General features: G+C 40.7%; 47 protein-coding genes (1 of these 47 running past the window's edge). 14 read left to right on the top strand and 33 right to left on the bottom strand.

Annotation, left to right across the window (positions count from 1 at the left end):
- The 4 genes from nrdF to B4Z47_RS12985 form a co-directional block, all read right to left on the bottom strand.
- Positions 1-111, bottom strand: partial view of a class 1b ribonucleoside-diphosphate reductase subunit beta gene (gene nrdF, locus B4Z47_RS13000; protein WP_070570180.1) — the 5' portion only. It extends 876 nt beyond the left edge of the window; 111 of the gene's 987 nt are visible here — the first part of the coding sequence; its start codon is at positions 109-111; its stop codon lies off the left edge, out of view.
- Between the two features lie 132 nt (positions 112-243).
- Positions 244-2,349 (bottom strand): class 1b ribonucleoside-diphosphate reductase subunit alpha, encoded by a 2,106-nt coding sequence (gene nrdE, locus B4Z47_RS12995; protein ID WP_070570178.1) that lies wholly within the window; start codon positions 2,347-2,349, stop codon positions 244-246.
- Positions 2,309-2,716 (bottom strand): class Ib ribonucleoside-diphosphate reductase assembly flavoprotein NrdI, encoded by a 408-nt coding sequence (gene nrdI, locus B4Z47_RS12990; protein ID WP_083296125.1) that lies wholly within the window; start codon positions 2,714-2,716, stop codon positions 2,309-2,311. The genes nrdE and nrdI overlap by 41 nt, the downstream gene beginning before the upstream one ends.
- A gap of 34 nt (positions 2,717-2,750) precedes the next feature.
- Complete coding sequence (locus B4Z47_RS12985; RefSeq protein ID WP_046673718.1) at positions 2,751-2,984, bottom strand: thioredoxin family protein; 234 nt, start codon at positions 2,982-2,984, stop codon at positions 2,751-2,753.
- Positions 2,985-3,445: 461 nt separating this feature from the next.
- Here B4Z47_RS12985 and B4Z47_RS12980 point away from each other — a divergent pair, with 461 nt between their 5' ends.
- A complete protein-coding gene (locus tag B4Z47_RS12980) occupies positions 3,446-5,848 on the top strand; it encodes a S9 family peptidase (protein ID WP_070570176.1) in 2,403 nt (800 codons plus the stop codon).
- 343 nt (positions 5,849-6,191) lie between these two features.
- On the opposite strand, the gene B4Z47_RS12975 is transcribed toward B4Z47_RS12980, so the two are convergent.
- From B4Z47_RS12975 to B4Z47_RS12895, 17 genes are all read right to left on the bottom strand, one after another.
- Positions 6,192-6,707 (bottom strand): DUF2911 domain-containing protein, encoded by a 516-nt coding sequence (locus B4Z47_RS12975; protein ID WP_070570172.1) that lies wholly within the window; start codon positions 6,705-6,707, stop codon positions 6,192-6,194.
- A gap of 251 nt (positions 6,708-6,958) precedes the next feature.
- On the bottom strand, positions 6,959-8,206 hold the full coding sequence (gene ilvA, locus B4Z47_RS12970) for a threonine ammonia-lyase IlvA (protein ID WP_070570170.1): 1,248 nt from the start codon (positions 8,204-8,206) through the stop codon (positions 6,959-6,961).
- A 213-nt stretch (positions 8,207-8,419) separates the two neighbouring features.
- Positions 8,420-9,583 carry a 2-isopropylmalate synthase gene (locus tag B4Z47_RS12965; protein ID WP_083296124.1) on the bottom strand — a complete coding sequence of 388 codons (1,164 nt, stop codon included), beginning with the start codon at positions 9,581-9,583 and terminating at the stop codon, positions 8,420-8,422.
- A gap of 41 nt (positions 9,584-9,624) precedes the next feature.
- Positions 9,625-10,698, bottom strand: a complete 1,074-nt coding sequence (leuB, locus tag B4Z47_RS12960; protein ID WP_115046524.1) for a 3-isopropylmalate dehydrogenase — start codon at positions 10,696-10,698, stop codon at positions 9,625-9,627.
- Between the two features lie 176 nt (positions 10,699-10,874).
- Positions 10,875-12,353, bottom strand: a complete 1,479-nt coding sequence (locus tag B4Z47_RS12955; RefSeq protein WP_286727395.1) for an ATP-binding cassette domain-containing protein — start codon at positions 12,351-12,353, stop codon at positions 10,875-10,877.
- Positions 12,347-12,937, bottom strand: coding sequence for a 3-isopropylmalate dehydratase small subunit (leuD, locus tag B4Z47_RS12950; protein WP_070570164.1), 591 nt, complete (start codon positions 12,935-12,937; stop codon positions 12,347-12,349). Before leuD ends, B4Z47_RS12955 begins: the two co-directional genes overlap by 7 nt.
- Before the next feature lie 10 nt (positions 12,938-12,947).
- Positions 12,948-14,345 carry a 3-isopropylmalate dehydratase large subunit gene (gene leuC / locus B4Z47_RS12945; RefSeq protein ID WP_070570162.1) on the bottom strand — a complete coding sequence of 466 codons (1,398 nt, stop codon included), beginning with the start codon at positions 14,343-14,345 and terminating at the stop codon, positions 12,948-12,950.
- 134 nt (positions 14,346-14,479) lie between these two features.
- A complete protein-coding gene (gene ilvC, locus B4Z47_RS12940; protein ID WP_075994367.1) occupies positions 14,480-15,961 on the bottom strand; it encodes a ketol-acid reductoisomerase in 1,482 nt (493 codons plus the stop codon).
- Between the two features lie 45 nt (positions 15,962-16,006).
- Positions 16,007-16,471, bottom strand: coding sequence for a DinB family protein (locus B4Z47_RS12935; protein ID WP_236560296.1), 465 nt, complete (start codon positions 16,469-16,471; stop codon positions 16,007-16,009).
- A 14-nt stretch (positions 16,472-16,485) separates the two neighbouring features.
- The gene (ilvN, locus tag B4Z47_RS12930) at positions 16,486-17,076 is read right to left on the bottom strand and encodes an acetolactate synthase small subunit (RefSeq protein WP_070570155.1); all 591 of its coding nucleotides are present in this window, start codon (positions 17,074-17,076) and stop codon (positions 16,486-16,488) included.
- 8 nt (positions 17,077-17,084) lie between these two features.
- Positions 17,085-18,827, bottom strand: coding sequence for a biosynthetic-type acetolactate synthase large subunit (gene ilvB / locus B4Z47_RS12925; protein WP_115046528.1), 1,743 nt, complete (start codon positions 18,825-18,827; stop codon positions 17,085-17,087).
- A gap of 117 nt (positions 18,828-18,944) precedes the next feature.
- Entirely contained in the window at positions 18,945-20,645 is a 1,701-nt protein-coding gene (gene ilvD, locus B4Z47_RS12920; RefSeq protein WP_070570151.1) for a dihydroxy-acid dehydratase, read from the bottom strand.
- Complete coding sequence (locus B4Z47_RS12915; protein ID WP_070570150.1) at positions 20,629-21,519, bottom strand: branched-chain amino acid transaminase; 891 nt, start codon at positions 21,517-21,519, stop codon at positions 20,629-20,631. Before B4Z47_RS12915 ends, ilvD begins: the two co-directional genes overlap by 17 nt.
- A gap of 399 nt (positions 21,520-21,918) precedes the next feature.
- Positions 21,919-22,167, bottom strand: coding sequence for an ATP synthase F1 subunit epsilon (gene atpC / locus B4Z47_RS12910; protein ID WP_070570148.1), 249 nt, complete (start codon positions 22,165-22,167; stop codon positions 21,919-21,921).
- Positions 22,168-22,188: 21 nt separating this feature from the next.
- Positions 22,189-23,691 carry a F0F1 ATP synthase subunit beta gene (gene atpD, locus B4Z47_RS12905; RefSeq protein WP_286727394.1) on the bottom strand — a complete coding sequence of 501 codons (1,503 nt, stop codon included), beginning with the start codon at positions 23,689-23,691 and terminating at the stop codon, positions 22,189-22,191.
- A 368-nt stretch (positions 23,692-24,059) separates the two neighbouring features.
- Entirely contained in the window at positions 24,060-24,710 is a 651-nt protein-coding gene (locus B4Z47_RS12900) for a hypothetical protein (protein ID WP_070570144.1), read from the bottom strand.
- Positions 24,711-24,855: 145 nt separating this feature from the next.
- Complete coding sequence (locus B4Z47_RS12895; protein ID WP_286727393.1) at positions 24,856-25,560, bottom strand: NUDIX hydrolase; 705 nt, start codon at positions 25,558-25,560, stop codon at positions 24,856-24,858.
- A gap of 331 nt (positions 25,561-25,891) precedes the next feature.
- Here B4Z47_RS12895 and B4Z47_RS12890 point away from each other — a divergent pair, with 331 nt between their 5' ends.
- The 9 genes from B4Z47_RS12890 (at position 25,892) to B4Z47_RS12850 (ending at position 37,518) form a co-directional block, all read left to right on the top strand.
- A complete protein-coding gene (locus B4Z47_RS12890) occupies positions 25,892-27,580 on the top strand; it encodes a ribulokinase (RefSeq protein WP_286727392.1) in 1,689 nt (562 codons plus the stop codon).
- 17 nt (positions 27,581-27,597) lie between these two features.
- Positions 27,598-28,290 (top strand): L-ribulose-5-phosphate 4-epimerase, encoded by a 693-nt coding sequence (locus B4Z47_RS12885; protein ID WP_070570140.1) that lies wholly within the window; start codon positions 27,598-27,600, stop codon positions 28,288-28,290.
- A 37-nt stretch (positions 28,291-28,327) separates the two neighbouring features.
- Positions 28,328-29,830: an L-arabinose isomerase gene (gene araA / locus B4Z47_RS12880; RefSeq protein ID WP_070570341.1), complete on the top strand. Its 1,503-nt coding sequence runs from the start codon at positions 28,328-28,330 to the stop codon at positions 29,828-29,830.
- Positions 29,831-29,899: 69 nt separating this feature from the next.
- Complete coding sequence (locus tag B4Z47_RS12875) at positions 29,900-31,600, top strand: sodium:solute symporter family transporter (protein WP_070570138.1); 1,701 nt, start codon at positions 29,900-29,902, stop codon at positions 31,598-31,600.
- 94 nt (positions 31,601-31,694) lie between these two features.
- Positions 31,695-32,843 (top strand): aldose epimerase family protein, encoded by a 1,149-nt coding sequence (locus tag B4Z47_RS12870; protein ID WP_112374964.1) that lies wholly within the window; start codon positions 31,695-31,697, stop codon positions 32,841-32,843.
- Positions 32,844-32,853: 10 nt separating this feature from the next.
- Positions 32,854-34,398, top strand: coding sequence for an alpha-N-arabinofuranosidase (locus B4Z47_RS12865; protein WP_236560294.1), 1,545 nt, complete (start codon positions 32,854-32,856; stop codon positions 34,396-34,398).
- 105 nt (positions 34,399-34,503) lie between these two features.
- Positions 34,504-36,465, top strand: a complete 1,962-nt coding sequence (locus tag B4Z47_RS12860; protein WP_115046533.1) for an alpha-L-arabinofuranosidase C-terminal domain-containing protein — start codon at positions 34,504-34,506, stop codon at positions 36,463-36,465.
- A 1-nt stretch (position 36,466) separates the two neighbouring features.
- Positions 36,467-36,970 (top strand): hypothetical protein, encoded by a 504-nt coding sequence (locus B4Z47_RS12855; RefSeq protein WP_286727391.1) that lies wholly within the window; start codon positions 36,467-36,469, stop codon positions 36,968-36,970.
- Positions 36,967-37,518, top strand: coding sequence for a hypothetical protein (locus B4Z47_RS12850; RefSeq protein WP_147281985.1), 552 nt, complete (start codon positions 36,967-36,969; stop codon positions 37,516-37,518). The genes B4Z47_RS12855 and B4Z47_RS12850 overlap by 4 nt, the downstream gene beginning before the upstream one ends.
- 55 nt (positions 37,519-37,573) lie before the next feature.
- On the opposite strand, the gene B4Z47_RS12845 is transcribed toward B4Z47_RS12850, so the two are convergent.
- From B4Z47_RS12845 to panC, 11 genes are all read right to left on the bottom strand, one after another.
- Entirely contained in the window at positions 37,574-39,487 is a 1,914-nt protein-coding gene (locus B4Z47_RS12845; protein WP_070570129.1) for a DUF294 nucleotidyltransferase-like domain-containing protein, read from the bottom strand.
- A gap of 10 nt (positions 39,488-39,497) precedes the next feature.
- Complete coding sequence (locus tag B4Z47_RS12840; protein ID WP_070570127.1) at positions 39,498-40,118, bottom strand: 3'-5' exonuclease; 621 nt, start codon at positions 40,116-40,118, stop codon at positions 39,498-39,500.
- Between the two features lie 188 nt (positions 40,119-40,306).
- Positions 40,307-40,879, bottom strand: a complete 573-nt coding sequence (locus B4Z47_RS12835; RefSeq protein WP_075994305.1) for a DUF4136 domain-containing protein — start codon at positions 40,877-40,879, stop codon at positions 40,307-40,309.
- Positions 40,880-41,163: 284 nt separating this feature from the next.
- Positions 41,164-42,807, bottom strand: coding sequence for an NAD+ synthase (locus tag B4Z47_RS12830; protein ID WP_115046539.1), 1,644 nt, complete (start codon positions 42,805-42,807; stop codon positions 41,164-41,166).
- A gap of 1,029 nt (positions 42,808-43,836) precedes the next feature.
- Entirely contained in the window at positions 43,837-44,430 is a 594-nt protein-coding gene (locus B4Z47_RS12825; RefSeq protein WP_115046541.1) for an FKBP-type peptidyl-prolyl cis-trans isomerase, read from the bottom strand.
- 331 nt (positions 44,431-44,761) lie between these two features.
- Complete coding sequence (locus B4Z47_RS12820; protein ID WP_115046543.1) at positions 44,762-45,409, bottom strand: FKBP-type peptidyl-prolyl cis-trans isomerase; 648 nt, start codon at positions 45,407-45,409, stop codon at positions 44,762-44,764.
- A gap of 75 nt (positions 45,410-45,484) precedes the next feature.
- Positions 45,485-45,952: a thioredoxin family protein gene (locus B4Z47_RS12815; protein WP_115046545.1), complete on the bottom strand. Its 468-nt coding sequence runs from the start codon at positions 45,950-45,952 to the stop codon at positions 45,485-45,487.
- A 14-nt stretch (positions 45,953-45,966) separates the two neighbouring features.
- Positions 45,967-48,303, bottom strand: coding sequence for a TonB-dependent receptor (locus B4Z47_RS12810; RefSeq protein WP_115046546.1), 2,337 nt, complete (start codon positions 48,301-48,303; stop codon positions 45,967-45,969).
- Between the two features lie 371 nt (positions 48,304-48,674).
- Positions 48,675-49,037 carry a hypothetical protein gene (locus B4Z47_RS12805; RefSeq protein WP_115046549.1) on the bottom strand — a complete coding sequence of 121 codons (363 nt, stop codon included), beginning with the start codon at positions 49,035-49,037 and terminating at the stop codon, positions 48,675-48,677.
- Between the two features lie 120 nt (positions 49,038-49,157).
- A complete protein-coding gene (gene panD / locus B4Z47_RS12800; protein WP_115046550.1) occupies positions 49,158-49,508 on the bottom strand; it encodes an aspartate 1-decarboxylase in 351 nt (116 codons plus the stop codon).
- A 44-nt stretch (positions 49,509-49,552) separates the two neighbouring features.
- Positions 49,553-50,413 (bottom strand): pantoate--beta-alanine ligase, encoded by an 861-nt coding sequence (panC, locus tag B4Z47_RS12795; protein ID WP_115049388.1) that lies wholly within the window; start codon positions 50,411-50,413, stop codon positions 49,553-49,555.
- A 147-nt stretch (positions 50,414-50,560) separates the two neighbouring features.
- On the opposite strand from panC, the gene B4Z47_RS12790 reads away from it, so the two are divergent.
- From B4Z47_RS12790 to uvrC, 4 genes are all read left to right on the top strand, one after another.
- The gene (locus B4Z47_RS12790; RefSeq protein ID WP_070570107.1) at positions 50,561-51,379 is read left to right on the top strand and encodes a glycogen/starch synthase; all 819 of its coding nucleotides are present in this window, start codon (positions 50,561-50,563) and stop codon (positions 51,377-51,379) included.
- Positions 51,380-51,700: 321 nt separating this feature from the next.
- Positions 51,701-52,180 carry a 2-C-methyl-D-erythritol 2,4-cyclodiphosphate synthase gene (ispF, locus tag B4Z47_RS12785; RefSeq protein ID WP_070570337.1) on the top strand — a complete coding sequence of 160 codons (480 nt, stop codon included), beginning with the start codon at positions 51,701-51,703 and terminating at the stop codon, positions 52,178-52,180.
- A 240-nt stretch (positions 52,181-52,420) separates the two neighbouring features.
- The gene (locus tag B4Z47_RS12780) at positions 52,421-54,691 is read left to right on the top strand and encodes a penicillin-binding protein 1A (RefSeq protein WP_115046552.1); all 2,271 of its coding nucleotides are present in this window, start codon (positions 52,421-52,423) and stop codon (positions 54,689-54,691) included.
- A 93-nt stretch (positions 54,692-54,784) separates the two neighbouring features.
- Positions 54,785-56,584 carry an excinuclease ABC subunit UvrC gene (uvrC, locus tag B4Z47_RS12775; RefSeq protein ID WP_115046553.1) on the top strand — a complete coding sequence of 600 codons (1,800 nt, stop codon included), beginning with the start codon at positions 54,785-54,787 and terminating at the stop codon, positions 56,582-56,584.
- Between the two features lie 73 nt (positions 56,585-56,657).
- On the opposite strand, the gene era is transcribed toward uvrC, so the two are convergent.
- A complete protein-coding gene (gene era, locus B4Z47_RS12770) occupies positions 56,658-57,536 on the bottom strand; it encodes a GTPase Era (protein WP_070570335.1) in 879 nt (292 codons plus the stop codon).
- Between the last annotated feature and the right edge of the window lie 135 nt (positions 57,537-57,671).

Raw genomic sequence — 57,671 nt, 5'->3', positions numbered from 1 at the left:
AGGAATGTATTCCGTATCGATCCAGAATTGACGGATATTTTGTTCCCAGAACATCAATACATAATCGTTCTCAGGGGTATTCCAATTGACAGCTTTATATGTTTTACTCATTTTTAGTTTAAAGTATTAGGCATTTATTATCACGTATTTGGATTGTTGATTTTAGATAAGCCAAAAGCCGCCAATGGCGTAGGCAACTTTTGACTTTCTCCCATTATATATCCAAATACTAAAATCTCAAAATTAAGCTGAACAAGAGACACATTCGTCGATGGTCGATTTTCTTGTCCGTGTATAATAAAGGGATTTCAACCCCAATTTATGTGCATAGATATAATATCTAGACAAATCTCTTGTCGAATCCTTTGAGTTTGTATGCAAAATTGTAGATACACCCTGATCAATATGGCGTTGGATAACCGAGATCAATTTTAAGACCTTGAATTGATCCATATCATAAGCCGATTTGAAATAGAAATAATTATCGTTTGTCAAGTATGGCATTGGATAGTAAGTTGTACTATCTCCATACTCACGTACCTCAATGATATCGACGATTGGCATAACTGATGCGGTTGCATTCATGATATACGAAGTCGATTGATTTGGAGCAATAGCCAAGCGGTAAGCATGATAAATACCATGTTCTTTGATTTTCGCTTTTAATTCCAACCAATCTTCGACTGTTGGAATATGTATTCCTTCAAATAACTCCGTTACCTTAGCTGTTTTAGGCATGTAATCGCGGTTTATGTAATTGTTGAAATACGTACCATCGGCATAGGCTGATTTTTCAAATCCAACAAATGTTTTACCACGTTCTTTGGCAATTTCCATCGATGCTTCCAATGAATAATAGTTCATCATCATAAAGAAAGTATTGGCAAAATCCAGTGCTTCGTTAGATTCATACATGATGAAGCTTTTTGCAAGGTAACCATGGAGGTTCATTGCACCTAGCCCTACAGAATGCAACTCGCGGTTTGCTTTTGCAATAGATGGAACCATATCGATATTGGTCACGTCTGTAACGACAGTCAAAGCGCGCATAGCCGTTTTTACGGTCTCTTTTATACGTTTGTTGTCCATTACAGTCGCGATATTTAAGGAGCCTAAGTTACAGGAGATACCATAACGGATCGTGTCCTGTTTGCCATAGATCTCAATATCGGATACTTGAGATACTTGCATGATTTCAGTACACAAGTTCGAGAATTTCACTTGACCGATTTCATTCAATGCATGGACACGGTTGGTGTTCTCTTTGAAGAAAATATAAGGATATCCTGATTCTTTTTGTGTCTGAGCAATTTTAACTAAAAGGTGACGAGCATTGATTTTTTTCTTTTTCACGTTTGGATTCGTGATCAATTCGTCGTACATTTTGTCCATATCCATCTCATCCAAGAATTGTCCATACTCTTGCATCACCGTATGTGGGTAGATCAAATAGCATGGTTCATCTTTTTCTGCCAATTCCATGAATTTATCGGGAACGATGATACCGATCGACAATGATTTGATACGTACTTTCTCGTCAACGTTGATTTTTTTACAATCTAAAAATTCTTCGATGTCAGAGTGGAAAATATTGAGGTATACTGCACCAGCACCCGGACGTTGTCCCAACTGGTTAGCATATGAGAATGTATCTTCCATAATCTTCATGATTGGAAGTACACCGCCGGCACGGCCTTCAACACCTTTGATAGCTTCTCCGCGAGCACGGATTTTAGAGATATTGAACGATACACCACCGCCGATAGAAGACAACTTCATGGCGGAATCAACAGCGTAACCGATACCATTTAAGTTGTCGCCGATTTCATCCAAGAAACAAGATACCAATTCACCCGAGCGTTTCTTTCCTGCATTCAAGAATGTAGGGGTCGCTGGCTGATATTCTTGATTGATCATGATTTCTGCGTACTCAATTGCTTTCTGAACACCTTCTTCTCTTGCTAAGAACAAGGAAACAGCAACTACACGGTCTTCATAACGCTCTAAAAATTTCTCGCCAGAGTCATCACGTAAAGCGTAGCTCTGGAAGAATTTGAATGCCGCCATAAAAGATTCGAAACGGAATTTCTTCGCATAGACATAGTTGAATACCGTTTCCATTTCTTCAAATGTAAACCATTGGTAAAAGTCAATATAATAGTTGTTTTCTACCAAATAGTCTATTTTTTCTTTTAATGTATAAAAGAACACGGTGTTCTTATTTACATATTCCAAGAAATATGCACGAACCGCTTCCTTATCTTTATGTAAGCTGAATTCGTCATCATGCTTAATCATGATTTCATTATTAAGCAATATCCAGTTTTTTGCTACTTCGTTTGCTACCATCGCAAAAGTTCTTTAAGATGTCAATAAATTGATTAATATCTTCCATTGTTCCGGACAGTTCAAATTTGAACGCCAGTGGAATGTCGAAATCCTGTGAAATGCGATCAGCTGCTAGACCAAAATTCGGTCCCCAGTTGCGGTTGCCACTGGAAGTAACAGAATAGATATTTTTAGCTTCGCGTTTCATGAATTCTTTTGTGTTTTCGGGCACTTGTCCAAAATTTGTGGTGAAAGTGACCAAATGACCAGGGGCTTTTACCGTTAAATCGGCGGTGATCTTATGGATTTGCCAACCCGTTATCTGCGCTACTTTATCCATAAAACGTTGTACGTTCCCCGTTCTGGAATCATAATAAATGTGTATCATGTCACTGTTTAATTTTAATGATACGCTGAATTTATTAAAGTGCAATGGCAGCCAATTCCTCTGGTTTAAAGCCAATGATACGGTGTTGAATCTCTTCATTTTCCAACACAATTACCGTAGGAACTGTGCGGATTTTGAATCTTGCGGCCAAGTCTGGTTCATCAAAAGGATTAACCGTTTCATATTGGATACCTTTTTGATCCAAATAAGCCGATACTTGCGCACAAGGAGCACAATCGTTTTTCTCAAATTTGATAATTCTTGCCATGTTTACTTGTTTATTTTTTTATTCCAATCTTTATAGAAAAACTCGGTACGAAGTTAATGGTATCAATTTTAATCGGGGAGACCAGATTGAAGGTTAATCTAGCCATTAAAAATAGACAATTCGTCAAAAAGAAAAGTCTGTGTTTCGATACTTAAAAACTTCGTTGAGTTGCCAATTCTTTCATTAGCTTAACAAATATCTTATATTTTCTTTCGATGCGGTAGTTTGACTTTTCCACATTTTGGGCAAAAGTTTGTCAGAGAATGCGTTTGCTGCAGATTAGTGTTTGTAAGTTGTTGTTTTTCTGTGTTTTATAAATGTGGATAACTTTAAATTCGTAATTTTTACCACTATTTTACAAATGATTTAAGTTTAATTTTACTGTCATAAAAAAGCTACAAAACTTGCTTTTTTATGAAATTTTTATTATCTTATTTTGCCCTAATTTGAAAAATAAATTTATGAAGAAACTATTCTATGGTCTCTTGCTTCTAACGTCGCTACAGACGCAAGCGCAGGAAAACATTACCTTTCAAAAACCCTCTACTGAAATTTTGGCCTTAGCCGATTATGTGCGCCCCCCTCAGATAAAAATTTCTAGCGATAGAAATTGGATGTTATTTACGTTCCGGTCTACGTATAAAAGCCTGGCAGACTTAGGCCAGGAAGAAATGAAACTGGCGGGATTGCGGATTAATCCAAAGACCAACATGGAAAGTTCGACAATCTTTTTCGATAAGATTGCCTTGAAAAAAATAGGACAAAATATGGAATTTTCCGACTTCACGGGAATGCCCGAAAAAGCGGCGATGGCCAATTTTGTGTTCTCTCCAGACAATAAGCGTTTGGCATTTAGCAATACAAATGAAAGCGGAACTGCCTTATTTGTCATTGATCTTGCAACGCGAAATGTCAAACAGTTGACTGCTTACAATTTGAACGGAACATTGACAGCACCATTTCAGTGGCTGAGAAATTCTTCCGGTTTAATAATAACAAGTCTGCCAAAGGATAGGGCGGCACTGTTGGATCCTTCAAAAGATTTGCCGACAGGACCTATTGTCTCAACAAGTGATGGGAAGGTATCCCAATTGAGGACATACCAAGACCTGCTTAAAAATCCGCAGGATGAAGTGAATTTTGAAACATTGGTACAATCCAACCTTGAACTTGTAGATCTGGACGGCAAGATTTCTTCCTTTAAAGATAAAGCCATTTATACAGGGATCAGCTTCTCACCGGATGGAGAATATGTGATGGTCACGACCATTACAAAACCTTATTCCTACGTAGTTCCGGTTTCGTCTTTTCCACAGCAGGTTCGAATTTATGATCGGTCGGGCAAGGAAATAGCGCTGGTGAATGAGACCCCCTTGACAGAGGTAATGCCGAAAGGTTTTTCGTCGACACGATCGGGAAAACGGGCCTGGCATTGGCGGAGTGATCAGCCAGCTACGTTGGCTTATGTAGAAGCCTTGGATGGCGGGGATGCGAACAAACCTGCGGAGTTTCGTGATGCCTTATATACTTTATCTTACCCTTACAATGGTGCGGGAAAGCTTATTTTTAAAATCAAAGACCGTTATGCTGGTGTAACATGGGGGAATGATAAATATGCATTGATCAATTCGCAATGGTATGATACGAGAAATGCAAAAACTTTTGTGGTGAATCCTTCCTCGGGAGAATCTAAACTATTGCATGACCGGAACAGTCAGGACGTCTATAATGATCCGGGAGATGTGTATATGGAAAAAAATAGTTTAGGCACTTATTCGATGTATATAGATAAGGATAAAGCGTTGTTTGTAGGTAAGGGTTTTACTAAAAATGGCGAGTTTCCTTTTGTGGATGAGCTTGATCTGCATTCATTGAAGAAAAAACGCATCTACACTGCTCCAGCATCTGAAATGCAAGAACGTATCGCCCAACTCGTGAACCCTAAAACTGGTGATCTGTTGATTTCGCTTCAGTCAGCATCGTTTTATCCGAATTATTTCATGAAAAATATGAAATCGGGGAAACAGGTGACGCTCACCACGTTGGAAAACCCGTTTAAATCGTTGGAAAAAGTTCATAAAGAGATTTTAAAATACAAGCGCAAGGATGGAGTCGAACTTTCTGGAACATTATATTTACCTGCCGGTTATGATTTTACGAAGAAAGAGAAGTTGCCTCTGCTAATGTGGGCTTATCCACGGGAATATAAGGACAAGAATACAGCCGGACAAAGCACGGCCAATCCGAAGGAGTTTACCTTCCCAAGTTATGGCTCTTTTATCTACTGGGTATCGAAGGGCTATGCTGTATTGGATAATGCGGCCTTCCCTATTGTTGGAGAGGGAACAAAAGAACCGAATGATACCTTTATTGAGCAACTTGTGGCAAATGCCGAAGCTGCAATTGATGCGGTAGATCATTTGGGTTATATCGATCGGAAAAAAGTTGCTGTGGGTGGGCATTCCTATGGTGCGTTTATGACAGCACATCTGTTGTCCAATTCAAAATTGTTTGCCGCAGGAATTGCGCGTTCTGGAGCATACAATCGGACCTTAACACCATTTGGTTTTCAGAGTGAACAACGAAACTTCTGGGATGATCCAACCTTGTATATGACCATGTCTCCATTTGTGAGTGCTGATCGGATGAAAACCCCACTTTTGTTGGTTCACGGCGGAGCCGATAATAATCCCGGAACATTCACCCTGCAGACGGAACGCTATTTCCAGGCCCTGAAAAATTTGGGAGCTCCCGTGCGTATGGTCATTTTACCACGCGAAGCTCATGGATATGTCGCCAAAGAAAATATCTTCCATTTACTTTGGGAGCAGGATCAATTTTTGGAAAAATACCTTAAAAAATAACCGGTCGATTAACCAGAAGCAATAGTGTTAAGGTGTACAAGGATTCAATGTAAAAGAAGGTGTCTAAAAAGTAAAAACAAACCCTCTGAGAATTGAATATTTGAAAAGTACCTGTATAGGGATTCGGTAAAAATTCCATATAAAAGGGGCTATCCCCCTTTGGACTGCCCCTTTTATATTGAATGAAGTATTTGTTTTATTGATTTGTGTTTTTTTTACTAAAGTATCAATAGAATCAATCGTTTGGTTTATCGCGAAATGCAACGAGTTCATTGGTCTGAATAAACCTTGCGCTTCCATTTATACAATGGTAGACTTGCGTAATCATAAATAAGTTTTTTTGCTATTTACTCACTTTAACCGTAAATGGAACGACATACTGTCCCCACTCCAAAGAAATAGTTCCTTGCGGAGTAGCGTTGATCTTAAATTGTTCCTGTGAGGTACTTGCAGTAGCGTTGCTTACGGAAACGCGGAGCGCATCTTCGTTGGCATCATATTTTGTTCCCCACTGATTCCACACTTTATTAAACATAATTGTTGTTTCGTGTTCCCCAGGGATGCTGTAAAGGCCATATTTACCAGCAGCTAATTTCTTGCCTTCAACCAATACATCTTTATTAAATTCGATGGTGGTCGCTTCATTTGCTCCAGTACGCCATACAATACCGATAGGGGCGATATCAACACCAAGCTGACGACCTTTCAATGAAGGGCGGCTATAATTAATGTCAATCGTGACACCATCGGTGGTGGTTACCTTAGTGTTGTCTGGAGGACTTGGGCGTTTACTTTTGTCGGTCTGAGCAAAAGTAAGTTGACCTATTAAGGTCAGAATCGTTAAAATTAGTACTCTCATTTTTCGTATAGTATTGATTAAACAATTAAACTTAGATAAATTACTTTTTATATGCAATATGCCTTTGGTCAAATAAAAATAATTTATCGCTCTCTCCTAAGCTATTGAATATCTTTTAATAACGGAAATATACGATTTTTTAGGTTATGGAATTGTTCGTTTTTTTGAAGGCTTTGAGTGGGATATTTTGGTTATATAAACGAGAAAAGCCAGTGATTCATATCCTGGCTTTTCTCGTTTATACCTATTATTTATACAAGATATTCAAATAGTGTCTGGTCTTTATTGATTTCAATGACATCAAACTTATATTCTTTCATGCGTTCAATCAGTGTTTCGTAATCCTCAGGCTTGTTGAGCTCAATGCCGACTAGCGCTGGACCTCTTTCGCGTTCTGTTTTTTTGATAAACTCAAAACGGGTAATATCATCCTTAGGCCCCAATACTTCGGAAACGAAGAGTTTTAAGGCGCCTGGACGTTGTGGGAAACGAACGATAAAATAATGCTTGTACCCTTCGTAAAGTAGAGACAATTCTTTGATTTCACTCATGCGGTCGATATCGTTGTTTCCACCGGATATGATGCAGACGACTTTCTTACCTTTAATTTCATCTTTGTGAAATTCAAGAGCGGCCACGGATAGAGCGCCTGCAGGCTCAACGACAATTGCATCCTTATTGTACAGCTCTAGGATACAGGTACAGATCTTTCCTTCGGGAATAGAGCGTGTATCATCCAACAATTGTTTGGCAATTTCAAATGTCGTTGCACCGATTTTTTTAACAGCTGCCCCATCAACAAATTTGTTGATATGCTCGAGCTCGATCGGTGCGCCGTGAGTCAAGGCCGCTTGCATGGAGGGGGCTCCTTCGGGTTCAACACCATAGCATTTGATTGCGTTGTTTTTACTTTTTAGGTAATAGCTCGCTCCCGCGGCAAGTCCACCGCCACCAATTGGGATAAATATGGCGTCCATATCGGGAAGATCTTGTAAAGCTTCAACGGCTACAGTACCCTGTCCTTCCACAACTTTGAGATCATCAAATGGCGGAATGAAAGTCATGCCATGCTCTGCTGTATAAGCCAGCGCTGCTTTTTGGCAGTCATCAAAAGTGTCTCCGGTCAAGATAATTTCTACATTGCCGTTACCCCACATTTCCGTTTGTGAAATCTTTTGGCGTGGTGTCGGCCCCGGCATAAATATCACGCCTTTGATGTCGAGTTTATTGCAGGAGAAAGCAACGCCCTGAGCGTGGTTGCCTGCGCTGGCACATACAACGCCACGTTGTCGCTCTTCCGCTGTTAAGGAAATAATTTTATTGTAGGCACCGCGTAATTTATAGGAACGTACGACTTGTAAATCTTCCCGTTTGAGATAGACTTCAGCGCCATATTTTTCGGATAGATGCCGATTATATTGAAGCGGTGTTCTGTTGACCACAGACTTGATGCGGTCAAGTGTAGCTTCTGAATTGATGTTTAAGGTTGATAGATTCATTGTTAGATGATTGCCTAGTTAAGGTAGCAAATAAAACGCAGATATTCGCTGTTATATGAGAGATTCTACCTATACAGTATTTAAATTTAGTTGATTTTAAATGGAAGATCGTTTGTACGTATGATAAAATAATAATTAGCAACGTATCATTTGGATCCTTTTAAAAAAATGTATTTATGATAAAAAAAGGCTGCATCTGCAGCCTTCCTTTTTTTATATTTTTTCTTGGATGAGGCTTTTTAGGTCATCATCACAAATATTTTTCTTTTCGTCGGCCAAAACCAAGAAACGTTGATAGCAATCAGCTAAATCATCTTTTTCAAGATGGAAGCCTAAACGCTCCAAATGGTGCTTAAGGGCATGTCTTCCTGAACGTGCAGTTAAGATAATATCAGCTTCAACCAAACCAACATCTTCTGGTCTGATGATCTCATAGTTCTCACGGTGTTTTAGGAAACCATCTTGGTGAATCCCCGAGCTGTGTGCGAAGGCGTTGCGACCAACGATCGCTTTATTCGGTTGTACAGGCATGTTCATCATTTCACTTACCTTGCGCGATAAGTACGTAAACATGCGGCTATCGATGTTTGATGTCAAGCTTCCAAACGACTGGTTGTGCACTTTAAGGATCATGGCTACTTCTTCAAGTGACGTGTTTCCGGCACGCTCACCGATACCGTTGATGGTACATTCCACCTGACGGGCTCCATTTTGAATCGCAGCGATAGAATTTGCTGTTGCAAGTCCCAAGTCATTGTGACAATGTGCCGAAATAATGGCCTGATCGATATTGCGTACATTCTCCTTGAGGTAATTGATTTTTGAGCCATATTGGTCTGGCAGACAATAACCGTTTGTATCGGGGATATTGACTACCGTAGCACCGGCAGCAATCACCGATTCAACCATTTTAGCTAGAAATGCCAAGTCTGCGCGACCCGCATCTTCTGCATAAAACTCGACATCTTCCACATAGGATTTGGCATGTTTTACAGCCGCGACGGCACGTTCTAAAATTTCTTCTCTTGTGCTGTTGAATTTATATTTTATATGCATGTCCGAAGAACCAATACCCGTATGGATACGTGGGCGTTTGGCATATTTTAATGCCTCGGCAGCTACGTCAATATCGTTTTGATTGGCACGGGTCAATGCACATATAATGACATCGTTTACCGCTTTAGATAATTCGACGACCGATTGAAAATCACCAGGGCTAGACACTGGGAAACCGGCTTCGATAATATCCACCCCTAGTTTTTCCAGGTCTTTAGCAATCTCAATTTTCTCTGGAGTAGTTAATTGGCAGCCTGGTACCTGTTCGCCATCACGTAAAGTGGTGTCGAAAATGTAAAGATGATTAGGATCGTGTAACATAATTTCTTAATTCAAAAGATTTACAAATTAAAAAGGGTATACTATTTAATAAACTCCAATACTTTTTCACCCATTTCCTGAGTACCTAAGATTTTTGAAGCTTCTGTGCTGCTGTTGGCAATATCACCGGTTCTCCAACCAGCTTTTAATGTTTCTGCAACAGCATTGGTAACCGCTTTAGCTTCCTCCTGTAGACCAAAGCTAATATCAAGCATCAAGGCAGCAGATAAAATTGAAGCCAATGGATTTGCTTTATTTTGACCAGCGATATCGTGTGCAGAGCCGTGGATAGGTTCGAAGAAGCCTGTGCCATCACCTACGGAAGCAGAAGCCAACATACCCATCGAGCCTGCGATCTGTGACGCTTCGTCTGTCAGGATATCACCAAAAAGATTGGCTGTCAATACCACATCGAATTTCTTTGGATTTTTCACCAATTGCATGGCCGCATTATCGATAAACATGTGCTCGGTTTCAACATCCGGATATTCTTTTGCGATTTCCTGGACAACTTCTCTCCACAGGCGGGATGTTTCCAATACATTGGCTTTATCAACAGAGCATAGTCTTTTGTTACGCGTGCGTGCTGCATCATAAGCTTTACGTGCGATACGCTCAACCTCGTAACGGTGATAATTCATCAAGTCTGAAGCAAAGGTATTATCCTCATTGCGATTTTTCTCACCAAAATAGACATCACCTGTCAGTTCACGGAAGAAAAGAATATCTGTACCTTGAAGAATTTCGGGCTTTAAACTCGAAGCATCCAATAACTCATCGAATAAAAGGATTGGACGAAGATTTGCGTAAAGACCTAGTTCTTTACGGATTTTCAACAAGCCTTGTTCAGGTCTTACCTTAGCAGAAGGATCATTATCATACTTAATATGGCCAATGGCGCCGAAAAGGATCGCATCAGAAGCTTTTGCTTTAGATAATGTCTCATCAGGAAGCGGGTTGCCTGTCGCTTCAATTGCAGTATGGCCCATGATAGCTTCATCAAAGCTGAACTCATGACCATAATTTTCACCTATTTTTTCTAAAACTTTTTTACCCCAAGTTGTTACTTCTTGGCCGATGCCATCTCCAGGTATGATTAAAATATTTTTCTTCATTGTATTTTTAATATTGAGCTATCAGAGATAGGTCTAATGAAACTTTGGAAAATAGGCCTAAAACCTATTGAGTTATCTTTATTTTTGACTTTTGATTTCCAGTGTTTTCCGATATCTTGATTCTCTTTTTATTTTTTTGTTCTTATTTTCGAATTAATTGAAGTTTTCCACAATTTTTATGTTGATAAAGTTTCTTTTTTGTGGATAACTTCGGATATAGCCTTTACTTCTCCCTTTTCCAACACGATTTTATTGTCAATGCACGTTGGTAGCTGGGTTTGGAAGTGACCTACATAAATGAGCGTCTGGCCACTTTTACTGAGGTCATCGATGACGTCGTTGAAATACTGGGTCTGCTCTTTATCTAAGCCCTGACAAGGTTCGTCCAAAATCAGCAATTCTGGATGTTTCACGATCGTGCGGGCCAATAGGACCAAACGTTGTTGACCTAAAGGCAATGATCCCAATGTTTTGTGTTTAACCTCTTTGAGGTCAAAAAAATGGAGAATTTGCTCGAGCTTTTGCTGTTGTTCAAATCCTAAGCGTTGGTATAGGCTCATGGAGTCAAAAAATCCAGAAGCAATCGTCTGCCCAACGTTGGCATTCATATCATAGTACCAATGTAATTCCGGAGATATAATACCCAAATGTTCTTTGATATCCCAAATACTTTCTCCAGATCCTCTTTTTTTGCCAAAAAGATGGATGTCATTGGCGTAAGCCTGTGGATGATCGCCGTTGATGAGACTAAGCAAAGTTGATTTTCCTGAACCATTATGCCCTTGTAGCAACCATTTTTCACCGGCTTTTACTTCCCAGTCAATATTCTTTAAGACTTGTTTTTCGCCGTATGAAATATTGATTTTGTTCATTTTTACCATGACCTGGGCAGATACCTGAGGTGCCTGTTGTAGAAAATAAGGCAGCGCCTTTCTTATTCGGGGCAAGCCTTTGGATAGCTCTTCACTCCGTTGGCGAATCCTGATTTTACCTTCCTGAATTTCCGCAAAACGATTGATACAATCCGGTTGTTCGTCATCATTACTGATCAACAACAAGGTGACCCCTTTATCCGCAAGCTGATCGAAAATCTGATTGAGATCTTTTCTGGACTGTGCATCCAGTCCTGTATAAGGCTGGTCGATAATGAGCACCTGAGGTTGAAGCCACAAGGCCTTGATCAATTGCAGTCTTTTGTGTTCGCCACTCGAAAGTTCAATCAACTGCTGATCTTTGAAATTCTCGAATCCAAAAATGTTCAGGTAAGAACGTACGTTTTCAAAAGAAAGCTGTTCTTCTTTTGCAAAATGTTTCAACTCGGCAAAAACCGTTAATGTATCGTTTTTTGCAAATTTATTGTAGCGCTGTTGGTAATAGAAATTGCGATCGCCTTCAAGATTGGTAAACTGAAACCAATTGGAAACGTAATGAATTTTTGCCGGCAATAGGCTCGTTGGGTCAAGATGGAATGTAATCTGGCCTTCATACTTCAATTGCCCGGCAATCGCTTTTGCCAGCGTGGTTTTTCCTGTACCGCTCGGACCGCCTAAGATCCATTGCTCGCCAGGAAAAATTTGCCAATTTAAGTCTTGCAGTACGATATCTTTACCGTACTGAATGGTTAAATTGGCAATATGGACGACAGGATCTACCATTGTCTGTTTGCTTCAAATGCTTCGATTGAATCTTTTTGGTTAAGGATAAAATCAATGTCATCATAGCCATTGATCAAACATGATTTTTTGTATGGATTGATTTCAAACTCAAATTGATCACCTGTCTCTGTCAACATGACTGTCTGTTTTTCAAGATCAACAATAATCGCCGTTGACGGATTTTGGTGCACCAATTCGAAAATTTTCGCCAAAAACTCTTCAGGTACCTGAATCGGTAATACACCGTTGTTAAGGGCATTTCCTTTGAATATATCGGCAAAGAATGAGCTGATGACCACATCAAAACCATAGTCTTGAATAGCCCAAGCGGCATGCTCGCGGCTTGAACCACAACCAAAGTTTTTACCGGCAACCAATATTTTTCCCGTATAGGTCGGGTTGTTCAACACAAAATCAGTTTTAGGCTGATTGTCTGTGTCAAAACGCCAGTCGCGGAATAAATTATCACCAAAACCTTCACGCGTGGTCGCTTTTAGAAAGCGTGCGGGAATAATTTGATCAGTATCAATATTTTCGATAGGTAGTGGGACTACCTGTGACGTTAAAGTTTCAAATTTTTTCATTTTTTTCTGCTTAGATCAACTCTCTTACATCTGTTACTTTACCTGTTACTGCCGCAGCTGCTGCTGTCAAAGGAGATACCAGCATGGTGCGGGCATTCGGTCCCTGACGGCCTTCGAAATTTCTATTTGAAGTCGAAACACAATATTTACCAGCAGGGATTTTATCTTCGTTCATCCCTAAACATGCCGAACATCCTGGTTCACGTAGCTGGAATCCTGCCGCTTCAAATATTTTATCCAAGCCTTCTTCTTTCGCTTGTTTTTCTACTTGTTTTGAGCCCGGTACAATCCATACTTCAACGTCTTGTGCTTTTTGCTTGCCTTTAACGAATGAAGCTACTTCACGTAAATCTTCAATACGGGAATTGGTACAACTTCCGATAAACACATAATCAACACGGTTGCCTAAGACTGTTGAATCATCTTTAAAACCCATGTAATCCAATGCTTTTTGGTACGATGGCCGTTCTGATTCTGGTTGTGCGTTAGTTGCTGGAATATGTTCCGCGATACCCATACCCATGCCTGGGTTGGTGCCATAAGTAATCATTGGTGCAATATCTGCAGCATCAAAAGTCAACACTTTATCAAAGATGGAATCTTCGTCAGAATATAATGTTTTCCAGTATGCTAGGGCTTGATCCCATTCCTCACCTTTCGGTGCGAATTCACGGCCTTCTACGTAGTCGAAAGTGATCTGATCTGGAGCAATTAAGCCTCCACGTGCACCCATTTCTATACTCATATTACAAATGGTCATACGTGCTTCCATGCTTAAAGAACGGATTGCTGAACCAGCATATTCAATAAAGTAACCTGTACCGCCCGCAGCAGAGATTTTAGAGATGATATATAGGATGATATCTTTTGCTCCAACACCTTTTTGAAGGGTACCGTTGACTTCAATTTTCATTGTTTTTGGCTTCGACTGCAACAAACATTGTGTTGCGAAGACCTGTTCAACCTGAGAGGTTCCAATACCAAAAGCAATAGCTCCAAAAGCACCATGTGTTGAGGTATGACTATCGCCACAGACCATCGTTTTACCTGGTAGGGTGATACCCAGCTCCGGACCAATAACGTGTACAATCCCTTGGTATGGATGACCTAAACCATATAATTCAATACCAAATTCAGCACAATTTTTGGTGAGCATATCAACTTGATAACGGGATAGCTCTTCTTTGATCGGTAAATGTTGATTGAGTGTCGGTACGTTGTGGTCGGCAGTAGCTACCGTTTGCTTTGGACGAAAAACTGGGATTCCTCTTTTACGCAAGCCATCGAAAGCTTGAGGTGAAGTAACTTCATGAATCAAGTGGGTGTCGATATATATAATATCCGGAAACCCTTCTTCACGCTTGACGACGTGCGCATCCCAAATCTTTTCTACTAATGTTTTTGACATTTTTTAATCTCTCTTATGTTATTTTTATATGAACCAAGGTGATATTGCAAATGTCTCAATATCACCTTGATTTCGATATACTAAATTACGAAATATTCATGATTTTTGGAGCATGTATAATTTCGTATGGACTTTTAAACAGTTTTGATTGCTTTCATTGCAGTCATCGCTTTGCGCAATTTGCGACCGACGATTTCTACAGGGTGATCGCGTAGAATTTCATTGATGACAACTAATTGTGCGTTATCAACTGCAGCATCTCTACCTTCATTGAAGTTTTTACCTACGAGATCAGTATCAACAGTTTTCATGAAGTCGGCCAACAAAGGTTTACAAGCTTGGTCGAATAGGTAACAACCGTATTCTGCTGTATCAGAGATAACACGGTTCATTTCGAACAATTTCTTGCGAGCGATTGTGTTAGCGATCAATGGTGTTTCGTGCAATGATTCATAATATGCTGATTCTGGTTTGATACCTGCTTCAACCATTGTTTCAAATGCCAATTCAACACCTGCACGGATGAAAGCAACCATCAGTGTATAGTTGTCGAAGTATTCTTGTTCGTTGATTTTAACATCACCAGCAGGTGTTTTTTCGAACGCAGTTTCACCTGTTTCAGCTCTCCATTTCAATAAATTCGCATCACCATTTGCCCAGTCTTCCATCATGGTCTTGCTAAAGTGACCTGACATGATATCATCTTGGTGTTTTTGGAATAAAGGACGCATAATATCCTTCAATTCTTCAGAGATCTCAAAGGCTTTTACTTTTGCTGGATTGCTCAAACGGTCCATCATTCCGCTCACACCACCATGTTTCAAGGCTTCCGTGATTACTTCTACACCGTACTGTACCAATTTTGATGCGTAACCAGCTTCGATACCTTTCTCGATCATTTTGTCGAAAGATAAGATCGAACCTGTTTGCAACAATCCACAAAGAATCGTTTGCTCACCCATTAAATCTGATTTTACCTCGGCTACGAATGAAGATTTCAATACACCGGCTTTATGTCCACCTGTTCCTACGCAGTATGCTTTTGCTTCAGCCCAGCCTTTTCCTTGCGGATCATTCTCTGGGTGAACAGCGATTAAGGTAGGAACACCAAAACCACGAAGGTACTCTGCACGAACCTCAGAACCTGGACATTTTGGAGCAACCATGATGACAGTAATATCTTTACGGATTTGCATACCTTCTTCAACGATGTTGAAACCGTGTGAATACGATAATGTAGCGCCTTCTTTCATCAACGGCATGACAGCGTTGATTACTGACGTATGTTGTTTATCTGGAGTCAAGTTGATAACTAAATCCGCAGATGGGATCAATTCCTCGTAAGTGCCTACGTTAAAGTTGTTGTCCGTAGCGTTTTTCCAAGAATCTCTTTTTTGTTCAATAGCTTCTTTACGCAAAGCATAAGAAACGTCCAGTCCGCTATCTCTTAGGTTTAAACCTTGGTTCAAGCCTTGCGCACCACATCCTACGATTACGATTTTTTTACCTTTTAAAGCATTTACACCATCTGTGAATTCAGTGTTGTCCATGAATTCAGCGTGACTTAATTGTTCTAACTGCTCTCTAAGCGGTAAGGTGTTGAAATAATTTGCCATTGTTTTACTTTCTTTCTGTTATGGGTTGTTGATTATTTATTTTAATTATTGTACTAATCTGCGTTGCGCCATGGCGTAACCGAAATGAACGTTATCGTGACCTGATGTCAGGGCAATAACTTCTTCGATGGTATCCATTGGATAGCCATAGGTTGCTGTTGAGAAGGAGGTGATTTCTCCGAAAACACCGTGTTCATAGTCAGCAGCAATTTGCTCAATACTGCGGATTGCAATTTCTTTCAATTCATCAACCTCTGCTTGTTCAACAAAGCGGGTTGGCTTGGTGTCTTTTTTATAGTCTTCATTATATTTTACCCAGGTCGTGTCGGCTTTAATACCTGTACGGACATAGACTAAGGTCTGTGTACTGACGACAATGTGGGCAAAATTCCAGATGATATTGTTGTTAAATCCCGTGGGAATTTTGTTAAGCTGTTCAATGGAAAGACCGTCAAGTAATTCAATGAATTTTTGACGTGACTTTAAGATAAATTTAAATGTCTCTTGCATAATACTTTTAAAGCTTACATTGTAAATACATCATCTCTTTTGTCGAGATACTCGTTCTCTACAATTTCTATCGATGGTTCCTTGGCTTCAAACTGAACCAATTTGGAGTGGAAACCTGCGCTATCTTTAATGATGGCGATACGTGCGCCACGGACAAATTCGATCAAACCATATTTGGTCAATTCTTCTGTCAACTTATCGATCTCCTCACGGTGACCTGCAGTTTCAAAGACGATATAGTCGTTGCGGATCACAACAACATTGGCACCATATTGACGCAATAAACGTTCTACGTATACCTTTTCATTCACAACATCCGCAGGCACTTTATAGAGCGCCTGTTCTTGCCAGATCACTTCATCATTGGTATTGTAATAGGCCTTGAGGATATCAATCTGTTTTTCCAGTTGACGACAAAGCTTACGCAGAACATCTTCAGCCTCCGTGATGACGATGGTAAAACGATGTATCCCTTCTACTTCAGAAGGGGAAGTATTCAAGCTTTCAATATTGATTTTTCTTCTTGAAAAAATGGTTGAGATTCGACCGATAAGACCGATTGAATTCTCTGTATATAGGGTGATGGTATATTCTTGTTTTTCCATGTCAAATTCTACTTTAAACGTATCTCAGATACCGATGTTCCTTGTGCAACCATTGGAAATACATTGTTTTCCTTACCTACCATCACTTCCAATAGATATGCTCCGTCGTGATCAATCATGGTTTTCAGTGCATTACGTAAGTCTTTACGTTCCGAAATCTTCTGACCGTCGATGTAATAGCCTTTCGCAACAGCAACAAAGTCAGGACTCGTGATATTCACGAACGAATAACGTTTGTCATGAAACAATTGCTGCCACTGGCGTACCATGCCCAAGAACTCATTGTTGAGGATCATGATTTTGACTTTTGCACCAAATTGCATAATTGTTCCCAGCTCCTGGATCGTCATTTGTATACCACCATCACCGATGATTGCTACGACAGTTTTCTCTGGCGCGCCATACCAGGCACCGATTGCTGCCGGAAGACCAAAGCCCATCGTTCCTAAACCCCCGGAGGTTACATTCGATTTGCTGTTGTTGAACTTAGCATAGCGACAAGTGACCATTTGATGTTGACCGACGTCCGTTGTAATGATCGCATCACCGCCTGTCAATTCATTCAACACATGGATGACCTCACCCATGGTCATAATATCGGTTTGTGGGTGAAGTTCGTTTTGGATGACTTCCTTGATTTCTTCTTTTTCAAGTTCACGGAATTGTTCCAACCAAGCGGAGTGATCTGCGGCATTTACCAATTTCGTCAGCATGGGAAGTGATTCCTTACAATCGCCCCATACAGGTACGGTTGTTTGTACGTTTTTGTCAATCTCTGCGGGATCTATATCCAAATGGATTACTTTTGCCTGTTTGGCATATTTGTCCAAACGACCTGTCACACGGTCATCGAAACGCATGCCGATGGCTATTAAAACATCACATTCATTGGTCATGACATTTGGCGCATAGTTGCCATGCATACCCAGCATCCCGACGTGAAGTTTATGATCCGTTGGAAGTGCACTTAACCCCATGACAGTCGATGCCGAAGGAATGCCAGTTTTCTCGATAAAAGCTTTGAATTCTTCCTCTGCTTTTCCAAGAATGATGCCTTGTCCAAAAAGAACAAATGGTTTTTTTGCATCGTTGATTAACGCTGCAGCTTGCTCAACATATTCTTTACGAACTTGTGGTGCAGGTCTGTAACTGCGTACATGGCTGCATTTTTCGTAACCGAAGTAATCGAACAATTGTAGCTGTGCATTTTTGGTAATATCGATCAATACCGGTCCTGGACGACCTGTGCTGGCAATATAAAATGCTTTTGCGAGTGCGGCTGGAATTTCAGTTGCGTCGGTGACTTGGTAGTTCCATTTGGTGACAGGTGCCGTGATATTGATGACATCTGTTTCCTGAAAAGCATCCGTTCCCAAAAGTGAAGCAAAGACCTGGCCTGTGACACAGACGATAGGGTTACTATCGATCATGGCATCAGCCAGTCCAGTAACTAGGTTTGTTGCTCCAGGGCCACTTGTCGCAAAGACGACGCCTGTACGACCTGAAGTTCTTGCATAACCTTGCGCCGCGTGGATTCCACCTTGTTCATGGCGCACTAAAATATGCTTCAGACGATCCGTATAATCATAAAGGGCATCATAGATCGGCATAATTGCGCCTCCAGGATAACCAAATACGGTATCAACTCCTTCGCTCAATAAGGCCTCCAATACAGCTTTCGATCCCGAAATTTGTGTCGGAGTTTGCTGCTCTGTAGCGGCCTTATTTTCTGTTATTTCCAGTGTACTCATTACGTTGATTTTTTTATTGTTGATTATTCAGTCTTTTAGTATTTAGATATTAGATCTGAGACATTAAGCGTCGATTGTTTAGGTCTGTATTTGCTTAATGTCTCTGTTTTTTATTTTCTACTGATCCGTTACACAGCCTTCTGATGCATCGGCAACAGTTTTAGCGTATTTGTATAAAACTCCTTTGCTAACTTTTAACGCTGGTTGTACCCAAGCGGCACGGCGTTGCGCAATCTCTTCATCGGAAAGCAGCACATTGATGCTGTTATTTACCGCATCGATCTCGATAATGTCATCATCATTTACAAGACCGATCAATCCGCCTTTGTAAGATTCTGGTGTGATATGTCCGACGACAAAACCATGTGTACCACCCGAGAAACGGCCATCGGTGATTAAAGCAACAGATTTACCAAGGCCAGCACCAATAATCAAGGAGGTTGGTTTAAGCATTTCAGGCATGCCTGGCGCTCCAACAGGACCTTCATTTTTGATCACCACTACATCTCCTGGTTTGATTCTACCAGATGCGATGCCCGCTACTAAATCATGCTCTCCATCGAATACGCGTGCAGGACCAGTGAATTTTTCACCTTCTTTGCCGGAGATCTTAGCAACAGAACCTTTCTCTGCTAAGTTCCCGTAAAGAATTTGTAAGTGTCCTGTAGCTTTGATTGGATCGCTCAAGGGTTTGATAATCGGTTGATCATATTCCATGATTGATTTAACATCCGCCAAGTTCTCAGCGACCGTTTTTCCTGTTACCGTGATACAGTCACCATGCAATAAACCTTCATTTAAAAGATATTTCATGACAGCAGGTGTTCCGCCAAATTGCTGAAGATCTTGCATCAAGTATTTACCCGACGGTTTAAAGTCAGCTAATACAGGGGTTTCATCACTCATGCGTTGGAAGTCGTCTTGCGTGATGTCTACGCCTACGGCTTTGCCTATTGCAATAAAGTGAAGTACAGCATTGGTACTCCCACCCAAGATAACAATGGTACGTAGCGCGTTCTCAAATGCTTTACGTGTCATGATATCAGAGGGTTTAATATCTTTCTCAAGCAGCGTGCGGATATGTCGACCTGCTTCTAAACATTCATTTTTCTTTTCTTCCGAGATCGCCGGATTGGAAGATGAGTAGGGTAAACTCATTCCCAAGGCTTCAATTGCCGAAGCCATGGTATTTGCGGTATACATTCCGCCACAAGCACCAGCACCAGGGCAGGTATGTTTGATAATGCCTTCATAGTCTTCATCGGAAAGATTTCCGCAGATGCGTTGTCCCAATGCTTCAAATGCAGACACAATGTTTAATTCTTCACCTTTATAGTGTCCTGGAGCGATGGTACCGCCATATACCATTAGAGAAGGACGGTCCAAACGGGCCATGGCCATAATAGCACCAGGCATGTTTTTGTCACAGCCAGGAATAGAGATCAAGCCATCATAATATTGTCCGCCACAGATCGTTTCGATACTATCAGCGATCACATCACGGCTTACCAACGAATAACGCATTCCATCGGTACCATTGCTCATACCGTCACTGACGCCAATAGTTCCAAAGGTCAAACCCACTAACTCATTGTTCCAAACGCCCTTCTTGACGATTTGTGCCAAATCATTTAAGTGCATATTACACGTATTACCATCATATCCCATGCTGGCAATACCGACCTGTGCTTTGTCCATGTCGGCATCTGTAAGACCGATACCATAAAGCATTGCTTTTGCAGCAGGTTGCGTTTCGTCTTGTGTAAATGTACGGCTGTATTTGTTCATTGTGTTTTCGCCGTTAGATGATGACTTCATAATTTTCGTTCTCTAATACTAAATTTTTATATCTTCTTTGGATTGATGCACCTATGCTGTGTTCCCAGGCTTCTTTGTAGATGACATCATCGACTTGTTTGATTCCGATAATTTCTGCCGCAGTTCCACATAAGAAAGCGCTGTCAGCAGTGTAAATATCCTCTACCGTCAATTGCTTTTCAATGACTTCGAAGTTTAATTTTTTACAAATGTTTTTTACCGTCTGGCGTGTAATGCCCGGAAAGATATTCTTCGCTGGCGGCGTATAGATTTTGAAATCCTTTTCGATGAAAATATTTTCACTGGATGCTTGGGCAACGTAGCCTTCGTGGTCGAGCATTAAAGCTTCGTCGTAGCCTTTCCTGATGGCTTCTGTTGTCGCAAGAATGGAGTTAACATACTGCCCAGAGATCTTCGAGTCAATTTTAAAGGATTTTGGATTGGGTCTTTTGATATCAGAGATACATACCTTTAATAGGTTTTGACCAAGATATGGACCCCATTCCCATGCTGCCATCATGAGGGTTGCTTCGGTTGATGAGGTGAGATGCATATTTGAACCAGTCAATACCAAAGGACGTATATAAGCTTCTCTTAGGTTGTTGTTGGCCAAGAGCTCATAACAGATGTCGATCAGCTCTCGGTTGCTCCAGCGATAGGGGATATTAACGGCTCCACATGATCTCTTTAAGCGATCGAAATGCTTGTCAGCTTTAAAGATACGTGGTCCATTGTGGGTGTTATACGCACGTAAACCATCGAACACCGCATACCCATAATGCAATGACTGTGCAAAGGGATCCAATGCAGCCTCGGAAGCTTTTACAAAAGCTCCATCTAAATAGATCAATGTGTTTTTATCGTAATATTTCATAACCCAAAATTTACCTGATGATAGTAGTTCCCTTTGTTGTAATATTGGTGGTAAATCATGCTATCTCGAGCTTCTATAAAAACTTTCGATTTTCATTTCCTCAAGGTAGCAGGAATTACAATAATTGGCAATAGGTAAAGTGCTAATTTTGTATTTAGAATAAAATTTCATTAGGTGTGTTTTTATGAAATTTTATTTTTTAATAATGCCTTTTATTCGGTTTTATATTTTGTTAGTCGCATACCATATTTAAAATTGGTCTACACGGTTGAAAAATTATTTTTTGTTACAATGGTTGATTTTCTTCCTAAAATGAAGAAAATGTCAAAAAAACTTTAAAAAAAAAAGCTTCCGATATTTCTATCGGAAGCTTTTTAGATTTTATAAAATCGATTTGATTTAATCTCCGATAATTCCTTCAGCAAGCACGGTAATGACATTGTTTTTTGCTTCCACAACACCACCTTTAATGAACACTTCCTGTTCACCTTTACCTTGTTGAATAATTACTTTTCCATCTTCCAAAGTAGAAACGATGGCAGCATGGTCTTTCAAAATTTGAAAAGAACCCGCAGTGCCCGGTACAGTAACGGATGTTACTTCGCCTTCGAATGCTAATTTGTCTGGAGTGATAATTGTTAACTTCATTATTCTTAGATATAATCTAGATTAAACTGCTTCTGCTAATAATTTTTTACCTTTTTCGATAGCATCATCAATGTTACCGACTAAGTTGAAGGCAGCTTCAGGGTACTCATCTACTTCACCGTCAATGATCATATTGAAACCTTTGATGGTATCTTTGATGTCTACCAATACACCTTTTAAACCTGTAAATTGTTCTGCAACGTGGAAAGGTTGAGATAAGAAACGTTGTACACGACGTGCGCGGTGTACTGTTAATTTATCTTCTTCCGATAATTCGTCCATACCTAAAATGGCGATGATATCTTGTAATTCTTTATAACGTTGAAGAATTTCTTTTACACGTTGTGCAGTATTATAGTGTTCGTTACCTAAAACGGCAGGAGAAAGGATACGTGATGTAGAATCCAAAGGATCCACAGCAGGGTAGATACCTAACTCAGCAATTTTACGAGACAATACTGTCGTTGCATCCAAGTGAGCGAAAGTTGTCGCTGGAGCAGGGTCAGTTAAGTCATCGGCAGGTACATATACGGCTTGAACCGAAGTGATTGAACCGTTTTTAGTTGAAGTGATGCGCTCTTGCATTAAACCCATCTCAGTTGCCAATGTTGGTTGGTAACCTACGGCTGAAGGCATACGACCCAATAGGGCAGATACTTCAGAACCTGCTTGTGTAAAACGGAAGATGTTATCAATGAAGAATAATACGTCACGGCCTTGACCTTGGCCATCACCGTCACGGAAGTATTCCGCTACTGTCAAACCTGATAAAGCAACACGTGCACGTGCCCCAGGAGGCTCGTTCATTTGACCGAATACGAAAGTACATTTTGAATCTTTCATCAGTTCGTGGTCAACAGTTTCCAAAGGCCATTCGCCTTTTTCCATGCCTTCCATAAAGTGCTCACCATATTTGATGATACCAGACTCCAACATCTCGCGCAATAAGTCATTACCCTCACGTGTACGTTCACCTACACCGGCGAATACAGAAAGACCACCGTGACCTTTTGCGATATTGTTGATTAATTCTTGGATTAATACAGTTTTACCTACACCGGCACCACCGAATAAACCAATTTTACCACCTTTAGCATATGGCTCTAAAAGGTCAATAACTTTGATACCAGTAAAAAGTACTTCGGATTCAGTTGACAAATCTTCGAATTTAGGAGGTACGTTGTGGATAGGACGACCATTCTCTTTATTCAAATTTTGGATCCCGTCTATGGCATCACCAACTACATTGAATACACGACCTTTGATTTCTTCACCAACAGGCATTTTGATAGGAGCACCAGTATCGACAACTTCCATTCCGCGAACTAAACCTTCAGTTGCGTCCATGGCAATTGTACGTACACGATCCTGACCTAAGTGTTGTTGAACTTCTAATACAACACGTTGTCCATTTTCTTTTTGAATGTACAATGCATCGTAAATTTTAGGTAGATTTTCACTGTCGGCGAAGTTGACGTCAACAACTGGGCCGATAATCTGCGCTATTTTACCAATCTTGGGCATATTATAGGGACTAAATATTTATTAATCAATTTTATATAAGAGACATAAAAGGCCTCTTTTTTGGTCAGCAAAAATAAGGTTATTCGTTTTTAAAAACAAATAGAATTTGCAATTAAATTACAATTTTATTAATGTAGGTCAAAATGTTATCTATTGTAATTCTGTATGTTTCGATTTCTATACCTGCAAATATAGTTTTTCTCTTTTATTCGGCTAGGTATTTTTGAAGTTTACTGCATTACTTCGTTGAATCTTTTGTTTGTTTTGAGGAATGGTACCTGATGAAATAAAATCGACCTGTAACGGAGTACCTCAAGGAGTCGTTACAGGTCGATCAAAATAAATATGCTATTTTATGAGAAGCAGGACTATATTTTTTTATTTAGTTCGTCCTGCAACTGGCGCTTGAGCAGCTGTTCCTTTTCCATGGATTTTTTACGGAACGTAGCGAATTCTTCTTGCGATTGCTCCGCTGTCTTTTGGAATTCCACCGTGTCCACTTTCGCTTTCCGATAAGAAAATAAAAAGATAAATGCTGCTACGGCCAATACCGCAATGATCGTCCAAACAACTGTATTGTAAAAAGTTTTAGAGGTATTGATGCCCAAGAAAGAAAAACTTTCTGTTTTTTCCTTCTCCTGCGCCAGCTGATCTTTTAAAACCTGAATAGAATCTTGCAAAGTTTTGGTATTGGATGTATAGTTGCTTGAAGATGATTTTAAAGAGCTGATTTCCTTGTGGAGTTTTGCTACGGTATCTATGACATTTCGTTTCACAATATCCAGATTGGTTTTTCGCACCATCTTGAAATCATAGTTGTTTTTCGAAATATAATTCAGGTGGTCAAATTGATTTGCCAAACTTCCTTTTTTTAATCCATCCGGACTGTACTTGAAAGCATTATCCTGTTGTGCTGCTGTAGTGGCGGGAGCCGCAGTAGGAGTTTGTGCCTCCAGTAATGTATGTGATGAAATAAATAAAATTGTAAAGAATATAAATGCTAATCTCAATTTGCTCATGTTGTTTATTTTATAAAATGCGTTAATCCAGCCTATCCAAATTGCAAAACCAGGATATACCTGTGATAAATATAAGGAATTATTGAAAAAACGAAAATGTTAAGTGAAATATATTCCAATACATACCTGATTTTCCGTCACTTTATTATGATTCGATCGACCAACTTGGCAAATACCGTAAAAAGGACATGATCTTTTCCTTATAGATCGCCGTGTTTAGTTTGAAATAGTAGGCTCCTTTTTTTGAATTTTCCTTATCCTTTTCCTCCAGTTTGATGATGAGGTCTGAGGAAAGCAGTTTTCGGCTGAAATTGCGCTTATCCAATTCGATATTGTAAACACCCTCATAGAGTGCTGCAATCTGGGGAATCGTGAATTTCTCAGGCAGCAGTTCAAATAATATCGGATACAAAGCGGCTTTCATGCGTAGGCGGTGCTGTGCCGAAGCGATCATCTGATCATGATCGAAGATCAGTGTTGGATGCTCATGTAATGGAAACCATTGAGCTTCGTAATCGTCACTGAGGATATGTTTGTATTGCTGCGTATCAATCAGCGCAAAATAACAGATACTGACAACCCGGTCGCTAGGTTCACGCTTAGGTTCACCGAATACACTACATTGTTCCATGTATACATTTTCAAGTCCTGTTAACTGTTTGAGCACCCGGCTCGCCGCTTCTTCCGGACTTTCGTCAGATTGAACGAAACCACCCATCAGACTCCATTTATTTCTTTCTGGTTCGAAATCACGTTTAATTAAAAGTACTTCAAGGGATTCGCCGTTAAATCCAAATATGATACAGTCAACTGCCAAAAGGATCCCTGAATCTTTTTTATAATATTCCATCGTCTATCGTTTTATCATTTTATCTGACACCACCCCATTTATTCCACGAGCAAAACTATGTAAAAAAGTAAATAGCTAAAAATAAGTATAATAATTGTCTGATACATCCCTTTAAAAGGCTTTTATACGCCTATGTCGGGAATTCGGGTTAACCATAATTTGCTGCTATGAAGTTAGCTCTATTTTTTAAATATGAAAATTTTCTTTCATATTTAAAAAAATAAATGTTTATTTGACACTAATTGTTTTTTCAAGGCGAACTTCAGAAAGGGGGAGATTGAAAAATAAGGCGTTAGAGACAATTATAAGTTATAAACCAAATTCAACAAAAATGAATAAATCGTATGTCATTGGGGTGGACTATGGAAGTGATTCGGTCCGTTCGGTATTGGTTGATGCTAACAATGGCGAGGAGATAGCTTCTTCCGTATTTTACTACCCGCGTTGGAAAAGAGGGGAGTATTGTGATGCTGCTTTAAGTCAGTTTAGGCAACACCCCTTGGATTATATCGAAGGCTTAGAAGCAACAATAAAAGATTGTTTGCTCAAATCGGAAATCGACAATATTGGCGCAGCTGTAAAAGCAATTTCCGTGGATACGACGGGATCCACTCCAGTTGCCGTAAACGCAGCCGGGGTTCCATTGGCGTTGTTGGACGAGTTTAAAGACAACCCCAATGCTATGTTTGTTTTATGGAAAGATCATACAGCTGTTGGAGAGGCCAAAGAAATTAACCTGCACAATCAAAATAGTTCGGTGGATTATTTGAAGTATGTGGGTGGAGTATACTCTTCGGAATGGTTCTGGGCCAAATTACTTCATGTTTTTAGGGCTGATGAAAAGGTCCGTGCCGCCACCTATAGCTGGGTTGAGCATTGTGATTATATTCCTTTTCTATTGACAGGGGGAACACAGGTGTCTGCTATGAAGCGTGGAGTTTGTTCAGCGGGGCATAAATCGCTTTGGGCCGAAGAATTTGATGGCCTACCTCCAAATTCTTTCTTTTCAACACTTGATCCATTGCTGGATGGTTTGGTTGATCGCTTGTTTTCCGAAACATACACTGCTGATCAATCTGCTGGTCAGCTTTCGGAAGAATGGGCGCAACGATTAGGTCTTACAACATCAGTTGTTGTTGGTGTAGGTGCATTTGACTGCCATATGGGTGCAGTAGGAGGGCAAATTGAGCCCTATTATTTGAGTAAGGTGATGGGCACATCAACCTGTGATATGTTAGTTGCTCCAAAGGAAGATGTTCAGCATACCTTGGTCAAGGGAATCTGTGGTCAGGTAGACGGTTCCATTATACCGGGAATGATTGGTATGGAAGCTGGGCAGTCTGCATTTGGTGATGCTTACGCCTGGCTGAAACAGGTATTACTGTGGCCAACGAAAAATTTGATACAAGATGTTGAAGAGATCGATGAACGAACGCGCGAACAATTGATCGCAGCGTTGGAAGAGAAACTATTGGTCAGTCTAAGTGAGCAGGCGGCATTACTTCCCGTAACAGAAACATCAGAATTAGCTTTAGATTGGCTCAATGGCCGCCGAACTCCGGATGCGGATCAATCCTTGAAAGGGGCGATCACAGGCTTACACCTCGGAACAGATGCGCCGCGGATCTTCAGAGCGATTGTCGAAGCGACCTGTTTCGGTGCAAAGGCTATTGTTGACCGTTTCGTGGAGCAGGGTATTCCTGTAAAAGGCTTAATCGGTTTAGGCGGAGTTGCAAAAAAATCACCTTTTATTATGCAAATGATGGCCAATGTGATGAATATGCCTATTCGTATTCATAAAAGTGAACAGACTTGTGCCATTGGCGCAGCCATGTTTGCCGCAACAGCAGCTGGTTTATATAACCGGGTCGAGGATGCCATGAAGGCAATGGGGCACGGTTTTGAACGGACTTATATCCCTGAGGAAAAATGGGTGTCCATTTATGCCGAGCGTTATGAACATTACAAAGCGCTGGGTGCTTTTGTCGAAGGAAAGGAATCGCTCGCCATTACTGTTTAACCATTCAAATTTTAATCATGTATAATTCAATTAAAGAAGAAGCCTACCATTGCAATATGCAATTGCCCCAGCTGGGATTGGTGCTTTTTACATTTGGAAATGTGAGTGTTGTTGACCGTCACCATGAAGTTTTTGCCATTAAACCCAGTGGGGTCCCTTATGAGGAGCTTACACCGGAACATATGGTGATTGTAGATTTTGATGGTCATGTGGTTGAGGGTAATCTTCGGCCATCATCAGATACGAAAACCCATGCCCTATTGTATAAACAGTGGAAAGAGATTGGCGGTATAACACATACACACTCCACCTATGCGACAGCATGGGCACAGGCACAGCGGGATATTCCCATTTTTGGAACGACACATGCCGATCATTTGACCGTCGATATTCCTTGTGCCCCACCAATGCACGATGAGATGATCGCCGGAAACTACGAACATGAAACGGGGTTTCAAATTATCAATCACTTTGTCGAAAATAAGCTGGACTATAAAGAAGTGGAAATGATTCTGGTTGGCAACCACGCGCCGTTTGCTTGGGGTAAAACCGGAATAAAGTCTGTCTATAACAGTGCGGTGTTGGAACAGGTGGCGAAAATGGCTTGGTTGACAGAACAGATCAACCCGAATGCACCTCGATTAAAGTCTGCGCTGGTCAAAAAGCATTACGAGCGGAAGCATGGGGCCAATGCCTATTATGGTCAATAATTTTAATAAAAAATCTATAGCAAAAACTACAATTTACATGAATATCAATTTAAAAGAGCTTGAAGTCTGGTTTGTCGTGGGAAGCCAAGACCTTTATGGTGAAGAGACCTTGCGACAAGTGGCCCTACATGCTGAAGAAATAGCCCATTATTTAGATACCCAAGCGGTGATTCCGGTAGCGGTAAAATATAAACCGATCGTAAAAAATACAGACGAGATTTATGCAACATTGGCAGCCGCCAATAGTGAAAAAAATTGTATTGGGGTCATTACTTGGATGCATACCTTTTCACCTGCAAAGATGTGGATCCGAGGATTAAAAGCGTTGCAAAAGCCATTGTTGCATCTGCATACGCAGTACAACCAGGATATCCCGTGGCATAGTATCGATATGGATTTTATGAACCTTAACCAAAGTGCGCATGGGGATCGTGAATTTGGACATATCGTTAGCCGCTTAAAAATAGCGCGTAAAGTCGTCACTGGCCATTGGCAAGATGCGGAAGTATTGGAACGGATTAATGTTTGGGCGCGTGCAGCCGCAGGCTGGCATGACTGGCAAGGAGCCAAATTTGCACGCTTCGGTGACAATATGCGTTATGTGGCTGTTACAGATGGCGATAAAGTGGAGGCAGAGTCGCAATTTGGTTTCGCTGTAAACACCTATGCCATTGGGGATCTAGTGGAGGTGATTAATGCGAGCACTGAAGCGGAAATCGCGGCATTATTAGCAGAGTACGAAGCAACTTATGAGCTAGCCGAAAATGTGAAAGCTGGCGGTGAATATCGTGCTAACCTCATCGAAGCTGCTAAGATAGAAATTGGCCTACGGAAGTTTTTGGAACAAGGAGACTTTAAAGGTTTTACGGATACTTTTGAGGATCTGCATGGCATGGTACAACTTCCGGGCCTGGCGGTACAGCGTTTAATGGCTGAGGGGTATGGTTTTGCCGGTGAAGGGGATTGGAAGACGCCGGCTTTGGTGCGTGCTTGCAAAGTAATGGGAGCAGGATTACCGGGTACGACGGCATTTATGGAAGACTACACCTATCATTTTGATCCGCAGAATCCCATGGTACTTGGCTCACACATGTTGGAAGTGGACCCCGCATTGGCAATTGGAAAACCACGAATAGAAGTGCATCCACTAGGCATTGGCGGCAAGGCAGATCCTGCTCGCTTGGTTTTTAATGGCCAAAGTGGTGATGCATTGAATGCTTCTTTGGTCGATATGGGAACGCGTTTCCGTTTGATCGTGAACAAAGTACAAGGTGTTGCTGTAGAAGAAGAACTCCCTAAACTTCCTGTCGCACGGGTGTTATGGAAACCGCTGCCCGATATGAAAACAGGTTGCAGTGCCTGGATTGTGGCTGGGGGTGCGCACCATACTGCCTACAGTTTGAGCTTAACACCCGAATACCTGGAAGATTTTGCACGTATGGCGGGTTTAGAATATGTATTGATCGACGAGGATACTACGGTAGCAAGACTCGAAGACCAATTGAAATGGAATGAACTCTATTATTTACTGGGTAAATAATAACCTAAGCCATTTATACCTGTTCTTCGCGGTATAAATGGCTTATTGATAATAACCAATTTGGGAAATATGGAAAAATTTGCAACGGTAGATTACATCATCTTCGTAATTTACTTCTTTATTGTAGCCGGTTATGGCTATTGGATTTATCGTAAAAAGACGAATAGTTTAAGCAGCAGCAAGGACTACTTTCTGGCGGAAGGATCACTGACCTGGTGGGCCATAGGCTCTTCATTGATCGCATCGAATATTTCTGCTGAACAGTTTATTGGCATGAGCGGCAATGGATTTGAGGTCGGTATTGCTGTAGCTGCTTACGAGCTCATTGCTGCGGTAGCGTTAATTATTGTTGCGGTTTGGTTTATTCCGGTCTATCTGAAAAACAAGATTTTCACGATGCCTCAGTTTTTGAACAACCGATACAATGAAACGACGAGTCTCATCATGGCAATCTTCTGGTTGTTTTTGTATGTTTTTGTCAATCTGACATCTATCCTGTATCTCGGTGCAATTGCCATTTCGAGTATGGCCGGAGGTGGCGACAGCTTCCACACCATTACAGTTGCTTTAGCCGTATTTGCCGTCATCATTACGCTGGGGGGAATGCGTGTTATTGGTTTTACAGATGTTATTCAGGTTGTTGTATTAATTATTGGTGGTATAGCGACCACCTATGTGGCATTGACCTTGGTCAGTGAACATTTTGGTTTGGGACAAGACGCCTTGGCTGGATTCAATAAATTGATGGAAGATTCGCCGGAGCATTTTAACCTATTTGTCGATAAACCAGGGCCAGGAGCTAGTCAGGAAGATATCAATAAGTATCTGATGCTGCCTGGAATAGGAATGTACCTTGCCGGAATCTGGATTGTCAACCTAAATTACTGGGGTTGTAATCAATACATCACACAACGCGCTTTGGGAGCCGATCTAAAGACTGCACGCACAGGGATTCTTTTTGCGGGATTTCTAAAATTGTTTATGCCAATTATCGTTATGCTTCCAGGGATAGCCGCTTATGTGCTATACAAAAATGGTGCGTTACAACACGAAATGGCTCCTGGAGGAGTGTTTCACGCCGATAATGCATATTCAGCGATATTGGGCTATCTGCCCAATGGAATGAAAGGGCTTGCGCTGGCGGCGCTTACAGCGGCTATTGTGGCCGGATTGGCCGGAAAGGCCAATAGTATCGCAACGATCTTTACATTGGATATCTTTAAAAAATACATCAATAAAGATGCGGGCGAAGCAAAAATGGTGTGGGTTGGAAAGATAACCATCGTGATCTCTATTCTACTTTCTGTTTTGTTTACCTGGAATGATGCGCTGGGCATCGGTGGTGCCGGCGGATTTACTTTTATCCAAAAATATACAGGCTTCATCAGCCCAGGTGTTTTTGCGATGTTTTTGCTAGGAATGTTTTGGAAAAGGACGACAGGTGCAGCCGCCATTACAGGCCTTGTTACGGGATTTGCGTTGTCTATATTTTTCAATGAGTTTGCAACAAAGGTTTTCGGACCAGAGACATGGATCTATACGGCATATCTCAACAAAGCGGGCGTTTATGAAATACCATTCCAGATATGTATGGGACTCGCATTTGTATTTACAATGATTGCTATGATTGCTGTGAGCTTATTTGGACCAAAGGTTAATCCAAAAGCTTTTGTATTGGATCGGTCGATGTTTAAAGTAGAACCATCCGTATTGGCATTAATTGTTGTGACTTTATTGTTGGTGACCGCTATCTACGTGCGTTTTTGGTAGAATGTTGCCATTTGAATAATTAAAAAATTATGAACCATTCCTAATGAAAATTAGGAAGCCTCCATCAGACCGATGGGGTAAAACTTAATTACAGATGAATAAGAAAATTATTATTGGTTTGTTGACTTGTGCTTCATTGGCTTATGGCTGCCAATCTTCATCAACTCAAAATAAGCAAGCAGCAACGATGGCTGATTCTACTTCCAGCCCTGCTTTCGACAGTCAGATTGATGGTAAAGAAGTTAAACTGTTCCAGCTCAAGAACGACAAACTCGCCATTACGTTGACAAATTATGGTGCACGTCTGGTGAGTTTAAAAGTCCCGGATAAGAACGGTAAAGCGACTGATGTGATTTTGGGCTATGATTCGGCCAAAGAATACAAGGATAACTATAATAATTTTTACGGCGCCATTGTAGGGCGTTATGGTAACCGGATCGGGAAAGCATCATTTAAACTGAATGGTGAGGTGTATACGTTGGAAAAGAATGATGGCGAGAACTCACTTCATGGCGGTACCAATGGCGTTTACAATAAGGTGTGGGATGTTGTTAGTAGCACTAATACATCAATCACATTAGCCTATACCTCACCTGATAAAGAAGCGGGGTATCCAGGAACGGTCAAGATGGAGGTTACCTACACCCTGGAGGACAATGGTGCTTTGGCCATAGCCTATCAGGCGACAACAGATAAAGAGACGGTCTTAAATCTGACCAACCATGCGTATTTTAACCTCAATGGAGCCGGAGATTCTTCTATTTTGGATCATGAACTTCAGATTGATGCAAAGGCAATTACCGAAGTTGATAATACCTTGATCCCAACAGGAAAGAGCTTGCCTGTCGCGGGCACCGCATTCGATTTTACCAAACCGACACGCATTGGCGCTCGTATTGAAGATCAAAATGCTCAACTGAAGATTGGAAAGGGCTATGACCATAATTTTGAACTCAACAAGAAGGATGGTTTCCAGAAGGTCGCACAGGTGTATGCTACCAAGACAGGTATTGAAATGGACATCTACACAACCGAACCAGGCTTGCAGTTTTACAGCGGTAATTTTATGAAGGATTCGGATCCTAAAGGGAAAGAGGGAAAAGTGTATCCATTCCGTTCTGCCTTCTGCTTGGAGACACAACATTTTCCAGATGCACCAAATCACCCCAGTTTTGCGTCAACGGTGTTAAAACCTGGCGAAAAATATAGTTCAAAGACAACCTATCAATTTAGTGTGAAATAATAAAATCGATATGATGAAGCTAAGATTAAAATTAGGCGTTGTTTTTACGCTGGCCACTGGATTACTGTATGGACAGAGTAGTGTAAGATTGGAAACACCACAGCAGGAGCAGATTATAAGTCGACATATCTATGGACATTTTGCCGAACATTTGGGACGCTGTATTTATGATGGATTTTATGTCGGTGAGAAAAATGATTCGATTCCCCATGCTGACGGCGTCCGGAAAGATATCATCGAAGCTCTTAAGAAGTTGAATATTCCCAATTTGCGTTGGCCAGGAGGATGTTTTGCCGATACGTATCATTGGAAGGATGGCGTTGGCCCCAAAGCCCAGCGTCCTGCTATCGTAAACAATTGGTGGGGCGGCGTGACAGAGGATAACTCTTTTGGTACACACGATTTTCTCAATATGTGTGAATTGTTGGGTGCAGAGCCTTATCTGGCGGGAAATGTGGGGAGCGGTGAGGTGCAGGAACTTGCCGACTGGGTTCAATATGTGAATTTTAAAGGCGAGAGCCCCATGTCGGATTGGCGACGAAAAAATGGTCGGCAAGAGCCTTGGAAGGTGAAATTCTGGGGCGTAGGAAATGAAGCCTGGGGCTGTGGCGGAAATATGACTGCCGATTACTATACAGACATCTACCGCAAATACGCCACGTTTATGTCGGACTGGACCAATGGAAGCGGTTTGTATCGAATCGCCTCGGGAGCCAATAGTGCCGATTATAATTGGACGGAGACTTTGATGAAGAAAATTCCAAGTGGTTTGATGAAAGGCATGGGACTTCATCACTATGCCGTGATCAACTGGGACGACAAGGGCTCTGCAACGCAATATTCGGAGGAGGAGTATTTTAAAACCATGAAATCAGCTTGGTTTATGAATGAGCTCGTGGAAAAGAATATCGCCATCATGGACAAATATGATCCGAAAGGACTGGTGGATCTGATCGTAGACGAATGGGGCGGCTGGTATGCGGTAGAACCTGGCACGAATCCGGGCTTTCTCTACCAACAAAATACCATGCGTGATGCCATGATTGCAGGAATGACACTCAATATCTTTAACAATCATGCTCGCCGGGTGAAGATGGCCAATCTTGCCCAAGCCGTGAATGTATTGCAAGCTGTTATCCTGACAGAAGGAAAGAATATGATTTTGACGCCGACTTATCATGTGATGGAAATGTATAAGGTACATCAGGATGCCAAGTTAATTCCTATTTCCCTTCAATCAACGGATTTTGAATTTAACCAAGAAAAAATTCCGGCCGTGTCGGTTTCAGCCTCTCAAGATCAGCAAGGTCGTACACATATCTCCTTAGTAAATATTGATCCGAAAAAGAATAATAAGGTAAAGGTAGATTTGGGTTCGGTGAAAGCTGGAAAAGTAACAGGTCGAATACTTACCGCGGACAACCTACGCGATTATAATTCCTTTAAGAAACCCGCAACAATTGCACCTGTTGTGTACAATAAGGCAAAGGTTGTAAATGGTACAATTGAAGTGGACATTCCTGCATTTTCAGTTATTGTATTGGAATTAATATAACAGCTAATTTTGATAGGGTTGTCATGTCGTGTTACCCTATTTGTGCTGTTAAAGCTGGTGTAAAACCTGAAATAATAAATTATTGTTGAAAAAATAAATATAGGGATGAAAAGAGTACTGTCAACACTGTTACTGTTAGCGAGCTTGGGCTCTTCAGCATTGGCGCAGTCACCGATAACATTAAATGTTGCGTTGGATAAACCTACAGGCAACATATCGCCGCATATGTGGGGCGTCTTTTTTGAAGATATCAATCTTGGTGCCGATGGGGGAATCTATGCAGAATTGGTAAAGAATAGATCATTTGAGTTTGATCAGCCTTGGATGGGCTGGAAAAAGCTCGAAAATGGTCCTGAGGGAAGCTACCTGCTACTAAACGATGGCAAACGTAAAGGGAACAAACGTTATTTAAGGATACATAGTGCAGCTAACCTGAAATTAGGTCTACAAAATGAAGGCTTTAGAGGAATGGGAGTGAAAGCGGGTGCAGCATATGAGTTCTCAGTACAATACCAAAGTGCAGCTAAAGGAATGAAAATCCATGTTGAACTGCTCGATCAACAGAATAAAGTTATTGGAACAGCTGAACTTCCGCTTGAATCCGTCGGATCATGGTCTGAAGCTGCAGTCAAATTTCCTGCCAACCAAACGACAGATAAAGCCAAATTAAATGTGTGGTTTACAGGGACAGGTACGTTAGACGTCGATATGCTTTCGTTATTTCCAGTAGACACCTGGAAAGGTAGACCGAAGGGTTTACGTAAAGATATGGTTCAGATGCTTGCCGATATGAAACCCGGCTTTATCCGTTTTCCTGGCGGCTGTATTGTTGAAGGGAGAGATTTGGCCAATCGGTTTCAATGGAAAAAAACGGTTGGACCAATAACGGAAAGGGAATTGATTATCAACCGCTGGAATACCGAGTTTAGCCATCGTCTGACACCTGATTATTTTCAGACCTTCGGTTTAGGATTTTATGAATACTTTTTGCTGGCGGAAGATATTGGCGCATCTCCGGTGCCAATTCTCAATTGCGGTATGGCCTGCCAATTTAATACCGGTGAAGTGGTACCCTTAGATGAGTTAGATACATATGTTCAAGACGCTTTGGATCTGATTGAATTTGCTAACGGCACAACAGCTACAAAATGGGGAAAATTACGAGCGGATATGGGGCATCCTGAGCCTTTCCACCTCAGCATGTTGGGCGTTGGAAATGAAAATTGGGGCCCGCAATATATCGAGCGGTTAACCGTCTTCAAGAAAGCGTTAAACGAGAAACATCCGGAGATCAAAATTATCGCCAGTTCGGGTACCGATCCCGAAGGAGATCGTTTTGACTTCTTAGATGATAAACTGCGGGCGATGAATATCGATATCATTGATGAACATTATTACCGCCCACCATCCTGGTTTCTGTCGAGCGCCAATCGTTATGATAATTACCCTAGAAATGGGGTGAAAATCTTCGCAGGGGAATACGCTTCGCATACCACACGACCAAACGGTCCTGGCAAAAGTACCTGGGAGGCGGCCCTCTCGGAAGCCGCTTTCATGACGGGCCTGGAACGAAATGGCGACGTAGTGGAAATGGCATCTTACGCGCCATTATTCGGTCATGTCGAAGGCTGGCAGTGGTCACCTGATTTAATTTGGGTGGATAACTTGCAGGTATATGGAACACCGAGCTACCACGTGCAAAAATTATATGCGACCAATAAAGGGACAAGTATTGTTCCGATCAAACGGGATGGTGAATTCGTAGCGGGCAAAGATAGCCTATATGCTTCTGCAGTATTTGATGCCGTTGCGCAACAGCTTATCGTGAAAGTCGTCAATTACAATAGTAAGCCGATGAAAGTGAACCTTGCCATAAATTCGAAGAAAAAGCCTGCTGCGACAGCAGAGAAAATCACCTTGGCCAACGCCAACTTAAACCAGAGTAACAGTATCGAGGAACCATTGAATATCCGTCCAAAGCAAAATACAATAACTTATAAGGGGAAGACAATTGTTGAAACATTTGAACCTTACTCCTTGACCTTGATAAAATTGACCGTAAAATAAGATGAATATCCGCATACTCATTTTTACAACCCTGATGCTATTTGTGCATAACTTGTTTGCACAGGTGAAGGAATCGGATCTGGCTGCTTACCTCATGGTTTATTTTAAGGATGAAAGCCATGGTCTGTATGTTGCTGTCAGTCAGGATGGCTATTCTTTCACCGATATCAATAAAGGAAAACCGATCATTGCTGGTGATAGCATTGCACAGCAGAAAGGTATTCGCGATCCCTATATCATGCGTGGAAAAGATGGTTATTTTTATATGGTCATGACAGATTTACATATCTACGCAAAAAAGCAGGGTTATAGAAATACGGAATGGGAGCGTGACGGAGTTGCATTTGGATGGGGTAACAACCGGGGTATTGTCTTAATGAAATCGCCTGATTTAATTCACTGGAAGCATACGGAGCTCTACTTGGAGAAAGCCTTTAAGGCTGGGAAAATGTTGGCGCCTTTTGGGCTCCCGAACTCATCTATGATGATCGGAATGGTAAAATGATGATCTATTTTACGATGCGGTTTGGCAATGGACTGAATCAGCTCTACTATGCCTACTTAAATAAGGAGTTCACAGCATTTGAATCAGAACCACAGCTTTTGTTTCAATACCCCAAATCAAATAAAAATTATATCGATGGCGATATGCCGAAGGTGGGGAATAAATACCATCTTTTTTATGTTGCCCATGATGGTGTTCCAGGCATTAAGCAAGCTGTTTCAGACCACCCGAATGGACCCTATCAGTATGATGATCGTTTCTATGACCCTGAGCCAGAAGCCTGTGAAGCTCCGAATGTGTGGAAAAGGATAGGGGAAGAAAAATGGGTGTTAATGTATGATATCTATGGGATATCACCACATAATTTTGGCTTCAGTGAAACCACAGATTTTAAAAATTTTGTTGATCTGGGACACTTTAATGCAGGTAAAATGAAATCTACTAATTTCACTTCGCCCAAACATGGTGCTGTCATCCCAATAACAAAGCAAGAGTTGCAGCGATTAGCAAAGCATTGGCAGTTTGATTTGTCTTTCCCAAAAAAATAGAAGCGCGTTAGCGCTGATCTTCGTACCTTATTGCCTTTATATGGCAATAAGGTACTTAACCAAATAAATTGCTAGTGAATTTCAGCTTAATACCGAGTTGAAAATTATGGATTGTTTTGAAGATCTCTTTAATTGTCGCCTTTTCGATATTGGTTAAGCTATCGATAGGTACATAATTGTTGGGCGCCAGTTTAGCGATACGGATCTGGTTGGCCTGATTTTTTAAACGGATCGACATCAGGTAATAATAGGATTGATTTAATTCCTCGTACTGTTCTTGTGTGAAGATGCCCAATTCAAGGAGCTGTTTCAACCTACCACCGGTATTTTCTTCATAAATTCTGTTTTGCAGTGCGTAAACCCGGACTAAGTCAACAATGGGTGTCATCGCTTTCTTGATATTGAAGACTTCAGAAGAACCTATTGTTTGCGTTTTTATTGCCTTGAAAAATGTGAGCGGCGGTTCATATTGCAGCGCATTCTTTGCAATGAACGTAAAAAAACGCTCGTTGGGTTTTTGTAGCTCAATATTGAGAAATTCTTTGAGTTGATCAATAATGCCCTGGTCACCATATAATCGCCTACAGTCGAAGAAGGTCGAAAATTTAATCGCATTCTCGGGGATGCTCTCTTCAATCCATTTCTTGTAATTTTTCTTCCAATGCGACAGCGAATGTGTCCATTCGGGATTACTGGCCATATATCCACCGGTACAGTAGCTAAAACCGATGGTATTGAGATGATCCGACACGCGACTGGCAAAATTGAGGAAATACGCGCGTACGAGCTCCCGTTGTTCGTTTGCTTTATCTTCATAAATAATGGCGTTATCTTGGTCGGTCATTAGCGTTTGTTCTTTCCTTCCTTCGCTGCCCGTTACCATAAACACAAATTTGGCGGGTGGCTCGCCCATTTCCCCGATCACTTTTTCAATTACTTTAAGGGCAATACTGTCGGCAACGGTCGTGATGACCTGGTTCGCAATCTCGGCATTTACACCCCTACCGAGCAATTGGTGAATAATCTCGGGAACATTATTCCATTTTTCACGCAACTCATCCAGCGTTTCGGCGAGTTTAACCGATTGAATGAATACGAGCGGAGACTGCCCCTGTTCACTCAATAGCCGATTTCGACTAAGGAAACCGATATAATTGCCCGCCTTCTCGACAAGGAGATACCTCGATTTCGTGCGGAACATCATCAGTACCGCCTCGTAAAGATAGGCCTGATCGGAAATACTGACAATGGGGTTATCCATAACCTGCGCGATAGATTGTGTTGCCGGAATCTGCTGGGCCACGACATTGTCTCTTAAGGTAATATCGGTTGCATAGCCGAGAATCTGCTCCTCCTTTTTAATAAATATGCAGCTTACCTTGTGTTTCGCCATGGTCTGTGCAGCCTCAAAGATGGGGGTATCGGGTGTACAGGATACGATATCTTTATAGGTAATATGCTCAATTTTGCGCGAATAGAGTTGGTCTGCCGCAAAGTAGCTTTCCTCAAAGGAAGCTGGCGACTTCACAAAATGAGAAAACTCCTCATCTAACATTCTTTTTCCAAAGGAATTGGTGAAAAAATGGAAAAACTCTTCATTCGCATTACACAACTCAATAAAGTCTTTTCGGGGTAAACGATAAATAATTGTACCTTTTTTCGCAATAACAGACTTGAGTGCTTTTGTTCGGTTTAATAAGACTGATATTCCACCAAAACAATACGGCTTATGGTGTATTTCGACCAATCGTTTATTATCGGAAACATCCAGAAAGAACGTTTCATATTCACCTTCGAGGATTAAATCAACACCATCCATATCCGTAATGTTCTGCCGATAAACTAAGGTATCTTTGGAAAAACGATGTTCATTGAATCTGTCGACGATACTCAATTGTAGGGTTTCGGGCAGAATTTGAAATGGCTGAGTCGATTTCAGTAGGCGTGGTATAGCGTCGGGGTTTTTCATGGAAGTTACATTAACAGATGTTTTCGAATTCAGCTTGCTGATTTTGTATGTCCTGCTCGGATAATTCAACTTTTCGAATCATTTCAAAATAACATTTAGCGGTAATCTCGGCATCTTTTTCTGCATTATGCATTTCGGTCGCTGGACTCGAAAATAGCGTTTCATGTAGCGATGAAAGTGGAAGATGTACCATATTCGGATTCCGAACGTATTTTTTGCTATGCAACAAGGTGCAAAAATATGCTAAGTTATGAAATGGAATAGCCAAGTTGGATCGATAGAATTCGGCTGCTAATACCTGCAGGTCGAATGATAGAAAATGGCCGATTAACTGCGGCTTATATTTTTTGATGTCATGACTGAATTTCCGTAATACGTCTTTTTTCTTCTCACCATATTTCATTAGAAAAGGTGGTGTCAATCCATGAATCTGTTCGGATGCAGGACTGATTGGTATTAACGGCTCATAAATATATTTATTGGTTCGTTTAACTTCATGTTGCTCTTCGTCATAAATGATCCAAGCCAGTTGCAAGATGTGGGGCCAATTATCACCGTCCATGTAACTCTTGTTCCACTTTTTCGGTAAACCAGATGTTTCCGTATCTAAGAATAGCAAATATTTTTTCAATGAATTGTCGGTAATTAATAATTAAAAGTAATCAAAATTTGCCGAGGAAAGATGGTAAATCAGCTTATATTTTTGCTGTGGGAGCGCAGGGAGGGCAGGGAGGGCACTGATGCTATCTAATAATTTTAGTTACACTAAAAAGGCTGATTTATTTTGTAAATCAGCCTTTTTTAAAATAAGAATATCTCTTATTTCTTTAACGTCTTCACAGGGAACAAATCAATAACACCTTTTGCAACCTTGCTGATGTTATTAATTGCTTTTTCTGGATTGTCAACATCGCCAGAACCACGTGCCTGCCAGATCACTGCATTTGTTTTACGATCGATGGCTTCGATAATCAAATGGCCATAACGATAGCGTTCTTTTGCAACTGGGTAATAACCGCCGCCATAGTAATATGGTGAAAACCATGGACGGTACCAGCCCCAGGGGCCACCCCATCCGTAATAACCGCCGCCGCCATAGACCAAACGGCTTTTATTGTTGACAATGGTAATATACCGAAATAGTAAATCAGGATTATCTTTAGAATATTGTAGGCCCTTTGCCTCCAGCGCAGTATTCGCAGCATCCAGGATATTAGCTTTGGCGATATCGTTGTCAAAATAAGACTTCGAAAGCGAGTCTACCGGAGGTAACCAAGCATAGGTCTTGAAAGGAGTAAAATCCATCTTTTCTACCCGAGTGGTATTGTATTGATAAGACGAACATGATGCGAGTGCGACGCAGAGCACCAAAAATAATAGAATCTTTTTCATCGTAGTAATTTATTTATCAACTGTGATGAATCTACCATGAGTATTTTGTCGCTGCATTGGACAACCACACTCATGATGGTTCATGGCCTATATGGAACTTATATTTATTTAACTAATTTGTTTTTATTCTTTATCCGCATACCTTTCAATTGTAAAAATAGTACAGTTGACGGTCTTCATGGCAATTGTTTTTTTATCGTCCGGGATGCTACCATCCTTTTTGATTTTACAATCTATTGCTTTAGACAAAAAACTATAAATATGGTTTAATCCGAATTGTAAAATTAATAAGGATATTTTGCCACCAACGGAATCTGCCTTCCTGGACCAAAAGCTTTTGGACTAATACGCAGGATGGGAGGAGCTTGAAAACGTTTGAATTCCGCATTATTAACCAATTTACATACCCTTTCTACTAACGATTTTTCAAAGCCCATTGCTACAACCTCAGATCCTGCTTTCTCATTTTCGATGAGTTCAAAGAGGATTTGATCCAATAGATCGTATTCCGGCAGCGAGTCCGAATCTTTTTGATCTGGCCGAAGTTCCGCAGAAGGCGCTTTTTCAATGGTATTGACTGGAATGATCTCCCTTTCTCGATTGATATAGCGCGCTAAATCATAGGCTTTGGATTTGTAAACATCACCGATTACAGAGATGGAACCTGCCATATCACCATAGAGTGTACCATATCCTACAGCAGCCTCACTTTTGTTGGATGTATTGAGTAAAATATTGCCGAATTTATTGGAAGCGGCCATCAGAATTACCGCACGTGCGCGCGCTTGAATATTCTCTTCAGTCGTATCTGGCTGCAGCCCTTCAAAAAGAGGAGCTAAACTATGTTCGAAGGCATTGGCAATATCTTTGATCGGAACGATATAATGTTTGCAACCGGTATTGTTGACAAGATCCATCGCATCTTTTATCGAATGGTCGGAAGAGTAGACCGATGGCATCAGAATGGCTAATACATTATCGGCACCCAGAGCCTCGCAGGCCAAAGCAGCAACTAAGGCCGAATCTAGCCCACCGGACAAACCTAAAACCGCCTTCTTGAAACCAGATTTTTGAAAATAATCACGTAGCCCGAGGATCAATGCATCATGTATAAGAGCCATCTCAGCAATAGACTCTTTCGAAGATGCTGTGGTGGAGGTTATATTTCGTTGATGATAAGTGACAAATTGAAGATCTTCTTCAAAGCTTTTTAGTTCAGCAATTTTTGTTCCTTCATTATTCAGGGCGATTGAGCGGCCGTCAAAGATAATATCCATGTGAGCACCAATTTGATTGACATAAATGAGCGGTCTGCCAGACTTTGTTACCTGTTGGCTGAGTACCTTGATCCGTTCATCAAAATGGGTATAGGAAAAAGGGGAGGCCGCAATGTTGATGAGGAGGTCTGGATTTTCTTTTCTCAATTCCGCCATGGGATCACCAACGTAAGAATTGCCCCCGTCGTCATCATCCCACAAATCTTCACATATGGTTAAGGCGATTTTTACGCCTTTCAACTCGATACAATCAAAACGTCTGCTGGGTTCAAAATAACGATATTCATCAAATACATCGTAATCGGGCAAAAGGCCTTTTTTAACAATGTTTCGGACTGCCCCATGCTCAATAAATACAGCGGTATTATAAAGCTCTTTGCCCTCAGGATCGCTGTTTTTGACGGGGGCTCCGATGATACAGGCGATATCCTGACAATGAGCAGCGATTTGATGAATAGCTTCATCGCATTGACGTTTAAAGGCCTTACTTCGCAAAAGATCCTTGGCAGGATAACCACCAATCGCGAGTTCGGCGAAAATAATAAGATCGGCCGTTGCTTCTTTGGCCTGTTGGATCGCGCTAATTATTTTTTTAGTATTTGCTTCAAAATTACCGATATGGTAATTCAATTGTGCTAAAGCTATTTTCATATGCTATTAATCGTCTAACTAAATAAGATACCAATTGATGTCGGATCTTCTCACAAATTTATTTCTTTTTTTTGATACTCAGACCGCCCTTGGTCGAATAAAAGCGCTAAATTATCTTCCGATCAATTGAAGCACATCGTATTACCAGTTATGGCCTGTAAGTGGAATGAATGCACAGTCAGTCCATGTTGAGTCGATCTGTTAAGCTGCTATCGTTGTAGATGTATGTTTTTTACAACGCGTGACGATATCGAATGTGCTAAATTGTTTTAACATAATTTTAACAACGTTAAATGCTGTTAAATTTCTTGACATGAAAGCAGATCTGTAGTACCTTTGATATATCAAAAGAAACGAAAGATATTAAAAATAATATATAAAGAACTTTTCATAATTTAGGTTAATAATTGGTTAGGTAAAGCTCGGAGTTCCCCACTTCGAGCTTTTATTTTTTCTAAAATCCTGTTTCGAGTGGTGTTTCAATTTCCTCCTTGGTTTAATTAATTTAAAGTGTTGTTTTCGGATCATACCATTACCGCACAGCAGCGATCCTTTTGTTACTTAAGTATAGCGCCTTTCTTTTTTCTCTTTCATTTTTTCTACAGAAAAATTAGAATTAGATAGTGACCAAATTAACTCTTTAGACAGTACTTGTTCAGTGATCGTTCAGTGCTTGTTCAGTGATTGCTCAGTGAACACTGAATTACTAGTGACTGATCACTGTTTAAAAATTGATTAAAAATTATTATTAGGTATAAGTAGGTATCAAGATATATCAGTATTAATATCGATCTTACTTTTGAGTTTTTGGATAATTTTGGAAACACTAAAACTATCGTCCGATAAACAGATCAATCCTTATTTCTTAGTTTGAAGAGATTGTGGGAGCATATTTCCCTGTAGAGAGGGGGCGATATGAGGCAATGATGCTGTGAAGGTTTATGTTGAAAACCTCTTTGAACTAAAAAGCTCCTAAAATGAGATCATTTTAGGAGCTTTTATGCTTTATTGCTTCAGAAGGGGCGATAATTATTTGATATCTGTAACTTCAATGACAAAATCCAATGGTGAGTTTGCCGGAATAGTTCCGACAGCCTGGTTTTGGTATCCATAAAGGGAAGGTGCCATGATGTGAATTTTACTGCCTTTTTGTAGACCTTTTTCGGTTAAGCCGCCCAATTTCATGTCACCGATTTTTTGTGGTGCAAATGCGAAGGTCCAAGCAGGAATAATGGTGCTATAAAATGGATATTGATACCCCGTGTTTGTGATGATTTCAAATTCTTTGGCAGTATCAGTTTTATCAAATACACTTCCACTCAATAACTTTCCAACATATTTTACAGTCGGTTTAAATTTTAAGTATTTACCATTTAATGTGTCAACCACTTTATATTCATAATTTCCGGTTCCTTCGGCAAGAATTTCATACCAAATTCCCGTTTCGCTGATGTATTGTGCATCGGGGTAATTTTGGCTAACGTAATTTTTAAGTGTTACAGAATCCGTTTTAAATTGTGCATTCGCATCATAAACAGGTGCATCGTCACTTTTGTTACAGCTTACAATAAGGAAAGCGATTGCTGCAATTCCCATGAATAGTGGTGATAACAGTTTTTTCATTGTATTTTTTTATTGGTTTTTCAAGGAAAAGCTATTTTCTTTATAAAAGTAGCTTTGCAAATGTATATTATTTTTTCTTCGTTAGAAGTTTTCACTGTAAGAATTAACATTTTGATACAGTAATTTACACTTCTGAACGTGGAATTAGCTGTTTGGTATTAAACCGACGTAATTACGCATATCAGCATGTTGACTATTCTGGCACATTGGCTACTTTCGGTGAGTGCTTACAAAAAAGCCATTTTCACTAGGAAAATGGCTTTTTTGTCTACTGTATTTTTAGCAGATATAATACAGAATTGTTAGCTGTTTTTATGAAACAAGACAATTATTATTGATTTTTGATGTCAATAACCTCAATCGTAAAATCTAAAGGAGATTTTGCAGGAATAGTAACATTTCCTGTTGAAGAGTCTTTTTGGTCATTATCACCATATGCCCATGGAGAGGGTGTAATAAATCTAATTTTTGATCCTTTTTTTAGCCCGTTTGTTGTAATCCCTCCTGTTTTTTCTTCTTTACCATTAAAAGTAATTGATTTTGGTAAAAAGGCAATTTGCCAAGCCGGAATTACTTTGGAAAGGTTGAAAGAAGCTGTTTTTCCCTCCTCTGTTTGCTGAAAGACAGTTCCACTTGGAACAAGTTTTCCAACATATTTTACGGTCACATTAGGGGCAATAATTCCGCCATTTCCACTGAATGAGTAAGTGTAAGAACTCTCATCTCCTGCAGCTAAAACTTGATATGCTAATCCCAATGAATCAATGTATTGTACATTTTGAAGTTGGTTATCTGCAACATATTTTTTAATCAGAGGGAATTGTTCATCAATTCTTTTTTTATTGATCGAATCTTGAACACGTTGTTTCTCTGTTTGCTCTTTGTAATAGGCATCCCAATCAAAGTTATCTTTATTACAAGCCGTAAATAGAACTCCCAGACACAAAAACGCCATTAATAATTTCGTGATATTTTTCATAATTTCTTAAAGTGTGTATTAATTATAAAATCCAAAACGCAGGAATAATGGAGTTCGCTACACGTAAATGTTAAATTATTCTAAAAAAATAGCTAACTCCTTTGAATTCAGGTATTTTTGTCGTATGTTTTTTAGCCGAAATTCACTATCAAAACGTAGGAGAGTTGGGAAAATCATTTTTCTCCCTTGTAGCAATTGCAAAGCTAAAGGATGGAATTGTCCTGTTTTTTTTCTTTTCTTTAGGGGCTTCCATATGCTTCGATCAAAAGCAATCTCATCGATAGATTCTGCGTCGAGCTTCACCGCATAGTAGCGCTTGTTGATTAATTGGACAATCTCTTTTTTTGTAAAGATTTCCTGTTCCATTTTTCGGCAGTAGCTGCACCAATCTGTATGAATAAAGAGCAGTGTTTCGCGTGGTGAAACGGCCAGGAGTGAATCCAATTGCGCAAAATCAATCCAATTTATCCGCTCCTGTCCATAGTGGCAGAGCGGATAAAAGAATAGGATTAAGAGCACATATATTTTTTGGAAATGCTTCATATCCCAAATTTATGTTAATGAAAATGACCAACACGAAGTCCAAACGTGTAAGTACGGGGGCGTGTTGGACCATAGATATAGTCTGAATCACGTAGCGCTCCCTTGTCGAAGTCCTTCTGAAAAGCATTGAACATGTTTTGTACTCCACCAAAAATTTCGATGCTGAAATCCTTATGTATTGGAAAGGTGTAGCCTAGACGGAGATTTAATTCCACAAAGTCCCGGGCATTTTTGAGGGTCATCACATCATTTTGAATGTGTGGAACAATCATTTTTCCCGTATATACTCCAGTCAGATCGATCGCAAATTGTTTGGTTGCTTTCAGGTTGCTATTCAAATAACCATAAATGTTGGGCGTACGGACATATTTTTTGGTGAGGATATCCTGCCCATCTTCTTTTCCTGTATAGATGATTTGGTCTTTCTTGTAACGTGAGCGCTGGATCGTCCCGCCGGTTTGGATAGAAAACCAGGAGGATGGCGCGATATTGATTTCAATATTAGAACCATACACCCGGGCCCCTTCACCATTTTGCATTTCCTGGATAATCAATCCGTCTTTTTCAGACGCCATGACGTTGACAAACTGATTATTTAGATCCGTGTAAAATCCCTCCACGAGCAAACTGGTTTGTACATTTCCGAAATTTTTATTGTAGCTAAAAGAACCTGTATACGCATTGGAGTATTCTGTTTTCAGATTTTCACCGATCAATACAAAGACTTGGTTTCCGCCAATGGAAGTGACATGCATGTCCTCATTAAATGCCTGTGGCGCACGGAAGCCACGTGCATAACCCCCTCTAAATTGGAGGTCTTTTGTGATATCGTATAAGATGGTCAACCGTGGACTAAAGGTGCCGAAGCGCTGATCTGAGTTCCTATTTATACCTGCAAGACTATATTTACCGTCTACATAGGTATAATCATATCGCGCTCCGATTAACGTTTTAAAATTACTTAAAGGTTTCCATTCGTATTGGGCATAACTGCCTAGTCCTTTATTCTGCTGATCGATGGTTCGTTTATACCCCGGTATTTCATCCTGGGTATCGTTGTATGAAAACTCCACTCCGGCAGTAAATACATCTCTTTCAAAGTTGTAGGTATATTGTCCCCCGGCAACCAGCGCGATATCATTTGTTTTTCCATAGGCATTTGCGGCTAATGTGCTGTCGGCAAGTGTTGTTCCGCCTCCAAGACCGCCATAGTAGCTGTCGCGAACAGTTTTCTGTACAGAGCCATACAGGGACATTTTTTGCTTATAATCGGTGGAATAATGATCGTAGGTGATTCCGCCAACAAGCGAACTGGTTTCCAATTGCTCGGTGATTTGCGTCAGATGGGGTACTTTATCGAGTTGATCACCACCGCGGCGGAACTCGTTCACGGTGCTAAAGTCAACCGTTATCTTATCCAGGTCACTCGGCTTGTAAAATAATTTTGTGCCGAAAGTGGTGTTACGAAGTTTGGTTATTTCCGAAAAACCATCACCATTCGCATCGTAAGCTTCCCGATTACGGTGCATGCCGTAGAATGTGGCTCCTCTTTTGAGGTCTTCCGAAACGGTTGAGGTATTAAAATCAACGGTATTATCCCAGCTTTTGCCACCAATAAGTGAGTTGGTGGATTTGACCTGCCAGTCGTTCTCTACCGGATCTTTTGTAATAATATTGATGGTCCCTGCAATGGCATTGGCACCAAATAAAGCCGAACCGCCGCTACGCACAACCTCAATACGATCGATCATACTGGTTGGAATCTGATCCAAACCGTATACGCTATTTAGTGCGGAAAATACCGCCCTACTATTGATCAATATTTGTGAATAGGGGCCCTCGAGACCATTAAGCCGGACTTGTGAAAAACCGCAATTCTGGCAATTGTTTTCGACCCGTACACCCGGTTGATAATTCAATGTTTCCGACATAGCGACAGATTGTGTCGCATTAAATAATTTGGGACCAATGACATTGACCACCACAGGAGCGTCCTTACGTTTTACGCCATAGCGTGTAGCTGAAACCACAACCTCATCCAAATTGAGGTTGTCTTCCTCCAGTTGGATTTGCAATGGTGCCTTCAACGTGTCTAAAGAGATGACTTTGCTGAAGGAACGATAGCCCACTGCAGATATATTCAAGGTTACTTTTTGCGTTGATATTGCAGACAGCTTAAAGTAGCCATCGGCATCGGATGTTGTCGCGAGCTTGCTGTTTTTTAAGGTCAGGGTACCGGAAGGAACCGCTTCATGATTTTTATTGAACAAGTAGCCTTCAAGTTTTGACTGGGCGTATATAGTGGATGTACCAGCCAGTAATGTGGCCAATAATGTGTATTGCTTTAGCATCGTAATTTGATAAAAATTTAAAACATTTAAGCCTCGTATAGCGAGGTCTATTCCTATTGCATAAATGGCGTTCGAGGTATTGTGAACTTCTCGAAAACAGGCGAATGGCTTGTTTTTTAGTAAGGTGCTTTATACCAGGCAACGTACTGAACTCCCGCCAAGGTTATTCAGCAAACGTTTTCGCCATTGTGAAAAGACAATGCTCGAAAAGGAGGCAACGAAAAGATGGTATCAAAAGATACTTATCGATAGGTACTACATTCCATAGCAACTGGACCAATCAATTGAGCGCATGGCTAACATATTGTTTTTTGCACAACACGAGTTTGGCCACCCTGGACTGCAGACCTTCGAAATCTTTGATTTTTGATTTATGCTAAGCTGGGGGGACCACGTAAGTGGTAATGATCGACGGTTGTGGTGAATGCTTCCGGACAAAATAAATGATAGCGTTCCTCTTTTACTTCACGCGGAATAGGAAGCTCAAGGACGGTAAATTCAGTTTGTACGTAGGTATTGTGATAGATGACATTGAGGTATTCGATTTGGTCATCTGTTTCTTGCGGCTTTTGTTTCTTGGTAAAATCATAAGGGTGGGTGTGCATGACAATCTCACCGGTTGATTTTACCTCTTTGTGCATAAAAACAACACCCGAAATAATAATCAGCGACATTAATACCAATTGGCAAAATGCGATAAGCTGACGTGGGGATTTCGTTGTTTTTCGGTACATAAAAAAGCGTTACTTTTTAGGGTAACGCTTCAAAAATACGATTTTATTTTGTGAGTATTCGTGATCCACTCATTAAAAAATTATAAAGTTTCTATGTGCTAAGCTTAACTTGCTTCCTGACTATTTAATCAGATGATTGTTGTCGTCTGGAAATACAACGGAAGGTTTAAACTTCTTAGCTTCCTCAAAATCCATGTTTGCGTAGGAAATGATGATGACGATGTCGCCGACCTGAACCAGGCGAGCCGCAGCACCATTCAAACAGATAATGCCTGATCCACGTTGCCCTGGGATGACGTATGTTTCAAGACGGGCTCCATTATTGTTGTTTACGATTTGAACTTTCTCGTTAGCGATGATATTTGCGGCATCCATCAAATCTTCATCTATCGTGATACTACCCACATAATTCAATTCCGCTTGTGTGACTTTAACGCGGTGAATCTTGGATTTCATTACTTCTATTACCATGGCGCAAAGGTAGGGCTTTCTACTGAATTTGAAAGATTTGTCAATTAATTTGACAAATTATTCAGAATCATATTATCAATCAAACGAACACCTTCAACCCAGGCAGCGACAAGTGCGACATGCTGCTTACTGAAATCGATGTGATTGACTTCTTTTAAGGTCGAACTCTCACATAGGGCAAAATATTCAACGGTTAGTCCTTCGGTGTCTGTTAAAATCTGCAAGGCTTTGTCCTTTATTTCCGCTAGCGGGATAGCGTCATGTATATGATCTTTTACATATTGCAGGGAGCGGGAGAGCGCCAAAGCTGTTCTTTTTCCAGCGTCGCTTAAGCGCGCGTTTCTAGAGCTCAGTGCTAGGCCGTTTTGATCTCGAATGATAGGACATATCGCCAATTGAATCGCGAGATCCTTCATGGCTATCATGCGTTTGATGACCATGACCTGTTGAAAATCTTTTTGCCCGAAACAAGCAATATCCGGTTGTACTAAGGTAAATAATTTATAGACCACCTGGGTGACACCTTGGAAATGCCCGGGGCGTTTTTCACCTTCCCAAATCTGATCCAGTTCGCCAAGGTCAAGATGCCAGGCTTCATTTTTATCGGGATACATTTCATCGACACTTGGTAAAAAGAGAATGTCGCAATCGACGGATTCCAGTAATCTAATGTCGTTTTCGATGGGCCGTGGATATTTTTCGAGATCTTTCGGATCGTTAAATTGTGTGGGGTTAACAAAAATGCTGCAAACACGAATATCGCTGATTGGTTTTGCATAATTTAATAGGGATAAATGTCCTTCATGTAAAGCGCCCATCGTAGGGATTAGAGCGATTTTTTGACCTGTTGATCGGGCTTGTTGCAGGTATGCTTGGAGAGATGCTTTCGTTTTGAAAATTTCCACTTTGCTATTTAGTTTTTGTTGGCAAAGTTGCATAATATTTTGGGAATATAAAACGATGATTAATAGTAAATTGCATAGTAAGTATTTTTTTCGTACCTTTGTAGACCGATTTTACTGTTCGAAAATAATAAATAAAAATAACTGGAGATGGCAAAAACGAAGATATTGTTTATTACTCACGAGATGTCGCCTTTCCTCGAATTAACTAAAATTTCTGAAATTACACGTCAACTTCCGCAAGCGATGCAAGAAAAGGGTTTTGAGATCCGGATCTTAATGCCGCGTTTTGGGAATATCAATGAGCGTCGAAATAGATTACATGAGGTTATTCGTCTTTCAGGCTTGAACATTGTTGTGGATAATAATGATAATCCGCTAATTATTAAAGTTGCTTCATTACCTGCGGCCCGTATGCAGGTATATTTCTTGGATAATGAAGACTACTTTCAGCGTAAAAAAGTTTTTAGTGATGAGCATGGCGAATTCTTTGCAGACAATAATGAGCGTTCGGTGTTCTTCTGTAAAGGAGCATTGGAAACTGTGAAGAAATTAGGTTGGTCCCCTGATGTAGTACACTGTCATGGATGGTTCTCTGCTTTGGTACCGGCTTACGTGAAGACAACGTATAAAGACGATCCTACATTCAAGGATGCAAAAGTGATGTACTCTTTGTTCAATGAAGAATTTAAAGGTACATTAGGTACAAAGTATGCTGAAATGGCGCCCGAGGGCTCCTTTAAGGCTGCGGATGCGCAGGTGTACGGCGATGGTAGTTATGAGGCGATCTACAAAGGTGCTTTGCATTTTACCGATATGGTGGTTGTCGCTGACGAAAATGTCAACACGGAAATAGTTGATTTTGCTCGATCAAAAGATATTCAGGTTTTTGAGCCTAATGGCGATCAGGACTACGATGCTTTTGGAGAAGTATATGATCAGTTTGCGCCAGAAGAAGTAGAAGCTTAAGCTTTACCTTTCGAAGCGTTTCGAAAAACAAACAGACAATAATATAGAAAAAGGCTATTCTCAAGGATAGCCTTTTTTTATGCGACTCTTTTTCTTCTGGTCGAACCGTTATTTCAATGATTTTCGTTGCGCTACCTGCCAGAAACCTTTTGTAGCAATAAATATAGCTGCGAATTGCTATCTTCGCAGTAATCTGTCAATGATTTTAGATGTTCATACCAGGGAATCTCAGCGAAGATGAATCGGTTTTGATCTATACCTCATAGGTTAGGTTATCAAATAGCATACATTGGCTGTATTTTATTGTATATAATTCGTGTCATGAAAATTAAGGTAGGATTTGGATTTGATGTCCATCAGATGAAAGAAGGTCATCCGTTTATTGTTGGTGGAGTGCAACTGGAGCATCATGCTGGAGCCTTTGGGCATTCTGATGCCGATGTATTGGTTCATGCGATATGTGATGCCATTTTAGGCGCCGCCAATTTGGAAGATATTGGCTACCACTTCCCAAATACAGATATGCGCTGGAAAGGCATTAGCAGTTTATTGTTATTAAAAGAATGTATGGCGCTGATTGCTGCGAAGGGATATACGCTTGGCAATATTGATGCGATGCTGTGCCTGGAAGCTCCTAAGATAAAACCCTACATTCCACAAATGAAGGTTAAACTGGCTGAAGCAACGGGTTTGGATATCGATGACATCTCTATTAAAGCAACAACAAATGAAACAATGGGATTTATCGGTCGTCAGGAAGGGGTGGTTGCCTATGCGGTTTGCTTGATTGAACGCGCGTAGTTCGCCACAATATTTTCACGTTTAAATTCTTGCTTTTGGCCCAATTAGTAATACCTTTGTCAAAGTAGGGATTCTTGGCACACTATCTGATAGAGTGTGCATTAATGTCTTAATTGAAGTCTTTAAAGATCAAAATGATGCCCTATCCAAGTTTGCAAAATGCAACTGCGGTTGGAAAAATGGTCTCTGCATTGCGGTCTTTACAATGAATAATATTTACGTCTGAAATTTAGTAAATAGATGAAACGAGTATCAAAAAAAAATCAACTTAATGAGGCTGATGTCAAGCGGTATACGTTCAATTTTTGGAAAATTATCGTCGGGATTGTCGCGATAGGTTTTCTCTTTATATTGAGTATACGTCTTGGCCTATTTGGAAAATTACCCTCCTTCAGTGATTTGGAAAACCCCAAAAGTAATTTAGCGTCTGAAGTTATCACGGAAGATCATAAGGTATTGGGAACGTATTATGTCCAAAACCGTTCCAATGTAAAGTATAGTGAATTGTCGCCTTATTTGGTCAAAGCATTGGTTTCTACAGAGGATAAACGCTTTTATGATCACTCCGGGATAGACTACTCACGGACATTTACAGTTATCTTTCACACCTTGACCGGTAACAAACAGGGGGGAAGTACCATTACACAACAGCTGGCTCTGAATCTATTTTCGGATGGACGGCAAAAGAATTTTCTAAAGCGTGTCATCCAAAAATTTCAGGAATGGATTACCGCTGTTCGTTTGGAAAGAAATTATACCAAAGATGAGATTATTACCATGTATTTTAATACGGTAGACTTTGGTGCTTATAATACCTACGGAATCAAATCCGCTGCGCGGACTTATTTCAATACGACTCCGGATAAACTGACGGCGGAACAAGCAGCCCTTTTGGTAGGAATGCTTAAAGGCCCGGGAGCATATTCTCCTGTGCGGTACCCCGAAAAATCACGTACGCGCCGTAATACAGTATTGAACAATATGGTTGCCGCTAATTTTATTTCGGCAGAGGAGGCTACCAAAGCGAAGGAGAAACCACTTGGTTTAGAACTGAAGATTGCAAATTACGGTGAAGGTTTGGCACCCTATTTTAGAGCGGTATTAAAGGATGAAATCAAAAAAGAATTTGCAAAATTGTCCATCACCAAACCAGATGGTACGCCGTATGACCTCGATCGTGATGGATTGAAAATCTATACGACGATCAATATGTCGATGCAGCAATATGCAGAGGATTCGCAAAAAGAATGGATGAAGCAATTGCAGTCTAAATTTTCCGCACAATGGAAAAATAGGGATCCTTTTAAAGGCGATAAAGCCAAACTGCTCATGAGTGGAATGAAGCGTTCTGACCGTTACCGTATTTTGAAAGAAGAGGGCTTGAATGAAGACGCGATCAAAAAGGCTTTCAATGTAAAGGTTCCGATGAATATTTTTACGTGGAAGGGAAGTGTTGATACGATGATGACGCCAATGGATTCCATTAAGTACAATAAACTCATGTTGCGCAATGCGATGATGTCTATGGAGCCGAAGACCGGACATATTAAAGCTTGGGTTGGGGGTATTGATTTTGACCACTTCAAATATGATCAGGTAAAAATGGGTACACGTCAGGTCGGATCGACGGCGAAACCATTTACGTACGCGGTGGCGATTGACAACGGTTATTCACCATGTTACAGTATTCCCAATTACCAACAAACCTATAATGGGTGGACGCCAAGAGGAAATGCACAAGGTGGGAACCCGATTACTTTAGCGAAGGCATTGGCTTATTCGCAAAACTATGCGACGGCCTATTTGGTACACGAAGTTGGTGCTGCAGAAGTGGCCGCATTGACTAAACGGATGGGTATAACAAGTGATGTGCCTAATTATCCTTCGATCTCATTAGGTGCTTATGAAGCGTCGGTCTTTGATATGGTGGGTGCTTATTCGGCATTTGTGAATCAAGGAACCTGGATTGAGCCAACTGCGATCTTACGTATTGAAGATAAAAATGGTACACCGATCTACGATAAAGCACCAAAGGTCGTAAAAGCCTTAAATAGTGAATCTGCTTATATTATTGTTGATATGTTGAAAAAAGTGGTATCCCAAGGTACGGCGAGACGTATTCAATGGATGTATAAGCTCACCAATCCAATTGGTGGTAAAACAGGTACAACCAACGATAACTCAGATGCCTGGTTTATTGGTATCACACCGGAACTGGTTACAGGGGTTTGGACCGGTGCAGAAGATCGAGGTATTAGTTTCGACAGGATGGAGTACGGACAGGGGGCCGCAGCAGCGATGCCTGTATTTGCGTACTATATGCAGAAAGTATATAAAGATTCAAATCTGAAGTATACCAAGGGCGATTTTGAGCAACCGCAGGGTGGGCTTACCCGTGTCATTGACTGTAATCAGTATTGGGGCGGTGGTGGCTCAGATGTCGAAGATGGATCTACGGATTCAAGCGGTAAAGATGCGACTAAACTAAAAGATGATCGCTTAGGTTTCTAAGTTATTTTAACGATTACCATTGGGCCAGATAATAAATTTTTTCGAGATTTGTTGTCTGGCCTTTTTGCTGAACATGTTTGATATTGGAACGTAATGGACGTATTTGATTATAGAGAAGAATTAAAAAAGATACCACATCGACCGGGAGTCTATCAGTATTTTGATAAAAATAGTGAGCTGATCTATATCGGTAAAGCGAAGGATCTGCGTAATCGGGTCGGTTCGTATTTCGTGAATGAAAATCAGCTGAATGGCAAAACCCGTGTTTTGGTTCGCAAGATCAACCGTATATCTTTTACTATAGTTGATACAGAGATTGATGCTTGGTTGCTTGAGAATTCATTAATCAAGAAACACAAGCCCAAGTATAATGTTCTGTTGAAGGATGATAAAACCTATCCATGGATTGTCATCAAGAACGAACCTTTTCCGCGGGTTTTTTGGACCAGACAATATATCAAGGATGGGTCTCGTTATTATGGCCCCTATCCTTCGGTGGGGATGATGCATATTGTATTGGATCTGATCCGTGAACTATTTCCCCTCCGTACCTGCAATTTGGCTCTCACACAGGAAAACATACGGAAAGGCAAGTTTAAGATCTGTCTTGAATATCAAATTGGAAATTGTAAGGGGCCCTGCGAAGGGTATCAGTCCGAAGACGACTACGATCAGAACCTGAGTGATATCAAGGATATTCTGAACGGAAAGATTGCTGTGGTGACCAATCGTTTAAAGGAAAGTATTGGTACAGCAGCAGCGGCTTTGGATTTTGAAAGGGCACAGTTAATGAAGGCGAAGTTGGATAAGCTGGACAACTACCAGAGCAAGTCGACGGTGGTCAACTCATCCATTACCAATGTGGATGTATTTAGTATTGCTTCAGACGAGGGTTACGCTTTTGTCAATTACCTGAAAGTCATGAATGGTGTTATTATTCAGACACAAACCCTCGAAATGAAAAGGCGTTTGGACGAGAGTGAACAGGAGCTTTTGGCCTTGGCGATACCGGAGATTCGGGAGCGCTTCAAAAGCCTCTCGCGGGAAATTATCGTACCTTTTGAATTGGATATTGAAGAGAACGAACGGATTCGATTTACGATTCCGAAGTTGGGCGAAAAGAAAAAATTGCTGGAGCTTTCCCAAAAGAACGTGGCATTTTTTAGAAAAGAGCGTCTGTTGCAATATGAAAAGCTTAATCCGGATATTCGGACGGAGCGCATCTTAAAGCAGATGCAAAAAGATCTGCGCATGAATGTGCTCCCGCAACATATTGAATGTTTCGATAACTCGAATATTCAGGGGAATTATCCCGTATCGGCTATTGTTGTCTTTAAGGATGCAAAACCTTCGAAGAAAGATTACCGCCATTTTAATGTGAAAACCGTGGAGGGGCCCAATGATTTTGCCACGATGGAGGAGGCTGTTTTTAGACGCTATAGGCGATTATTGGATGAAGATCAGCCTTTGCCGCAATTGATCATTATCGATGGGGGAAAAGGGCAGCTGGGCGCAGCCTTAAAGAGTCTGCGCTTGTTGGGGATAGAACGGAAAGTCACGGTCATCGGCATTGCCAAAAGACTGGAGGAGCTATTCTATCCGGGTGATCAATATCCACTTTATCTGGATAAGAAGTCTGAAACCCTCAAGGTCATTCAACATCTCCGGGATGAAGCACACCGTTTCGGAATCACCTTCCACAGAAATCAACGGAGCCGCAAAACCTTCGTTTCAGAGCTGGAAAATGTTCCGGGTATTGGAAAAACAACGGTTGAGAAAGTATTAACTGAGTTTAAATCGGTAAAAAAAGTGAAGGAAGCCTCCGATGAAGAACTAAAAAAAGTGCTTAATCTGAAACAGATTAAAGCACTTCGTGAATATTTTGCAACGTAAAAATTTAAAAGAAGAATAGTTCGTGCATTCGAGGTCGGTAAAAAAGGTCTCCGTACGAACTTTTCAAAGCGAATTAATCATCGTAACCAAAACGTTTAAGGTAGTTCTTTTTACTTCTCCAGTCAGGAATCACCTTAACAAAAAGTTCGAGGAATACTTTTCCATCGATAAACTCTTCAATATCCTGGCGGGCATAGGTACCGACTTTTTTGATCATGGCACCTGCTTTTCCGATGATAATATTTTTTTGAGAGTCGCGCTCTACAATAATTTCGGCAGCAATACGAGTGATATTTGCTTCTTCTTTGTATGATGTGACGATTACTTCTGTACTGTAGGGGATTTCCTTATCGTATAGTTTGAATACTTTTTCACGGATCATCTCAGAGACGAAGAAACGCATGGATTTATCCGTTAGCTCATCTTTCTCATAATAGGCTTCGTGAATCGGTAACTTGTCCTTGATGTAGTGCATCACGGCGGCGACATTATGATTTAATTTTGCTGAAATTGCAAAAACGGTATCTGGATTTAATTTTTCCTGCCAAAATTCAATCTTAGCCTTGACCTCTTCTTCCGAAGATTTATCAATTTTGTTGATAAGCACGGCAACAGGGGAATTTGTTTTACGCAATTTCTCCAGGACATCGTTCTCATCGTATTTTTCGTGGATATCTGTCACAAATAAAATAATGTCTGCATCGATCAACGATCCTTGGACAAAATTCATCATTGATTCTTGCAAAGAATAGTTTGGTTTGATGACACCAGGGGTGTCCGAAAACACAATTTGATGGTCTTCATCGTTTACAATACCGATAATGCGGTGTCTTGTCGTTTGCGCTTTGGGTGTAATGATAGACATTTTTTCACCCACTAAAGCGTTCATTAGGGTGGACTTACCAGCATTTGGCTTTCCGATGATACTTACGAATCCTGCTTTGTGTGACATTTTTCTAAATTTTATTAGGATTACAAAGAAACAAAATATATCTTTGTACTCCAATTCGGAAGGATCATAATCTTGTTTTTTCAAAAGAAAAAAGCAATTTTGTTCAAAAATATATTGCGGGGTGGAGCAGTTGGT

This window comes from Sphingobacterium sp. UBA2610, from assembly GCF_002339225.1.
GTDB lineage: Bacteria > Bacteroidota > Bacteroidia > Sphingobacteriales > Sphingobacteriaceae > Sphingobacterium > Sphingobacterium multivorum.
Note: the sequence above shows the minus strand (reverse complement) of the source record. Positions and strands in the feature narration are given on the sequence as shown.

Bases quoted from the DNA above. Each gene is read 5' to 3' on its own strand.
- nrdE (WP_070570178.1), bottom strand. From the start codon at position 2,349: ATGGTAGCAAACGAAGTAGCAAAAAACTGGATATTGCTTAATAATGAA.
- nrdI (WP_083296125.1), bottom strand. From the start codon at position 2,716: ATGATACACATTTATTATGATTCCAGAACGGGGAACGTACAACGTTTT.
- B4Z47_RS12985 (WP_046673718.1), bottom strand. From the start codon at position 2,984: ATGGCAAGAATTATCAAATTTGAGAAAAACGATTGTGCTCCTTGTGCG.
- B4Z47_RS12980 (WP_070570176.1), top strand. From the start codon at position 3,446: ATGAAGAAACTATTCTATGGTCTCTTGCTTCTAACGTCGCTACAGACG.
- B4Z47_RS12975 (WP_070570172.1), bottom strand. From the start codon at position 6,707: ATGAGAGTACTAATTTTAACGATTCTGACCTTAATAGGTCAACTTACT.
- ilvA (WP_070570170.1), bottom strand. From the start codon at position 8,206: ATGAATCTATCAACCTTAAACATCAATTCAGAAGCTACACTTGACCGC.
- B4Z47_RS12965 (WP_083296124.1), bottom strand. From the start codon at position 9,583: ATGTTACACGATCCTAATCATCTTTACATTTTCGACACCACTTTACGT.
- leuB (WP_115046524.1), bottom strand. From the start codon at position 10,698: ATGAAGAAAAATATTTTAATCATACCTGGAGATGGCATCGGCCAAGAA.
- B4Z47_RS12955 (WP_286727395.1), bottom strand. From the start codon at position 12,353: ATGGTAGATCCTGTCGTCCATATTGCCAATTTAACCATTCAGTACGGT.
- leuD (WP_070570164.1), bottom strand. From the start codon at position 12,937: ATGAAAAAATTTGAAACTTTAACGTCACAGGTAGTCCCACTACCTATC.
- leuC (WP_070570162.1), bottom strand. From the start codon at position 14,345: ATGTCAAAAACATTAGTAGAAAAGATTTGGGATGCGCACGTCGTCAAG.
- ilvC (WP_075994367.1), bottom strand. From the start codon at position 15,961: ATGGCAAATTATTTCAACACCTTACCGCTTAGAGAGCAGTTAGAACAA.
- B4Z47_RS12935 (WP_236560296.1), bottom strand. From the start codon at position 16,471: ATGCAAGAGACATTTAAATTTATCTTAAAGTCACGTCAAAAATTCATT.
- ilvN (WP_070570155.1), bottom strand. From the start codon at position 17,076: ATGGAAAAACAAGAATATACCATCACCCTATATACAGAGAATTCAATC.
- ilvB (WP_115046528.1), bottom strand. From the start codon at position 18,827: ATGAGTACACTGGAAATAACAGAAAATAAGGCCGCTACAGAGCAGCAA.
- ilvD (WP_070570151.1), bottom strand. From the start codon at position 20,645: ATGAAGTCATCATCTAACGGCGAAAACACAATGAACAAATACAGCCGT.
- B4Z47_RS12915 (WP_070570150.1), bottom strand. From the start codon at position 21,519: ATGAAATATTACGATAAAAACACATTGATCTATTTAGATGGAGCTTTT.
- atpC (WP_070570148.1), bottom strand. From the start codon at position 22,167: ATGAAGTTAACAATTATCACTCCAGACAAATTAGCATTCGAAGGCGAA.
- atpD (WP_286727394.1), bottom strand. From the start codon at position 23,691: ATGCCCAAGATTGGTAAAATAGCGCAGATTATCGGCCCAGTTGTTGAC.
- B4Z47_RS12900 (WP_070570144.1), bottom strand. From the start codon at position 24,710: ATGAGCAAATTGAGATTAGCATTTATATTCTTTACAATTTTATTTATT.
- B4Z47_RS12895 (WP_286727393.1), bottom strand. From the start codon at position 25,560: ATGGAATATTATAAAAAAGATTCAGGGATCCTTTTGGCAGTTGACTGT.
- B4Z47_RS12890 (WP_286727392.1), top strand. From the start codon at position 25,892: ATGAATAAATCGTATGTCATTGGGGTGGACTATGGAAGTGATTCGGTC.
- B4Z47_RS12885 (WP_070570140.1), top strand. From the start codon at position 27,598: ATGTATAATTCAATTAAAGAAGAAGCCTACCATTGCAATATGCAATTG.
- araA (WP_070570341.1), top strand. From the start codon at position 28,328: ATGAATATCAATTTAAAAGAGCTTGAAGTCTGGTTTGTCGTGGGAAGC.
- B4Z47_RS12875 (WP_070570138.1), top strand. From the start codon at position 29,900: ATGGAAAAATTTGCAACGGTAGATTACATCATCTTCGTAATTTACTTC.
- B4Z47_RS12870 (WP_112374964.1), top strand. From the start codon at position 31,695: ATGAATAAGAAAATTATTATTGGTTTGTTGACTTGTGCTTCATTGGCT.
- B4Z47_RS12865 (WP_236560294.1), top strand. From the start codon at position 32,854: ATGATGAAGCTAAGATTAAAATTAGGCGTTGTTTTTACGCTGGCCACT.
- B4Z47_RS12860 (WP_115046533.1), top strand. From the start codon at position 34,504: ATGAAAAGAGTACTGTCAACACTGTTACTGTTAGCGAGCTTGGGCTCT.
- B4Z47_RS12855 (WP_286727391.1), top strand. From the start codon at position 36,467: ATGAATATCCGCATACTCATTTTTACAACCCTGATGCTATTTGTGCAT.
- B4Z47_RS12850 (WP_147281985.1), top strand. From the start codon at position 36,967: ATGATGATCTATTTTACGATGCGGTTTGGCAATGGACTGAATCAGCTC.
- B4Z47_RS12845 (WP_070570129.1), bottom strand. From the start codon at position 39,487: ATGAAAAACCCCGACGCTATACCACGCCTACTGAAATCGACTCAGCCA.
- B4Z47_RS12835 (WP_075994305.1), bottom strand. From the start codon at position 40,879: ATGAAAAAGATTCTATTATTTTTGGTGCTCTGCGTCGCACTCGCATCA.
- B4Z47_RS12830 (WP_115046539.1), bottom strand. From the start codon at position 42,807: ATGAAAATAGCTTTAGCACAATTGAATTACCATATCGGTAATTTTGAA.
- B4Z47_RS12825 (WP_115046541.1), bottom strand. From the start codon at position 44,430: ATGAAAAAACTGTTATCACCACTATTCATGGGAATTGCAGCAATCGCT.
- B4Z47_RS12820 (WP_115046543.1), bottom strand. From the start codon at position 45,409: ATGAAAAATATCACGAAATTATTAATGGCGTTTTTGTGTCTGGGAGTT.
- B4Z47_RS12815 (WP_115046545.1), bottom strand. From the start codon at position 45,952: ATGAAGCATTTCCAAAAAATATATGTGCTCTTAATCCTATTCTTTTAT.
- B4Z47_RS12810 (WP_115046546.1), bottom strand. From the start codon at position 48,303: ATGCTAAAGCAATACACATTATTGGCCACATTACTGGCTGGTACATCC.
- B4Z47_RS12805 (WP_115046549.1), bottom strand. From the start codon at position 49,037: ATGTACCGAAAAACAACGAAATCCCCACGTCAGCTTATCGCATTTTGC.
- panD (WP_115046550.1), bottom strand. From the start codon at position 49,508: ATGGTAATAGAAGTAATGAAATCCAAGATTCACCGCGTTAAAGTCACA.
- B4Z47_RS12790 (WP_070570107.1), top strand. From the start codon at position 50,561: ATGGCAAAAACGAAGATATTGTTTATTACTCACGAGATGTCGCCTTTC.
- ispF (WP_070570337.1), top strand. From the start codon at position 51,701: ATGAAAATTAAGGTAGGATTTGGATTTGATGTCCATCAGATGAAAGAA.
- B4Z47_RS12780 (WP_115046552.1), top strand. From the start codon at position 52,421: ATGAAACGAGTATCAAAAAAAAATCAACTTAATGAGGCTGATGTCAAG.
- uvrC (WP_115046553.1), top strand. From the start codon at position 54,785: ATGGACGTATTTGATTATAGAGAAGAATTAAAAAAGATACCACATCGA.
- era (WP_070570335.1), bottom strand. From the start codon at position 57,536: ATGTCACACAAAGCAGGATTCGTAAGTATCATCGGAAAGCCAAATGCT.